This is a genomic window from Streptomyces sp. NPDC058198 (assembly GCF_042882605.1).
Classification (GTDB): domain Bacteria; phylum Actinomycetota; class Actinomycetes; order Streptomycetales; family Streptomycetaceae; genus Streptomyces.
Window position 1 is genome coordinate 171,041 of record NZ_JBHVVP010000011.1, and the last position, 47,054, is coordinate 218,094.

At 69.9% G+C, this 47,054-nt stretch carries 38 protein-coding genes, 1 other RNA gene and 1 pseudogene (1 of these 40 cut by a window edge); 17 read left to right on the forward strand and 23 right to left on the reverse strand.

Annotated features, from left to right (window positions below):
- From ACFVWW_RS28280 to ACFVWW_RS28295, 4 genes are all read right to left on the reverse strand, one after another.
- Positions 1 to 419 carry the 5' end (the start) of a hypothetical protein gene (locus ACFVWW_RS28280; RefSeq protein ID WP_386877425.1) on the reverse strand. Its footprint begins 445 nt before the window's first position, so the window shows 419 of its 864 coding nt (coding positions 1-419); its start codon is at positions 417 to 419; its stop codon lies off the left edge, out of view.
- Positions 420 to 589: 170 nt separating this feature from the next.
- Entirely contained in the window at positions 590 to 1,510 is a 921-nt protein-coding gene (locus ACFVWW_RS28285; RefSeq protein WP_386877424.1) for an N-acetylmuramoyl-L-alanine amidase, read from the reverse strand.
- Between the two features lie 63 nt (positions 1,511 to 1,573).
- Positions 1,574 to 2,224 carry a class I SAM-dependent methyltransferase gene (locus ACFVWW_RS28290; protein ID WP_386877423.1) on the reverse strand — a complete coding sequence of 217 codons (651 nt, stop codon included), beginning with the start codon at positions 2,222 to 2,224 and terminating at the stop codon, positions 1,574 to 1,576.
- A gap of 197 nt (positions 2,225 to 2,421) precedes the next feature.
- The gene (locus tag ACFVWW_RS28295; protein WP_384190175.1) at positions 2,422 to 4,200 is read right to left on the reverse strand and encodes an MFS transporter; all 1,779 of its coding nucleotides are present in this window, start codon (positions 4,198 to 4,200) and stop codon (positions 2,422 to 2,424) included.
- Between the two features lie 261 nt (positions 4,201 to 4,461).
- Between ACFVWW_RS28295 and ACFVWW_RS28300 the strand changes: the two genes are divergently transcribed.
- Entirely contained in the window at positions 4,462 to 5,901 is a 1,440-nt protein-coding gene (locus ACFVWW_RS28300) for an MFS transporter (protein ID WP_386877422.1), read from the forward strand.
- Between the two features lie 52 nt (positions 5,902 to 5,953).
- Here ACFVWW_RS28300 and ACFVWW_RS28305 read toward each other — a convergent pair whose 3' ends face one another.
- The 6 genes from ACFVWW_RS28305 to ACFVWW_RS28330 form a co-directional block, all read right to left on the reverse strand.
- Positions 5,954 to 6,586: a response regulator gene (locus tag ACFVWW_RS28305; protein ID WP_384190199.1), complete on the reverse strand. Its 633-nt coding sequence runs from the start codon at positions 6,584 to 6,586 to the stop codon at positions 5,954 to 5,956.
- Between the two features lie 74 nt (positions 6,587 to 6,660).
- On the reverse strand, positions 6,661 to 7,164 hold the full coding sequence (locus ACFVWW_RS28310; protein WP_384331809.1) for a hemerythrin domain-containing protein: 504 nt from the start codon (positions 7,162 to 7,164) through the stop codon (positions 6,661 to 6,663).
- Between the two features lie 79 nt (positions 7,165 to 7,243).
- Positions 7,244 to 8,506, reverse strand: coding sequence for a sensor histidine kinase (locus ACFVWW_RS28315; protein ID WP_386877421.1), 1,263 nt, complete (start codon positions 8,504 to 8,506; stop codon positions 7,244 to 7,246).
- The gene (locus tag ACFVWW_RS28320; RefSeq protein ID WP_384331815.1) at positions 8,503 to 9,228 is read right to left on the reverse strand and encodes an ABC transporter permease; all 726 of its coding nucleotides are present in this window, start codon (positions 9,226 to 9,228) and stop codon (positions 8,503 to 8,505) included. The genes ACFVWW_RS28315 and ACFVWW_RS28320 overlap by 4 nt, the downstream gene beginning before the upstream one ends.
- Entirely contained in the window at positions 9,228 to 10,202 is a 975-nt protein-coding gene (locus ACFVWW_RS28325) for an ATP-binding cassette domain-containing protein (RefSeq protein WP_386877420.1), read from the reverse strand. Before ACFVWW_RS28325 ends, ACFVWW_RS28320 begins: the two co-directional genes overlap by 1 nt.
- Positions 10,203 to 10,732: 530 nt before the next feature.
- Complete coding sequence (locus ACFVWW_RS28330) at positions 10,733 to 11,956, reverse strand: hypothetical protein (protein WP_386877419.1); 1,224 nt, start codon at positions 11,954 to 11,956, stop codon at positions 10,733 to 10,735.
- 251 nt (positions 11,957 to 12,207) lie between these two features.
- On the opposite strand from ACFVWW_RS28330, the gene ACFVWW_RS28335 reads away from it, so the two are divergent.
- From ACFVWW_RS28335 to ACFVWW_RS28355, 5 genes are all read left to right on the forward strand, one after another.
- A complete protein-coding gene (locus tag ACFVWW_RS28335) occupies positions 12,208 to 13,248 on the forward strand; it encodes an ABC transporter substrate-binding protein (RefSeq protein WP_384331827.1) in 1,041 nt (346 codons plus the stop codon).
- 215 nt (positions 13,249 to 13,463) lie between these two features.
- On the forward strand, positions 13,464 to 14,342 hold the full coding sequence (locus tag ACFVWW_RS28340; RefSeq protein ID WP_386877418.1) for a Nif3-like dinuclear metal center hexameric protein: 879 nt from the start codon (positions 13,464 to 13,466) through the stop codon (positions 14,340 to 14,342).
- Positions 14,339 to 15,082 carry a zinc ribbon domain-containing protein gene (locus ACFVWW_RS28345; RefSeq protein ID WP_386877711.1) on the forward strand — a complete coding sequence of 248 codons (744 nt, stop codon included), beginning with the start codon at positions 14,339 to 14,341 and terminating at the stop codon, positions 15,080 to 15,082. Before ACFVWW_RS28340 ends, ACFVWW_RS28345 begins: the two co-directional genes overlap by 4 nt.
- A 3-nt stretch (positions 15,083 to 15,085) precedes the next feature.
- Positions 15,086 to 16,477, forward strand: coding sequence for a bifunctional RNase H/acid phosphatase (locus ACFVWW_RS28350; RefSeq protein ID WP_386877417.1), 1,392 nt, complete (start codon positions 15,086 to 15,088; stop codon positions 16,475 to 16,477).
- Positions 16,478 to 16,532: 55 nt separating this feature from the next.
- Complete coding sequence (locus tag ACFVWW_RS28355) at positions 16,533 to 17,423, forward strand: GNAT family N-acetyltransferase (protein ID WP_386877416.1); 891 nt, start codon at positions 16,533 to 16,535, stop codon at positions 17,421 to 17,423.
- A 41-nt stretch (positions 17,424 to 17,464) separates the two neighbouring features.
- On the opposite strand, the gene ACFVWW_RS28360 is transcribed toward ACFVWW_RS28355, so the two are convergent.
- From ACFVWW_RS28360 to ACFVWW_RS28375, 4 genes are all read right to left on the reverse strand, one after another.
- A complete protein-coding gene (locus ACFVWW_RS28360) occupies positions 17,465 to 18,094 on the reverse strand; it encodes a bifunctional 4-hydroxy-2-oxoglutarate aldolase/2-dehydro-3-deoxy-phosphogluconate aldolase (protein WP_384331835.1) in 630 nt (209 codons plus the stop codon).
- A 99-nt stretch (positions 18,095 to 18,193) separates the two neighbouring features.
- Positions 18,194 to 19,000 carry a peroxide stress protein YaaA gene (yaaA, locus tag ACFVWW_RS28365; RefSeq protein ID WP_384331838.1) on the reverse strand — a complete coding sequence of 269 codons (807 nt, stop codon included), beginning with the start codon at positions 18,998 to 19,000 and terminating at the stop codon, positions 18,194 to 18,196.
- Positions 19,001 to 19,011: 11 nt separating this feature from the next.
- Positions 19,012 to 19,656 (reverse strand): hypothetical protein, encoded by a 645-nt coding sequence (locus ACFVWW_RS28370; protein ID WP_386877415.1) that lies wholly within the window; start codon positions 19,654 to 19,656, stop codon positions 19,012 to 19,014.
- A complete protein-coding gene (locus tag ACFVWW_RS28375; protein ID WP_386877414.1) occupies positions 19,653 to 20,387 on the reverse strand; it encodes a MerR family transcriptional regulator in 735 nt (244 codons plus the stop codon). Before ACFVWW_RS28375 ends, ACFVWW_RS28370 begins: the two co-directional genes overlap by 4 nt.
- Before the next feature lie 123 nt (positions 20,388 to 20,510).
- On the opposite strand from ACFVWW_RS28375, the gene rnpB reads away from it, so the two are divergent.
- Positions 20,511 to 20,911, forward strand: an RNA gene (gene rnpB, locus ACFVWW_RS28380) — RNase P RNA component class A.
- Between the two features lie 339 nt (positions 20,912 to 21,250).
- Here the strand turns inward: rnpB and ACFVWW_RS28385 are convergent.
- The 4 genes from ACFVWW_RS28385 to ACFVWW_RS28400 form a co-directional block, all read right to left on the reverse strand.
- Complete coding sequence (locus ACFVWW_RS28385) at positions 21,251 to 21,820, reverse strand: Fic/DOC family protein (protein WP_384190132.1); 570 nt, start codon at positions 21,818 to 21,820, stop codon at positions 21,251 to 21,253.
- Positions 21,817 to 22,167 (reverse strand): type II toxin-antitoxin system Phd/YefM family antitoxin, encoded by a 351-nt coding sequence (locus ACFVWW_RS28390; protein ID WP_386877413.1) that lies wholly within the window; start codon positions 22,165 to 22,167, stop codon positions 21,817 to 21,819. The genes ACFVWW_RS28385 and ACFVWW_RS28390 overlap by 4 nt, the downstream gene beginning before the upstream one ends.
- 160 nt (positions 22,168 to 22,327) lie before the next feature.
- Positions 22,328 to 22,504: a hypothetical protein gene (locus ACFVWW_RS28395; RefSeq protein ID WP_384190129.1), complete on the reverse strand. Its 177-nt coding sequence runs from the start codon at positions 22,502 to 22,504 to the stop codon at positions 22,328 to 22,330.
- Positions 22,505 to 22,835: 331 nt separating this feature from the next.
- Positions 22,836 to 26,303: a DNRLRE domain-containing protein gene (locus ACFVWW_RS28400; protein WP_386877412.1), complete on the reverse strand. Its 3,468-nt coding sequence runs from the start codon at positions 26,301 to 26,303 to the stop codon at positions 22,836 to 22,838.
- Positions 26,304 to 26,823: 520 nt separating this feature from the next.
- Here ACFVWW_RS28400 and ACFVWW_RS28405 point away from each other — a divergent pair.
- Both ACFVWW_RS28405 and ACFVWW_RS28410 read left to right on the forward strand, forming a co-directional pair.
- The gene (locus ACFVWW_RS28405) at positions 26,824 to 34,113 is read left to right on the forward strand and encodes a polymorphic toxin-type HINT domain-containing protein (protein ID WP_386877411.1); all 7,290 of its coding nucleotides are present in this window, start codon (positions 26,824 to 26,826) and stop codon (positions 34,111 to 34,113) included.
- 11 nt (positions 34,114 to 34,124) lie between these two features.
- A complete protein-coding gene (locus ACFVWW_RS28410; protein ID WP_386877410.1) occupies positions 34,125 to 34,628 on the forward strand; it encodes an SUKH-4 family immunity protein in 504 nt (167 codons plus the stop codon).
- A gap of 354 nt (positions 34,629 to 34,982) precedes the next feature.
- Here the strand turns inward: ACFVWW_RS28410 and ACFVWW_RS28415 are convergent, their stop codons facing one another.
- Positions 34,983 to 35,273: a hypothetical protein gene (locus ACFVWW_RS28415; protein ID WP_386877409.1), complete on the reverse strand. Its 291-nt coding sequence runs from the start codon at positions 35,271 to 35,273 to the stop codon at positions 34,983 to 34,985.
- 314 nt (positions 35,274 to 35,587) lie between these two features.
- On the opposite strand from ACFVWW_RS28415, the gene ACFVWW_RS28420 reads away from it, so the two are divergent.
- Both ACFVWW_RS28420 and ACFVWW_RS28425 read left to right on the forward strand, forming a co-directional pair.
- Positions 35,588 to 36,571 carry an ISAs1 family transposase gene (locus tag ACFVWW_RS28420; protein WP_386877408.1) on the forward strand — a complete coding sequence of 328 codons (984 nt, stop codon included), beginning with the start codon at positions 35,588 to 35,590 and terminating at the stop codon, positions 36,569 to 36,571.
- A gap of 84 nt (positions 36,572 to 36,655) precedes the next feature.
- Positions 36,656 to 36,781, forward strand: a complete 126-nt coding sequence (locus tag ACFVWW_RS28425; RefSeq protein ID WP_386877407.1) for a hypothetical protein — start codon at positions 36,656 to 36,658, stop codon at positions 36,779 to 36,781.
- 77 nt (positions 36,782 to 36,858) lie between these two features.
- Here the strand turns inward: ACFVWW_RS28425 and ACFVWW_RS28430 are convergent.
- From ACFVWW_RS28430 to ACFVWW_RS28440, 3 genes and pseudogenes are all read right to left on the reverse strand, one after another.
- Positions 36,859 to 38,121, reverse strand: a pseudogene (locus ACFVWW_RS28430) (tyrosine-type recombinase/integrase).
- Entirely contained in the window at positions 38,121 to 38,321 is a 201-nt protein-coding gene (locus tag ACFVWW_RS28435) for a DNA-binding protein (protein WP_386877710.1), read from the reverse strand. Before ACFVWW_RS28435 ends, ACFVWW_RS28430 begins: the two are co-directional and overlap by 1 nt.
- On the reverse strand, positions 38,321 to 38,794 hold the full coding sequence (locus tag ACFVWW_RS28440) for a hypothetical protein (protein ID WP_386877406.1): 474 nt from the start codon (positions 38,792 to 38,794) through the stop codon (positions 38,321 to 38,323). The genes ACFVWW_RS28435 and ACFVWW_RS28440 overlap by 1 nt, the downstream gene beginning before the upstream one ends.
- 258 nt (positions 38,795 to 39,052) lie before the next feature.
- Here ACFVWW_RS28440 and ACFVWW_RS28445 point away from each other — a divergent pair, with 258 nt between their 5' ends.
- Positions 39,053 to 41,314: an MMPL family transporter gene (locus ACFVWW_RS28445; protein ID WP_386877405.1), complete on the forward strand. Its 2,262-nt coding sequence runs from the start codon at positions 39,053 to 39,055 to the stop codon at positions 41,312 to 41,314.
- Between the two features lie 199 nt (positions 41,315 to 41,513).
- Positions 41,514 to 42,506: an aldo/keto reductase gene (locus tag ACFVWW_RS28450; protein WP_386877404.1), complete on the forward strand. Its 993-nt coding sequence runs from the start codon at positions 41,514 to 41,516 to the stop codon at positions 42,504 to 42,506.
- A 71-nt stretch (positions 42,507 to 42,577) separates the two neighbouring features.
- Here ACFVWW_RS28450 and ACFVWW_RS28455 read toward each other — a convergent pair whose 3' ends face one another.
- Complete coding sequence (locus ACFVWW_RS28455) at positions 42,578 to 42,880, reverse strand: DUF6059 family protein (protein ID WP_384190100.1); 303 nt, start codon at positions 42,878 to 42,880, stop codon at positions 42,578 to 42,580.
- A 234-nt stretch (positions 42,881 to 43,114) separates the two neighbouring features.
- Here ACFVWW_RS28455 and ACFVWW_RS28460 point away from each other — a divergent pair, with 234 nt between their 5' ends.
- The 4 genes from ACFVWW_RS28460 to ACFVWW_RS28475 all read left to right on the forward strand — a co-directional run bounded on the left by ACFVWW_RS28460 (position 43,115) and on the right by ACFVWW_RS28475 (position 46,763).
- Complete coding sequence (locus ACFVWW_RS28460; protein WP_384190097.1) at positions 43,115 to 43,915, forward strand: BTAD domain-containing putative transcriptional regulator; 801 nt, start codon at positions 43,115 to 43,117, stop codon at positions 43,913 to 43,915.
- Between the two features lie 109 nt (positions 43,916 to 44,024).
- Complete coding sequence (locus ACFVWW_RS28465; RefSeq protein ID WP_384190094.1) at positions 44,025 to 44,954, forward strand: thioesterase II family protein; 930 nt, start codon at positions 44,025 to 44,027, stop codon at positions 44,952 to 44,954.
- 14 nt (positions 44,955 to 44,968) lie between these two features.
- A complete protein-coding gene (locus tag ACFVWW_RS28470) occupies positions 44,969 to 45,388 on the forward strand; it encodes a DUF4260 family protein (RefSeq protein WP_384331870.1) in 420 nt (139 codons plus the stop codon).
- Positions 45,389 to 45,527: 139 nt separating this feature from the next.
- Entirely contained in the window at positions 45,528 to 46,763 is a 1,236-nt protein-coding gene (locus ACFVWW_RS28475; RefSeq protein ID WP_384331873.1) for a cytochrome P450, read from the forward strand.
- Positions 46,764 to 47,054: the final 291 nt, after the last annotated feature.

Below are 47,054 nucleotides of genomic sequence, written 5' to 3' on the forward strand. Positions count from 1 at the left end.
CCGACGAGCGCGACCTTCAGGGCCGGGACGAGCGGCGTGGCGACGGCGCCGGCCGCGAGGAGCAGGGCGGCGATGAAGCCGAGGATCAGGCCGCTGCCCGCGCTGAGACCGTTCAGGCCGATCAGGGACCAGAGCGCCGTCCACGCCGCGAAGACCGCCAGCGCGATGCCGAACTGACCGAGGTCGAGCCCCGCGATCTTCCGCGGCTGCGGCAGCGCGCGGGAGGTGACGATCAGTGCCGCGGCGATGACGCCGGCCAGGTGGATGCTCATCACGGTGCCCAGCGAGTCCCAGGCGTTCGGGGCGTTCTCGGACCCGAAGGCACTGGACTCGTAGAGATTGAGGAACGAGGCGATGAACAGCAACACCGCTGCTCCGATCACCACGCCGTCGCCTCGAGTGAGGGAGCGGATGTTCACGTGAAAAGTCCTTCGTCAGTCGTCTCGTCGGGGCGGTCGACGCGGCCGCCTGTGCGGCGGTGCGCGGTGCGAAGCTCGGGGGCGGCTCCCTATCGTAAGGATGAATGTATCGTCTGCCCGATCGGGACGTCTGCCGGGTATCAGGCCCGGTATCGGGCTGTTACGCGGCCTCAGTTGCGCAGAAAACCGCTGATGCCGTCGGCCAGCCCCCGCGCCGCCCGCTGCCGCCATTCGGCGTCCGTGAGCAGGGCGGCGTCCTGCGCGTCGCGCATGTTCCCGCATTCGACGAAGACCTTCGGCACGGTCGACAGGTTCAGCCCGCCGAGATCCTCGCGTACGTCCAACCCCGTACCGCCGCCCACGTAGTTGGAGGGTGCGCTTCCGGTGACGCGTACGAAATTGCCCGCGATGCGTTCGCCGAGTTCGCGCGAGGGGCCGACAATTGCCGTGGTGTCCGCGCCGTCTCCCTTGACCAGGGCGGGGAGGATGACATGGAAGCCGCGATTGCCCGCTCCCGAGCCGTCCGCGTGGACGGAGACGACGGCATCGGCCTTCGCCTTGTTGCCGATACGGGCGCGCTCGTCCACGCACGGGCCGTACGCGCGGTTGTCGTCGTGGGTGAGCGTGACCGTCGCGCCCTGCTTCTGGAGCAGTGTGCGCAGGCGGTGGGAGACATCGAGGGTGAACGCGGCCTCGGCGTAACCGGCGTTGGTGGCGGTGCCGGTGGTGTCGCATTCCTTGCTGCCCGTGCCGATGTGCACGGGCCTGTTGATCTCGGCGGTGTGATCGCGGTTGCGGGGGTTGTGGCCCGGGTCGATGACCACGACCTTGCCCGCGAGCGGTCCCGCCGGGGCGGGGGACGGTGTCGGCGAGGCGGATCGCGCGGTGGGCGTGGGGGCGGCCGCGGAGGGGGGTACGGAGGTGGCGCCGGCCGCCGCCGCGGCGGGCGGCCCGCCGTCCCCCGGCCCGCTCATCCCCTGCCAGACGAGCCACCCCGCCAGCATGGCCGGCACCAGTGCGGCGAAGGCGAGGGTGACAGTGTTCCGGCCGAAGCGGCGGCTGGCGTGGGGCTGGCTCTCGTCGTACGACACCTCAGCGATGCTAGTGCCCCTCCCGGCACTGGACCGGTCATCCGCCGGTCCGGGGAGAAGTGGTCAGATGCCCGGTGCCGTACGGCGCAGCACCCGCAGCGAGCCGGTCACCGAGATCTCGGTGAAGGCGCCGGACGCGAGGGCCCGGAGGTAGACGCGGTACGGCGCCTGGCCGCCGTCCGCCGGGTCGGGGAAGACGTCGTGGATGACGAGCAGCCCGTCCTCCGCGAGATGCGGGGCCCAGCCCTCGTAGTCGCCGTTGGCGTGTTCGTCGGTGTGACCGCCGTCGATGAAGACCAGTCCGATCCTGCCGCCCCAGACCCGGGCGACCTGCGGCGAACGGCCGACGACCGCGATCACATGGTCCTCCAGCCCTGCCTGGTGGAGGGTACGGCGGAAGGTCGGGAGCGTGTCCATCCGGCCGGTCTCCGGATCGACCACGGTCGGGTCGTGGTACTCCCAGCCGGGCTGCTGCTCCTCGCTGCCGCGGTGGTGGTCGACGGTGACGGCGACCGTCCCGGCCTCCCGGGCGGCGTCGGCGAGCAGCACGGTGGAGCGCCCGCAGTAGGTGCCGACCTCCAGGAGCGGCAGTCCGAGCGCGCCTGCTTCGGTGGCCGCCGCGTACAGGGCGAGCCCCTCATGGACGGGCATGAACCCCTTGGCGGCCTCGAAGGCGGCGAGGACATCGGCCTTGGGTCCGGTGCCGGTGGGCATGCGCTACTCCTCGTGCCGGCTCCCGCTGGTACGGAGCGTGGGCGCCCATGCTGCCGTACGCCCCCGGCAGTGCGGGTGCCGGGGGTAAGAGATCGGGGGTAAAGCCCGGGGGTAAGAAACCCGGCCGCCGTGACCGGGCGTAAAAGACCGGGCGTAAGAGACCGGCGGTAAAAGATGAGGACGCGGAGGACCGCCGGTCAGGACGGGACCGCGGCTCGGCGCTCCGGTGCGTGCTCCGGCAGGACCAGATCGACATCGACCGGCAGGCCGCCGCCGGGATACACCGCCGGGCTCGCGTGCGGTGCGTATCCCGTGGCCGTTCCGGCCAGCACATAGGACCCGGCGGCCGGCGGCAGCAGCGTGTAGCGGCCGTCCTCGTCGGCGGTGGTCAGGCCCGCCTGCCGGCCCCGCGGGTCGATCAGCGTGATGTTCGCCCGCGCGACCGGCGCACCGTCGGCGTCCAGCACCCGTCCCCGGAATCCGCCGGAGCCGGCGATGAGGGTCGGCTGCCGGCCCTTCTCCTCGTTGCCGGTCAGTGACGCGGCCCGCAGCGCGGTCCGCTGCGACGGCAGGAACGCCGCCAGCACCAGGCCGACGACCACCGCGCCCGTGGCGATGACGAACGAGATACGGAAGCCGTGCAGGGTGGGCACCGCCACCCCGCCCGCCTGGACCGAGGTGTGGGCCAGCACCATGCCGATCACCGCGCTCGACACCGACGTACCGATGGAGCGCATCAGGGTGTTCAGACCGTTGGCCGCGCCGGTCTCCGACGGGTCGACGGCGCCGATGATCAGGGCGGGGAGCGAGGAGTACGCGAGGCCGATGCCCGCGCCCACCACCACCGAGATGACGATGGTCTGCCATGCCGCGCTCATCAGGCCGAGGCCCGCTCCGTAGCCGATCGCGATGATCAGCATGCCGAGCATCAGCGAGACCTTGGGGCCGCGCCTGGCCGAGATGCGGGCGTAGAGGGGCGCCGTGAACATCATCGTCAGGCCGAGGGGGGCCACGCACAGGCCCGCCACCAGCATCGACTGGCCCAGGCCGTACCCGGTCGAGGCGGGCAGCTGGAGCAGCTGGGGCAGGACGAGCGAGATCGCGTAGAAGGCGACCCCGAGCATGATCGAGGCGAGGTTGGTGAGCAGCACCTCACGGCGTGCGGTGGTCCGCAGGTCGACCAGCGGGGCGGAGCTCCTCAGCTCCATGACGCCCCACAGCAGGAGGATGGTGACGGCCACGCCGAACAGCCCGAGGGTGGTGGGCGAACCCCAGCCCCAGTCGCTGCCCTTGGTGATCGGCAGCAGCAGCGAGACGAGCCCGGCGGACAGCCCGATCGCGCCGCGCCAGTCGAAGGTGCCGGCGGCGCGTGACGACGACTCGGGTACGAAGAGGACGGTGAGCAGGATCGCCAGCGCGCCGAGCCCGGCCGCGCCGAAGAAGAGCGCGTGCCAGTCGGCGTTCTGCGCGATCAGGGCCGCGGCGGGCAGGGCGAGTCCGCCGCCCACGCCGATGGAGGAGCTCATCAGCGCCATCGCCGAGCCGAGCCGCTCGCGCGGCAGCTCGTCGCGCATGATGCCGATGCCGAGGGGTATCGCGCCCATCGCGAAGCCCTGGAGCGACCTGCCGACGATCATGATGACCAGGTCGTCGGTGAATCCGCAGACCAGGGAGCCGACCACCATGACGGCGAGGCTGGCGAGCAGCATCCGCCGCTTGCCGAAGAGATCGCCGAGCCGCCCCATGATCGGGGTGGAGACGGCGCCGGCGAGCAGCGTCGCCGTCATGACCCAGGTGGCGTTGGCGGGCGCCGTGTGGAGGAGGGTGGGCAGATCCTTGATGACGGGAACGAGCAGGGTCTGCATCACCGCGACGGTGATGCCCGCGAAGGCGAGGACGGGAACGACCCCGCCGGTCTTGCGTTCTCGTGGATCCGGGAGAGCCCCGGCGTGCTGATCGGTCGTCGCCTGTTGCATACGTGCGGCCTCCGGGCAGGAAGAGAATAACGGGAAGAATGGGGTGGAAAGGGATATCTGGGCAGGCGTCAGCGCACCGTCCTGACAGCCGTGACCACCAAGTCGATGCAGTATGAACCTTCCCTGTCGTCGCGATATTCCGGCGAACACGGTACGAACGGAGCCGGGCGCTCGCGGTCTTTTTTCCTGATGTGCCGTCAGGCGTGGGCAGTTGGTCGTATGTCCAGCTGCCGATGTACGGACCGCTCGGCGGCTGCGACCATGACGGCCATGGTCCGAGCCCCGTCAGAAAACGAAGCCGCGCATATATCCGCGCCCGCCGGATCCCCCCGCATCTGGGTGGTGATCCTCGCCGCCTGCGCCGGTCAGTTCCTCGTCATGCTCGACGTGTCCGTGGTCAATGTCGCACTGCCCTCGATGCGCGCCGACCTCGGGCTCTCCACCACCGGTCTGCAGTGGGTCCTCAACGCCTACTCGATCGCCTTCGCGGGCTTCATGCTGCTCGGCGGAGGGGCCGCGGATCTCTTCGGCCGCAAGCTGATGTTCCTGGCCGGGCTCGCGGTGTTCACCCTGGCGTCCGTCGCGGGCGGACTCGCCCAGGAGGGCTGGCAGTTGCTCGCCGCGCGCGCCGCACAAGGTCTCGGCGCGGCCGTGCTGGCCCCCGCGTCGCTCGCCATCGTGACCTCGGCCGTACCGGCGGGAGCCGCCAGGACCCGGGCCATCGGCACCTGGTCGGCGGTCGGCGCGGGCGGCGGCGCGGCCGGCGGTCTGGTCGGCGGGCTCCTCACCGATCTGCTGTCCTGGCGCTGGGTGCTGCTGATCAATGTGCCGGTCGGTGCGCTGGTCCTGGCCGGCGCCGCGCTGTGGCTGACCGAGAGCCGTACGGACCAGGGCCGGCGCCTCGACCTGCCCGGCGCGGTGCTGGTCACGGCCGGGCTCGCCGCCGTCGCGTACGGCGTCGTGCAGACGGAGCAGCGGGGCTGGGGCGCCGCGGCGACGCTGCTGCCGCTGTGCGCCGGACTGCTGCTGCTCGGTGTGTTCGTGGCGGTGGAGGCGCGGGCGAAGGCGCCGCTGATACCGCTCGGTCTCTTCCGGGTGCGGGCCGTGTCCGCGGCGAACGCGGCGATGTTCGTCTGCGGTGCGTCCTCCTTCGGCATGTGGTTCTTCATGACGGTCTACGCGCAGAACGTGCTGGGCTACGCGCCGTTGAAGGCCGGCCTGGCGCTCATCCCCACCTCCCTGAGCGTCGTGTTCGGCTCCAAGCTGGCGCCCCGGCTGATGGTCCGGGTCGGTGCCCGCAATCTGGCGGTGACGGGGGCGCTGGTGGCCGCGGCCGGCTTCGGCTGGCAGTCCACGATGACCGCCGACGGAACATATCTCTCGTCGATCCTCGGCCCCGGCGTCCTGATGATGGCCGGCATCGGCCTGGCCTCCACCCCGCTGACCGCGCTGGCCACGGCGGGCGCGGCGCCCGGTGACGCCGGACTGGTCTCGGGCCTGGTCAACACCTCCCGCACGATGGGCGGCGCGCTGGGACTCGCGGTCCTCTCCACGGTCGCCGCGTCCCGTACGGCGGGCGGCACGAGCCCGGAAGCGCTCACGGAGGGATACGCGCTGGCCTTCAGGACAGGCGGCGGGGTGCTGCTGACGGGGGTCCTGCTGATGCTGCTGTGGCTGCCGCGTGATACCTCGGACGCGTAGCGGTTCATGGGGAGTTCATGAGAAATTCATACGGAGGGGATGGCGTGGGCGGTTACAGCCAGCCTTGTCTGCGGGCCGCGCGCACCGCCTCCATACGGTTGCGGGTGCCGGTCTTGCCGATGGCCGAGGAGAGGTAGTTCCGTACGGTCGACTCGGACAGATGCAGCTTCGCCGCGATGTCGGCGACCGTCGCGCCGTCCACGGACGCGTTGAGCGCGTCCCGCTCCCTCGCCGTGATCGGGCTCGGACCGGCGCTCAGCGCGGCCGCGGCCAGGGCGGGATCGATGACGGTCTCGCCGGTCAGCACCCGGCGGATGGCGGCCGCCAGCTCTTCCACCGGACCGTCCTTGACCAGAAAGCCCGCGGCCCCCGCCTCCATGGCCCGCCGCAGATAACCGGGCCGGCCGAAGGTGGTCAGGATCAGGACCCGGCAGTCGGGGACCTCGTCCCGCAGCAGTACGGCGGCGTCGAGTCCGCTGATCCCGGGCAGCTCGATGTCCAGCAGCGCCACATCGGGCCGCGAGGTGAGCGCGGCGCCCACGATCGCGTCGCCGGTGCCCACCTGCGCGACCACCTCGATGTCCGCCTCCATACCGAGCAGCAGTGCGAGCGCGCCTCGCATCATGCCCTGGTCCTCGGCGAGGAGGACGCGTACACACGGGGCCGGCCGGTGGTCCTGGGGCATCTCCGTCACGCCCCAAGAGTAGGGCGGCCCACTGGTTCGGGAGCGGTGCACTCGTCCGGGAGGTGTCGGCCGCGTCAGCCGTCCCGGCTCGGCGCGCTCCCCGCGCTGATCGCGTTGAGGGCCGTGACGATGCGCTTCTCCTCGTATACGAAGTGCGACTCCAGCAGGGCGGCCAGACCGTCCAGCTCGGCCGCCACGCGCCGCGCCCCGCCCGGCTCGAAGCCGTCGAGCAACTCCTCCACGCTCCGCAGGATCCCGCTCACCACCTCGTGGTCGTGGGTCAACTGCTCCAGTACGGGACGGAGTTCGGGATAGCGATCCGCCAGGACGGGGAACGTCCCGTCGTCCTCGTCGGTGTGATGCCGGCTCAACGCCGAGCAGAAGGTCAGGCAGTGCGCCCGTAGCTCGCGCGTCTTCCGTGGATCCCGTAGGCCGCGTGGGTCCTGTGGGTCCGGTGGCTCGTCGGCGGCGAGATCCTCACGGAGCCGGGCCAGCTCCTCGCGGAGCCACATATGGGTTTCGATCAGCTGGGTGCCGAACGCCGTCAGGCGGTCGTCCGGTCCGGGGGGCAGGTCCATGGGTGTCCCATGATTCGGCGCCTCCATGCCCACGGCGGTCTCTTCGCCGGATGCACCGCGACGCTGAGGCGGAATTCCATCACCCGGCGGGCGGAGCGTCAAGCACGTGTCCGGTGACCGCCGGGGAATCCACCGGCAGTACGGCGGTCACCCGGAAGCCCTTGCCCGCCGGCCCCGCTTCGAGGGCGCCGCCCGCCGCCGCGAGCCGTTCGGTGAGGCCCTTCAGGCCCGTACCCCCGTAGGTACCCCCGGTGGATATCGCCTGCTCGGGTCCTACTGACACGCCGACGCCTGCGCCGACGCCGTCGTCGGTCACCGTCAGCCGGACCCGCTCCGGCGAGCCGTCCACCGTGATCGTGCAGTGCGTCGCGGCACTGTGCCGTACGGCATTGGTCACCGCCTCCCGCACCACCCAGCCGAGCAGTACCTCGGTCTGCGGCTCCAGCGGCGGCCCCGACTGCCGTACCACCGGTTCGATCCCGGCGGCGGACAGCGCGGAGCGCGCCCGGTCCAGATCCGTGGAGAGGCTGCCCTCGCGGTATCCGGTGACGGCCTCCCTGATCTCGGTCAGGGCCTGCCTGCCGACGGACTCGATGTCCGAGACCTGGGTCAGGGCCGCGTCCGGATCGCGCGGCGCCAGCCTGCGCGCGGCCTCCGCCTTGACCACGATCACGGACAGGGTGTGGCCCAGCAGATCGTGCAGATCGCGGGAGAACCGCAGCCGTTCCTGCTCCACGGCCGAACGGGCCAGCTCCTGGCGGGTGTCGCGCAGTTCCACGACCGTCTCGGAGAGGGTGAGGAGGGCAGCGGTCACCATCATGGAGATCAAGGTGCCGTACGCGATCGGGATCGCGCCCCAGCCGTCGTGGTACGCCGCGACGGCCCCGGCGGCGGCGCTCAGCGGGAGCCCCACCCAGCCGAGCGCGCGGCCGCGCAGCACACTGCCGCACGCGAGTCCGAAGAGCGGCAGGAACAGCAGCCAGTTGCCGCCGTAGACGCCGCTGAGCCCGAAGGTCACCAGGCCCATGGCGACGAGTGTCCACCGGGTGGCGCGGCTGTCCCGCGCCGCCCGGTTGAAGGACCGGAACACCACGGAGACATAGAGGGAGTTGAAGACCAGCAGACCGATGCCGCCGAACCAGGGGTTGGGCGTCCTGCCCTGCACGATATTGGAGAAGGAGCCGAGGCCCAGCAGCAGCCAGGGCAGCAGCGCGTAGCCGCTGGGCGGCCCCGGCCGCCCCGGTCCCCGGCACCCGCGCCGCTTCTTCGGTGCCTGAGGTGCCTGAGGTGCTTGCGGTGCTTGCGGTGTCTTTGGTGTCTTCGGTGCTCGCGTCGACGTCATAGGGTCCTCGCTGACCTGCGGTACGAGCTCACAGCGTACGAACCGAACACCAGCAGCCAGCCGGCCAGCACCACGACGGTGGTGGCGCTGGGCGCGGTGCCCGCCGTGGTGGACCAGCCCAGATCGGCGAAGCGGTTGGCCGGGGTGTACCGGGCGAGCGAGGCCAGCCAGCCGGGGAACGCCTCGACCGGGAACCAGAGCCCGCCGATCACGGACATGCCCATCAGACAGCCCACGTTCACCACGCCGGTCGTCTGGGCGGAGAGCCGGTAGCCGTTGCCGATGCCGAGCAGGGTGAAGGGGAGCGCGCCCGCCCACAGCAGCACGGTCAGCGCGGCCCACTGCCAGAGGGCGAGCCGTACGCCGTTGACCAGACCGCCCGCGACGAGAACGGCCAGCAGCGCGGGCAGAACCGTCACCGAGCTGCTGATCGCCCGGCCCAGCACCACCCGGCGGGGTGACATCGGGGTGATCCGCAGCTGGCGGAGCCAGCCGAGTGACTTGTCCTCGGCGATGCCGGTACCGGTACCGACGGCCGCGCCCAGCGCGCCGTACGCGGCCATGCCGACCATGGAGGCGGTCCTCCACTCGGCGGCGTCGGCGCCGGCCCCGCCGATGTTGGTGAACAGCAGATACATCAGGACCGGCATCCCGGCGCCGAAGATGACGAAACCGGGGTCGCGCAGCGTCCGGCGCACTTCGAGCGTGATGTACTCCCGCATCACACCGCCTCCTTGGTGAGGGCCAGAAAGGCTTCTTCGAGCGTCGCCGGGGCGACTTCGAGCCGGCGGATCGCGTCGAGTCCGGCCAGGGCGACGACCGTGGCGTCGGAGTCGTCCGTACGGAGCCGGGCGCGGCGCCCGCGTATCTCGACGGAGATGACGCCGGGCAGCAGCCCGAGCCGCTCCTCCGTGCCGAGGCCCGCCCCCTGACCCGCCCCCTGACTCGCCGGCTGCCCCGCCGGCTCGGCCGGCTCACCCGCGAGGTCGTCCGGCAGGTCGAAGGAGACGAGATGGCCGCCGACCGAGCCCTTGATCAGCTCACTGGTGCCGTCGGCGACGATCCGGCCGTGGTCGATGACGACGATCCGGTCGGCGTTGGTGTCGGCCTCCTCCAGATAGTGCGTGGAGAAGAGCACGGTGTTGCCGCGCTCGGCGTAGGCGCGCATGGAGCCCCAGAAGGAGCGGCGGGCCTCCACGTCGAGCGCGGCGGTGGGTTCGTCGAGGACGATCAGCTCCGGGCCGCCGGCCAGCGCGACCGCGAACCTGACTCGTTGCAGCTGGCCGCCGGAGAGCTTGTCGATACGGCGGTCGGCGACGTCCGTGAGCCCGGCGAGGCCGAGCGCCTCGGCGACGGGCAGCGGGTCCGGGAAGGTGGACGCCACGAACGCGACCAGCTCCCGCACCGTCACCCGGCGGATCGGCCGGCCGTCCTGAAGCATCGCCCCGACCCGCCCGGCCGCGACGGCGCGCGAGGGCGGTCCGCCGAAGAGCCGTACGGTCCCGGCGTCCGGCTCGTCGAGCCCGAGGAGCAGCCCGATGGTGGTCGACTTGCCCGCGCCGTTGCGTCCGAGCAGCGCGACGGTCTCCCCGCGCGGGATGTCGAGGCCGATCCCGTCCACGGCCCGGACCGCTCCGAAGCTCTTGGCCACGTCGGTGAAGCTCACCGCGGCCGAGGTGTCTGTTGTCTGCGTCATGCCAATTGACGCTACGGGGCCCAGCCGTTGCCCCGGCAGAGGCGCGTGTACGGACTTGCCCGGTACAAATGTCCCACCGCCCGCCCGCGGTGATAGGCGACCGCGAGCGCACCGAACATGCTCCGCGGGCCTGCCGGTTGGCCCGGGGGAGACGGAGAGGCCACCGCGTGATCGCCGCGCGGTGGCCTCTCCTCGTACGTGTCGACCCGTCAGGCCGCGTTGCCGCCTTCTGCCGGACGGCGGTGGCGGCCATAGGCGGGAGACACCGAATCCTCCGTCGGTGCCGCACCCCCTCGGTGTTTTCCGAAGCCGCCGGCGTCGTCACGGTTGAGGGCCGTGGCCTGCGGGCGCTGCTGGGTCGGGTCGATTCGGGCTTCTGACATGTGGGAAGTCACCCCGTCGTGATCGCTTCGTGTGTGGCGCGGGGGCCCCGGCCGTCCCCGTACCACCCGGGCCGCGACACGGTCACTGTCCACATCACAGTCACCGACGGCGACCGGCCGGTACGGCTGCGTAGCCCCGCGAAAAGTCTAGCCACCCGCCTCGCGGCCGGTGAGCGGTGCCTGCTGCAAGGGCACCGGCCTGCACATCACAGGAGTGCGTGGAGCGGCCGATGGTTCCGTGCAGGCGGACTCCATCTGCGCCGGATCCGTGATCAGCCCGGCTCCGGCCGCGCAGGCCCCCGCGCCTGCCCCCGACCCGGATTCCGCCCCGGACCCGGATGAGGGAAGGAGTCCGTCGGCCGGGGCCTCCATCCGTGCCACCCCGCACGGCACCGTCGCCGTCGCGTACGGCAGTCGCAGCACACCCTCCCGGGTCCACAGCCCGGCCCCCGCCAGCCACCCCTCGGGCGCGGCCAGTTGACGCAGCCGCCGGCCCGCCGGCCGCCACATCCCCACCCGGCTGCCCGCCGCCCCGTCGATCCGGAACGCCACCGCGCAGCTTTCCGGCATCAGCACCTGCCCCGGCTGGACGGCGAACGGCGTCACCGCGCAGTCCGCCGGCCGCAGGCACTCGGGAAAGCGCACCGGCCGCAGACTCCCCAGGACGCCCCAGCCCAGCCGGTCATGGCCCGGCGCGTCCGAGCGGATCAGCAGCAGCCCGCTGTCGGGGTCGGCCAGCAGCAGCCGGTCGTTGCTCTCCTCCGTGATCTGCAGCAGCGGTGTCACCTCGCCGCCGCGCTCCAGGTCGACGGCGACGGCCTTCACCACGCCGTCCGTCTCCCGGTCCAGGGCCAGCAGCCGCCCCGTACGGTCCAGCCACACGCCGCCCGAGCAGCGGCCGGGCACCTCCGCGATCCGCTCGGGGCCGAACGCGCCGCCCGCCACCAGCCAGAGCGTGGTGGAGCGGGCGCCGGGCGTCAGGGCGTACACGCACCGGCCGTCCGGTGACGGCGGCAGCAGCGTCAGCTCCGCGCGGGCGACCGCGCCCACCGGCAGCTGGCCCGTGCCCGGTCCCGTCGGATAGAGCAGGGAGAAGTCATGGCGGTCCGCCACCCGGCGGCGGATGAGCACCCGTCCGTCGCTCAGGGGCAGCACCTCGGTGTCGGGCTCCTCGGGCTGATCGAGGGGGAGGGGTACGGCGTACGGCTCCGGCCCGTCGAGGGTCCACCGCTCCGGGAACCACGCGTCCCCGCTCCCCGTCGCGCCCAGCGTCAACCGTGCGGCGTACGCCCCGTCCGCCGTGATCGCGAACCCCGTACTCCGTACCGCCCCGTCCTTCGCAGCCGTCGTCTCGATGGCACAGACCGTCATCGGTTCGTCACCTCCGGCGACGAAGCTAGTTTTCGCACTTCCTCTCGAACGGCACAAGGCCCCTCACTTCACACATAAGGGTGGCCGGGGCGGGATTCGCCTGAGAGCGCGGGGGCGGGTGTGCTGGCCGCGAGGGCGGTGGCTAAGGTAAGGCACGCCTAAGTAACCAGGTGAGCACCGCCCCTGCACCGCTCTTCTCCGCTCTGCACGCCTTGCTCGACCCTTTTTCCCCACCCCCAGGAGCATTGAAGATGTCCATACGACGCCGTGGCGCAGCCGCCGTAGTCGCTCTCGCCGCCACGCTCTCCCTCGCGGCCTGCGGCAGCGGCGACTCTTCCGACAGCGGCTCCGCCGCCTCCGACGGCGGAAGCGGCAAGAAGGCCGCCGTCGCCACGGGCGGCAAGGACTTCGCCGACGCGGCCAAGAAGACGGCCTCGTACGGGACCGACGCCCAGCCGGGCCAGTTCCCGCGCACGATCACGCACGCCCTGGGCAAGACGGAGCTGAAGGCCCGCCCCCAGCGGGTCGTCGTACTGGACGTCGGTGAGTTCGACAATGTCGTCTCGCTCGGCGTCCAGCCGGTCGGATACGCCCCCACGGAGGGCGACGACGGCATCCCCAGCTACCTGAAGAAGGGCGCGGGCACCCCGAAGAGCGTCGGGACGATCAACAACCTCAACCTTGAGGCCGTCGCGGCCCTCCGCCCCGACCTCATCCTCGGCAGCCAGCTGCGCGCGGCGGACAAGTACCAGGAGCTTTCGAAGATCGCTCCGACGGTCTTCTCCATCCGGCCGGGCTTCACCTGGAAGGAGAACTACCTCCTCAACGCCCAGGCGCTGGACCGTACCGCCGAGGCGAAGGCCGAGCTCGACGCGTACGGCAAGAGGGCAGCCGACCTCGGCGCCGCGATCGGCCCCGACAAGCCGACCGTCTCGATGGTCCGCTACATGCCCGACCGGCTGCGGCTGTACGCGAAGGCGTCCTTCATCGGCACGATCCTCGATGACACCGGTCTGCCGCGGCCCGAGAACCAGCAGATCAACGATCTCGCCGTGGAGATCAGCCCGGAGAAGATCGACGACGCGGACGCCGACTGGATCTTCACCGGTGTGTACGGAGACCCGGGCAAGACCGACCGTGACACCGCGCGTTCCAACCCGCTGTGGAAGAACCTGAAGGCGGTCAAGGCCGGCCAGGCCAAGGACGTCCAGGACGAGACCTGGTACCTGGGCCTGGGCGTCACGGCGGCCAACCTGGTCCTCGACGACCTCCGCGGCTACCTCGTCAAGTAGCGGCTGCCGCGTCGGGCGGGGGAGCGCGGCCCCGCAGCGGCGCCCGGCGGCCAGGCGCGGCTGCGGGCTCCGGCCGGTCGCCGGGTGCCGTACGGGGTCCGGCTGGTTGCCGTACGGGGTCCGCCCGGTCGCCGGGTGCCGTACGGGCTCCGCCCGCCCCGGTGGCCGCCGGAGCCAGGGCCGCCGGGGTACGCGGGGCAGGTAGCCTTTCCCCCGTGCCCCGTCTGTCCGAAGTCCTCGCCGCGCTCGATGCCCTCTGGCCCCCTGAGCGGGCCGAACAGTGGGATGCCGTCGGCACGGTCTGTGGTGATCCCGAGGCCACGGTGACCCGTGTCCTGTTCGCGGTCGACCCCGTCCAGGACATCGCCGAGGAAGCCGTGCGGCTCGGCGCCGAGCTGATCGTCACCCACCACCCGCTCTATCTGCGCGGTACGACGACGGTCGCGGCCTCCACCTTCAAGGGCCGGGTGGTGCACACCCTCATCAAGCACGACATCGCGCTGCACGTGGCCCACACCAACGCCGACACCGCCGACCCCGGCGTCTCCGACGCCCTCGCGGGCGCGCTGGACCTGCGGATCGTGGGGCCCCTCGTACCCGATCCCACCGACCCCGCCGGCCGACGGGGTCTTGGCCGGATCTGCGAGCTCGATCACCCCGCCACGCTCCGCGACGTCGCGGCCCGCGTCGCGCACCGGCTGCCCGCCACCGCGCAGGGCGTCCGTATCGCCGGCGACCCGGACGCCGTCGTCCGTACGGTCGCGGTCAGCGGCGGCTCAGGCGACGGCCTCTTCGACCAGGTCAGAGCCGCGGGCGTGGACGTGTTCCTCACCGCCGACCTGCGCCACCACCCCGTCTCCGAGGCCACCCAGCACAGCGCGCTCGGGCTGATCGACGCCGCGCACTGGGCCACCGAGTGGCCCTGGTGCGAGCAGGCCGCCGCCCAGCTCGACGAGATTTCCGACCGCCATGGCTGGGACCTGCGGGTCCATGTCTCGAAGACGGTCACCGACCCCTGGTCCGCCCATCTCGCCCCCGCCCTTCCAACGAGCGCTTCGCGCGCCCCTGCCGATCCCCCAGGAGCCCCCAACTGAACGCCGCGCCCGCCGACCAGATCCGACTTCTCGACGTCCAGGCCCTCGACGTACGGCTGTCGCAGCTCGACCACAAGCGCTCGTCCCTGCCCGAGCACGCCGAGATCGAGTCGCTCACCAAGGACCTCGCCCAGCTGCGGGACCTGCTCGTCGCCGCGACGACCGAGGAGAGCGACACCGCCCGCGAGCAGATCAAGGCGGAGCAGGACGTCGACCAGGTGCGCCAGCGCGCCGTCCGTGACCAGCAGCGTCTGGACTCCGGCGCGGTCACCTCGCCCAAGGACCTGGAGAACCTCCAGCGCGAGATCGTCTCGCTCGCCAAGCGCCAGGGCGACCTGGAGGACGTCGTCCTCGAAGTCATGGAGCGCCGCGAGTCCGCGCAGGAGCGGGTCACCGAGCTGACGGAACGCGTCTCCTCCGTCCAGTCCAAGACCGACGACGCGGTCGCGCGCCGCGACGCCGCCTTCGAGGAGTTCGACGGCGAGACCGCGACCGTGACCAAGGAGCGCGAGGTCATCGCCGGGTCCGTCCCCGCCGATCTGCTCAAGCTGTACGAGAAGCTGCGCGGCCAGCAGGGCGGGGTGGGCGCGGCCCGCCTGTTCCGCCGCCGCTGCGAGGGCTGCCAGCTGGAGCTGAACATCACCGAGGTCAACGACGTCAGGGCCGCGCCCGCCGACACCGTGCTGCGGTGCGAGAACTGCCGCCGCATCCTGGTCCGTACCGCCGATTCGGGTCTGTAGCCGATGGCGACGCCGCCGACGCCGCCCACGCCGTCGACGTCTGAGCGGCCGCCTCGGCGGACGCCGAAGTTTGTCGTCGAGGCGGACGGCGGCTCCCGGGGCAATCCGGGGCCCGCCGGGTACGGCGCGGTCGTCCTCGACCCACGGAGCGGAGAGCCGCTCGCGGAGGCCGCGGAGTACATCGGCGTCGCCACGAACAATGTCGCCGAGTACAAGGGCCTGATCGCCGGGCTGAAGGCCGCGAAGGCCCTCGACCCGGCCGCCGGGGTCCATGTCCGGATGGACTCCAAGCTCGTCGTCGAGCAGATGTCGGGACGCTGGAAGATCAAGCACCCCGACATGAAACCGCTGGCGGCGGAGGCCGCGCGGATCTTCCCGGCGGGGCAGGTCACGTACGAGTGGATCCCGCGCGAGAAGAACAAGCACGCGGACCGGCTCGCCAACGAGGCGATGGACGCGGGCAAGAAGGGCAGGCAGTGGGAGCCTTCGGCGTCCACGGCCGCGCTGGACGCGTCAGCGGCGCGCGCGGCCGCCGCTGTGGAGTCCGGGCCGCCGGGTGACGCCGTGGCGGGTGCGGCCAAGGCGCGGGCGGCGATGGCGGGGTCCGGGGCCGGCAAGGCCGTGGGGCGCGCGGCTCAGACCGAGCTGTCCCTGTCGGAGACGGCTTCGCCGGTGGTGCCTACCGCTTCATCTGCGACCGGTACGGCCTCCGCGACCGATACGGCCTCCGGGGTCGCCCCGGCCGTCGGCTGGGGTGCCCCCGCCGACCTCGGCGCCCCCGCCACCTTCGTACTGCTGCGGCACGGCGAGACCGCCCTCACCCCCGAGAAGCGATTCTCGGGCAGCGGCGGCAGCGACCCGGAGCTGTCGGCGGCCGGCCGCCGACAGGCCGAGGCCGTCGCCGGGGCGCTGGCCGCGCGCGGCACCGTCCAGGAGATCGTCTCCTCACCGCTCAGGCGCTGCCGCGAGACCGCGGGAGCCGTCGCCGCCCGGCTCGGCCTGGACGTCACCGTTGAAGACGGCCTGCGGGAGACGGACTTCGGCGCGTGGGAAGGCCTGACCTTCGCCGAGGTACGGGAGCGGTACCCCGACGACCTGAACGCCTGGCTCGCCTCGCCCGCCGTCGCGCCCACCGGCGGCGGCGAGAGCTTCGACACGGTCGGCCGCCGGGTCGCGGCCGCCCGCGACCGGCTGCTCGACCGGTACCAGGGCAGAACGGTCCTCCTGGTCACGCATGTCACCCCGGTGAAGACGCTGGTACGGCTGGCCCTGGGCGCGCCGCCGGAGTCCCTGTTCCGGATGGAGCTGTCGGCGGCCTCGCTGTCGGCCGTGGCGTACTACGCGGACGGCAATGCCTCGGTGCGGCTCCTCAACGACACGTCCCATCTGCGCTGACAGGACCGGCCCCAAAAGCGGGTGCGGCGGGGGCGGTGGCGTAGGACCATCGGGTATGACCTGGCAACTGACCGAGGACGTGGCGGAGTTCCGCCGCGTGGCTGATCCCTACCTGGCGGCGGATCCGGCGCGCAACACGGTGCTGCTGACCGTCAGCGAGTCGGTACGCCGTGACGGCGCGGTCGGTGTCGCTGGTACGGCCGCTTCAGCGCGGTTCGGCTGGTGGCGGGAGAGTGAAAGCGCCCCGGTGACCGGAGCGTTCGTCCAGACCCCGCCGCGGCCGCCGTCCCTCGGGCCGATGGACACCCGGGCGGCGCGGGAGCTGGCTCGCGTGCTGCGGGCGAGCGGGCCTCCGGTGTCGGGCGTACGGGGCGAGAAGGAGAGCGCGACGGCCTTCGCCCAGGAGCTGACCGGGGGAGCGGACGGGCGCTGGGACTCCCAGGGGATGCGGCTCTTCCGCCTCGGCGACCTGACTCCGCGACTGCCCGCGCCCGCGGGCCGGGCGCGACTCGCGGGCGCCGGGGACGTACCGTTGGCCGTGGAGTGGATGGACGCGTTCGCCGCGGACATCGGGGAGCCGGCCGGGACGGATTACACGGCCGCGACGGTCCGCAGGATCGAGGACGGGCGGCTGCTGTTCTGGGAGTCGGCCCCCGGCGTGCCGGTGTCGATGGCGGGCCGTACGCCGCTGGTGGCGGGGCAGATCCGGGTCGCGCCGGTCTACACCCCGCCGCAGCTGCGCGGCCATGGGTATGCGGCGGCGGTGACGGCGGCGGTGAGCGGGGCCGCGCGGGAGGCGGGCGCGGACGAGGTGCTGCTCTTCACGGACACGGCGAACCCGACGACCAACGCGCTCTATCCGCGCCTGGGTTACCGGCCGGTGGCGGAGTACGTCTCGCTGGACTTCCTGGACTCCCCGGACTTCCTGGACTTCGGCGGTCGGTGAGGGAGCCGGGCGGCCGGGGAGGGACCGGGCCCGTACGGAGGTCAGGACCGGCGCGACAGGCTCAGCGTCGACGCCTCGCGGGCCAGGGACTCCACCCGGTCCCAGTCCTTCGCCGCCAGCGCGTCCGGCGGCAGCATCCACGTACCGCCGACGCAGCCGACGTTCGGCAGGGACAGGTACGACGGGGCCGATTCCGCCGTGATCCCGCCCGTGGGGCAGAAGCGCGCCCGGGGGAGCGGGCCCGCCAGGGACTTCAGGTAGGCCGTGCCGCCCGCCGCCTCCGCCGGGAAGAACTTCATCTCCGTCACCCCGCGCTCCAGCAGCGCCACGACCTCCGACGCCGTCGACACCCCCGGCAGGAACGGGACGCCCGAGACCTGCATCGCGCGCAGGAGCGCGTCCGTCCACCCCGGGCTGACCAGGAAGCGCGCGCCCGCCTTCACCGAGTCGATGACCGCGTCGGCCGTCAGCACCGTGCCCGCACCGATCATGGCGTCCGGCACCTCCGCCGCGATGGCGCGGATCGCGTCGAGGGCGGCCGGCGTCCGCAGCGTCACCTCGATCGCGGGCAGCCCGCCCGCGACCAGGGCGCGGGCGAGAGGTACGGCGTCGGCGGCATCGTCGAGGACGACGACAGGGATGACGGGAGCGAGGTCGAGCACGGAGGTCATGGACTCATCCTGCCGTGCGTGCGCCACTGTGCGCAATGAGCGTTGCGCAGGGTGCAATGAGGCGTGCGATCGGGCATGTGATGGGGCGTGCGACGGCGCTCAGTGGATCTCCGTGACCACCACATCAAGCGCCCATGGCCGGCTGTCCTTGGCCGGTGCCGCCGCCTCCACCACGTACCCCAGCGCCCGCAGCGCCTCCACCAGCTCCGCCGGGTTCTTCGGCTTGACGCCCGCCGTCAGCAGATCCCGTACCAGCCGGCCCTTCGTCGCCTTGTTGAAGTGGCTCACCACCGAGCGCTTCTCCGCTCCGGTCGCGGGGTCGATCCGCGCGTGCAGCACCCGCACCGTCGCCGTACGCCCCGCGAGCTCACCCTTCGGCTTCCATGCCGCCGCGTACGCGGACGAGCGCAGGTCCAGCACGAGCCCGGTGCCCGCCGCCTCCGGCAGGGCCGACTCCATCGGCGTACGCCAGTACGCGCCCAGCGCGCCGAGTCCCGGCAGCCTGACCCCCATCGAGCAGCGGTACGAGGGGATCCGGTCGCCCACCCGTACCGCGCCCCACAGCCCGGAGAAGACCAGCAGCGACTTTCCGGCGCGGCGCTTCGCGGCGGTGTCCAGGGTGGCCAGGTCCAGCGCGTCGTACAGCACACCGGTGTAGATCTCCCCGGCCGGACGCGTGCCCGCCGTCCGCAGGTCCACGTTCTTCGCGACCTCGCCGCGCAGCCCCTCGCTCAGGCCCAGTACCTCGCGGGCCTTCTCCTCGTCGGCCGCGCACAGCTCGACGAGCTCGTCCAGCACGGCGGCCCTGGCCCCGGCCAGCCCCGGCAGGGAGAGGGACTCCGGCTTCAGCGGAGTGCCGCGCCCGGAAGCGGCCTTTCCTTCCGACGGCGGCAACAGCACGAGCACGGTGGTTCTCCTCAGGGAAGCGGCGGGGCGGGGGTGCGGTCCCCGCGCCAGGGTAGGTGACCGCGCGCCCGCGCGAACGCCCGCACCAGCGCCTCCGGCTCGTCCGCGTGGAACCGGATCACCCGGGCCCGCCCGCGCCGCCCCAGGGGCCGTACGAACGTGACGGGCGCGGTCAGCTCCACCCGTACGGTCGTCTGACTGCCCACCACAAGATCCAGGATCCCGTCGTCGGCCGGGTCGAACCGGATCAGCCCGCCGTCCGGGTAGCGGCGTTCCACCCGTACGGCGGCGATCGTCGCCCCGGCGATACGCAGGTCGAAGAGCGCGCCGTAGCGGATCCTCAACGACCCGTCCGCGCCCACCACATGGGGCCGGGTCACACAGCCCGCGTGCAGGGCCAGCACCATCAGCACCGTGTACGCGTCCAGCACCAGCACGATCCCGTGCACCAGCGGCCACGGGATCAGCACGGCCAGCGCGACCGTCTCGACGACGGCGACGAAGAGCAGCCCGTACATCATCGCCGTCTGCGGGCCGGTGTACGGAGCCGCGTGATCGCCCTCCCGTACCCCGTGCCGGCGGCCGGCCACCCACCGCCCGAGGCTGCCCGGGGCCCGCATCTCGTGGGCGATCAGTCCGCGTACGGTGCGCTTCATGCCGGTCCCCGCTCTGTCAGTGCTTCCAGCATCTGTCGTACGACCTCGGCCTGCGCCGGGGGGAAGTCGGCGAGCAGCGCCGCACCGAGCCCCGCCGCCACCGGCCGTCCTTCCGTCGGGAGCGCGGCCAGCACCTCGGCCGGCACGGCCGCCGCCAGCTCCTGGGCGAGGGGCGCGGTCCGGGGGTCGCCGGCTGCCGCGTCGACGAGTTCGTCCAGCCGCCGGTAGAGGGCGAGTATGTCCATGTCCCGCGTCAGCGGGCGCAGCGCGGCGTAGATCCGGTCGCCGTCGCCGGTGGTGTCGATCAGGGTCAGCAACTCGCGGTCCTTGGCGGCCGTCGGCGAGTCGGTGACGGGGAGGGAACCCAGCAGCCGGCTCAACGCGGGGGAGACCGGCGCCTCGGCGGACGGCGGGCTCTCCCTCAGCTCGGCGAGCCTGCGACGCCGGGCGCCGATCTCCGCCTCCTGCCGGGCCAGATCGGCGTCCAGCTCGTCGAGCACCTCGGCGAGTTCGCGTCCCGCGTCGTCGGCGAGCACGTCCCGCACCTCGTCGAGACCGAGCCCCAGCTCGGTCAGCCGCCTGATCCTGGCGAGCAGGACGGCGTCCCGTACCGAGTAGTGGCGATAGCCGTTGGCCCGCCGCGTGGGCTCGGGCAGCAGGCCCCGGTGGTGGTAGTGCCGTACCGCTCGCGAGGTGAGCCCGACGAGCGCGGCGATCTCTCCGATCCGCATGGACCCAGTACAGACCCTGACGCAGCGGCAAGGTCAAGCCCCGATCCCCGGCCGAGCCGCCGGCCGATCTTGGGGCGTGGCCAGGAACCCGGCCCGCGCGGGTAGAATGACCGACACGGCAGACGAGCCGGGCGGACGGCCGCGTCAAGATCTTCGATCTTGCCGAGGAACGTCCGGGCTCCACAGGGCAGGGTGGTGGGTAACGCCCACCCGGGGTGACCCGCGGGACAGTGCCACAGAAAACAGACCGCCGGGGACCTCGGTCCCCGGTAAGGGTGAAACGGTGGTGTAAGAGACCACCAGCGTCCGAGGTGACTCGGACGGCTAGGTAAACCCCACCCGGAGCAAGGTCAAGAAGGGCCATCGGCTGATGGCCCTGCGCGGACGACCGAGGGCTGCCCGCCCGAGTCCGCGGGTAGACCGCACGAGACCGGCGGCAACGCCGGTCCTAGATGGATGGCCGTCTCCCCGGCCGCCGCGAGGCGCCCGGGCGACAGAACCCGGCGTACAGCCCGACTCGTCTGCCGCCACCTGCGGCTTTGCCTTGGAAAGGGCCTCTGACCTGTGTCGGAGGCCCCTTCCGATCTTTCAGGGGCTTGCCGCGTCAGGCGGCGAAACGTCTCTCGGAAGTCCCTCGGACAGGGCTGAAAGTCCCTGAGAGGTCCCTGAAGCGGAGGGGCACACGAGGCCCGGAGCATCTGGACCGGGCGGGGATTGCCGCATCGATCGGATCGATCGGCGACGCCTACGACAACGCCCTGATGGAATCGACGATCGGCCTGTCTCTACCGAACCCGGGGCGGTTCAGTTGCCGAGGGGCGATGCCCTGTTCCGAGGATCCTTGCCAGCCGGAGTGACGGGCGTCAGTTCGTGGTGACGAGCTCGTCGAGCAGCTGCTCCAACAGATTGTTGTCACCGAGGAAGCTCTTCACCGAGGCGTCCTCGTTGCGTTGAGGGTCCATGCCCGACCAGTTCAGGGCGTATCCCGCGTCGGCGCTGAGTTGGGCAAGGAACGCCCGCTGGGCACGGCCGTTGCCCTCGCGGAACGGGTGGAGGATGTTCAGGTCGCCGTAGAACGTGGCCAGTTGGATGACGAATTCCTGCCGGGGGAGATTCCGCAGATGACCGGAGGAGGCGAGACGACCGAAGACCTCTCCGGCGTAGGCCACCAGGTTTCTCGCCGGGCAGAACGGTGTGCGCTTGGCGATGTTCACGGTGCGTAACTCGCCTGCCCACGGATAGATGTCACCGAAAATCGCGGCATGGAACGCTTGGAGATGGCCGAGGTCGTATGCGCCGGGTAGGGGGCGTTCGGCGAGCATGACGAGGCGAGCCCGGGTGATGTCCGCCTCCGCTGCCGCGAGCAGCTGATTGTCGGTGATGCCGAGCTTGTTGCGCAGCACGCCGTTGGGCATGGCGTACGGATCGTTCACCCTGCCCGCCGCTCCGAAGTCTGTCGGTGGCGGGCGATCGCGCGGGCGACAAGGGTGTCCGCGTCGAGGTCGCCATTCACGTACGCCTCGGTGTCGCGGTCGGAGGCCTTGGAAGCCTTGAGCCCCTCGGCCTCGATGGAGCCGGTGGCCGAGGCGACGGCCGCACGTCGTGCCGCTCGGCCGCTCAGCGCCTCGAAGGCCTCGACGGACAGGAGGACGCCCTGGGGCTTGCGGTGGGCGCCGATCAGGACCGGGTCGGCATCCGCGCCCGACTCCGACAGGTCGGTCAGGATCCGCGACAGTCTCGCGCGCGCGTCGCTGACGGTCACGACCTCAGGGATCTCCATGCTGTCACCGTACCCATACAGAGGCTTGATTCTGTACAGATTCTAGTACGGATTCTGGTGAGTGTCCCGCCCGGGGCGGCCCTGGAGGTAAGGGGTCGCCCCGGGTGAGCCGAGCTCGGTGATCGCGAAGGAGTTACGGGTCAGCATCCGGACGGCGGGTTCAGCCTTGCCGCCACAGCTGAGCGAGGCACAATCCGCCGTGCTGGAAGCGGAGCCGGCCAAGGGACCGGGCAGGTGCCGAAACGAACCGAGCCGAGACCGCGAGGTCCTCGCCGATGCCGGCGGGGTTGAACCGGACCACCAGCACATCGCGCCGGTTGAGTTCGGTGATCACCATGTCGGCGGTGATGTCGTCCGCCTCGGTGGATACCAGAACCGGCCTCTCCGAGAACGACTAAGCCCCCGTCCGGACCGTTCCAGCGCGGAGCGCCTCCTTACGTAGCCATCAAGGTAGCCACGGAAACGCCCGACCTGCACGTTTGTGCAGGTCATAGCGTTGCGGTGACTCTCCCCGGCGTACAGCCCGACTCGTCTGCCGCTCACGAGAGAAGAGCCCCTGCCCTGGTGTTCCGCCAGGGCAGGGGCTCTGCGACCTTCATCGAGGGGTGCGGTTCCCCCAGATGGAACCGCACCCGTTCCTCTTCTCGGCCGGCAGGCTGAGGCTGAGGTCAGCCGATGGTCTGCCGAGTCTTCCACCAGCTGTAGGTTCCGATGATTTCGCTGCCGTTGCCGGAGAGCGCGGTCCTGCTGCCGAGATAGAGGCGTACGGATCCGTTGGACGGGACGGTCCAGATGTCGGGGATGGAGTCGCCGTTGGTGTCGGGGGTGCCCAGGATGTGCGGGACGGCGGTGCTCGACCATCCGGAAGCTCCGTACGGGGTGTCGAGTCCTCCCGCTGAATTCGCCGCCGCAGCCAGTGTGTTGAAGTCGACACCGCCGGATGCTGCCTTGATGCCGGTTCGGAGCAGCAGCCGTCCGGTCACGTCGGTTCGGTAGAGCAGATCGGTGACGCCGTCGCCGGTGATGTCCTGGGCGGTGACGATGTCCCGTTCGGTCCATGAGCTGGAGGAGAGTCGCGTGGCCTGTTCGATGGTCGCGCCGTTGTAGCCGGTGAGGACCCACAGCGCGTCGCCGACGGTGACGAAGAAGTCGGCTTTGCTGTCGCCAGTCGCGTCACCTGCGGAAACGATCTGGCTGAAGGTGCTGGGGTCGGGGGCTTCGGCCGGGAGCAGGATCTCGCGGCGCTTGTCGATGTTCACGGCGCCGTAGCCGTCGCCGGGGTAGACCCACAGTTTGCCGTCGACGCGGGCAACGAGGTCCTGAAGCCCGTCGCCGCCGTAGATGTCTCCATTGTGGGTGATCAGTGCGCCGTCGAAGTGTCCGGAGGGGGCGGCGGTGTAGGCGGGGAGGTCGTCTCCGTTGGGATCTTTATCGGGGTTGTCGCGGTAGGCGCCGGACATGGCGAAGTCCAGGTCACCACTGCCCTTGGTGAGGTCGTTGGTCGTCGCCTGCGAGGGATAGAGCGAGAGGTTGCCGCCCTCGGTGACGGTCAGAAGATCGGGCATTCCGTCACCGGTGAAGTCGCCAGGGGCGTCGGCCTGGTCGCGCGGGGTGACGTAGAAGAAGTATTTGGTCGGGTCGGAGGCGTTGCCGGCACCGTCGACGGTCCGTACGTACAGCACGTTGGGGCCGGCGGTCGGCGGTTTGGCGTTGGCGATCGTGGCGCTGGTCGTGGTCGCGGTGCCGGAGGTGCGGGGCAGGGAGAACGAGTAGGAGGGGGAGTTGAAGCCGTACTCGTAGCGCACGACGTCGGTGTTCAGGGCGCGGACGGTGAAGGAGCCGGCGGTGCCGAATTTGAGGGTGCTCCAGATGGCGTCCTCGGGCTGGGTGCTGAAGCCGTTCTCGCTGCCGTCGGCGTTGGGGAAGTCGGTGGAGGAGACCTTGGGGGGCTTGGGTGCGGCGGTGTCCAGGATGAACCGGCAGGGTGTTGTCTTCGGGGAGTAGCCGGAGCTGGAGCCCGCGTCGTCGAAGGACCTCACGCGCCATGAGTACAGCGTGTTGTTGGTCAGTTTGCTGGTGGAGAAGGCGTCGGTAGTGACGCGGGCACTGCTGCGGTTTCCGCCCACGGACTTCTTGCCGGTGGTTTTGAGCAGATCCCCGATGGTGTCCCACTTACCGGTGGGCCACAGGTCGAAGTCGAGGTAGTCGAGGTTCTTGTCCTTGTCGGCGGCCGAGGCAGTGAAGGTGATTTCTCCCGCGCCCATCCGGACGTACGGCTCGGTGGTGGTGCATTTGGCCTCGGGCCCGAGGTCGAGGGAGGTGGGGGCGTCGGGGCGGCGGTTGTAAACGAGTTCGAGGACGGGTGCGTTGTCGCCGTTGGCGGTGAACTTTTTCCAGGAGTACTGGGAATCCTCGTTCACGGCGCGCATGCCGAAGGTGATGGTGTCGACACCCTTGTCCGCGGCCTTCTGGGCTGCCTTCTTGACATCGAACACCTCGTACGCGTCGCGGCAGCCGGATTTGTAGCCGTGCGCGAAGCTCCTCGTGGTGATCTTGTTGCCGTTATGGAGCTGGGGGGCGTTCTTCCAGTTGGTCTTGGAGTCGATGCTGTCCGTGAGGTGCACGCTCATGGCCCGGTCGCTGCATGACCAGGAGTAGGTCTCCAGCACGTGCAGCTTGGCGTTGGTGATGACCGCGCCCTTCAGGGACTTGTCGAAGTCGATGTTGAAGAAGGAGCGTGAGGTACCCCAGGTATCGGATTCGAAGCCGACCCGCGCCTCGTGGGTTCCGCCCTTGTTGAAGCCTTTGCCGTTGTAGAAAGTGGCCTTGGGGTAGCGGTTGTAGACGGTGGTCCAGTTCTGGATGTGCTTCTTGACCGAGGGGTCGATGAAGACCGGGAAGACGGTTGAGGGGTCGGACAGCAGGTCCGCGTCCGGGGTGATGATCCAGTTGGTGCCCGAGAGGTCGGCGTCGACCAGTGCCCCGTGGGAGTCGGGGGACGGGCCGTCGAGCGCGGGCAGGGAGAGGGTGGCGGCCGCACCTGACTGTGAGGGCGCGGGGGTCGGCTCGGCGGGTGCCGAAGGCAGCGGCGATTCGGGAGCAGGCGGGACGGATTCGTCGCTGGCGGACGGCAGCACCTCGGCGTACGGGTCGCTCTGCTCGTCGGACTCGGCATCGGCGTCGGAATTTGGCGCGGTCGAGGGCGTCTCGTCAGGACTCGCGCTCTCCGACGGGAGGTCCTCGGGTGCGGTGGGCTGTGAGCTGGCTCCGACCCCACCGTCGGTGACGGCCGGAGCGCCGGCGTTGTCCCACATCACCGGGGAGGGTGACATCGCTACTTCGTCGCCGTAGGCGTTCTCGGCGCTGACGATGTCGGACGCCGGGTCGAGCCGGAACGTGAGGGTGGGCGAGGTCAGACCGTAGGAGAGCTGGGCGACGCGGGGATCGGCGGCGGCCGCGCGGTTCTTCACCACGAGGAGCTGGGCGAAGCCGTCGTCGTCCGCGGTGAGCACGAGATCCGCACCAGGGATGATCTCTGGGTACAGTGCCCGGTTGGTGTCGATGACCGGCTGCGGGATGGGACCGGGCCAGGTGAGCTGGATGTCGTGACCGTCGGAGTGCAGAGTGACCAGCGTGCTCGCGGCCTCGCCCGCTTCCGCGGCCACGCCCTTGAGGAGCGAGACACGGCGGGGCGTGGAGCGCGACGCGCGTTTGCCGCGGTTTCCGTCGTCCGTCGACCCGGCGGAGAACACCATTCCGGTGTTGGTTGCCCTGGGCTCCCAGCCTCGGTCGGTGCGGTGCAGCGACCGATCGATGGGTTTCCATGCGCCGTCGACCTTGGCGCGGATCGGTGAGACGTGGATCTGGCGGGACATCAGGCCGTCGGGGCGTGCCCAGGTGGTGGACTCGGGCGTACGCAGGGAGGTCGCTTCCACGGGTTTGCCGGTCTTCGCCGCCCGGGCAATGGCATCGGCCTCGCTCACCGCCGAAGCAGCTGACGGCGCCGGTGACTTGGCATCCGGCGCGGTATCGGTGAGCCGTAGCCCGGCGTAGGTCAGTCCGGTCGCGGCGATGGCGGCCGCGCAGGCCATGGCGATGGTGCGCTGGCCCGGCAGGCGGTTCCGGCGTGGTGACATGAGTGAGACCCCTCCCCTTCGGCCCCGGCACACGGCGAATCGCCAACCGGAGATACGAAGCCCGCCGCGCGGGCCTCAGCACACGGGACGAGCGAGCAGATCATGACCCATGAGTAGCCGGTCGTCACCCTGTGAGAGCCCCCGGGAGCTCCGGCGTGGGACGACGTCCGGGGGGATCTCCTCACTCCCGACGCCCTCGCAGCGACCCTTCGGTCTCTGACGGAGCGGCAGAAACGGCCGAATTCGCCCATCCGCTGGGGAGAATTGGGGGTCAAAGGATCTGTGCGGGCGCTAGATCCTTTTGCTTCCCGACATGCCGTGTTGGCCCCATCTCATTGTGTAGGCGATGCTTCCTCAACTCTAGTGATCAATTGGCGCGTTCTGTGACGTGACCATGATCACTTGGTCATGATTTCTCTAGCCTTCCCTCACAAGTCCCCCACAGAATCAGCGCGTTCTTGTATGACGTCCCGTGCGGCCCACCCTGGTTCCGCGCTCACTGGTCCGGGGGGATCCTGGCGTGTCTCGTCTGTCTGAAACTCGCCGTCGCCGACGCCGTGTCCGCCACACCGTGGTGCCCGCCCTGGGCCTCGCCCTGCTGGTGACGCTGCTGCCCACGCAGGCGCTGGCCATCCCGCCTGATCCAGGCAAGGCCGGTCGCGAAGGACTCGTCCTGGAGAAACTCGCCCAGGACCAGCCCGTGTCGGGCAGGAACGTCAACAAGAACCTCGACAGTCTGAAGACCGAAACGCCGGAGGATCTCGGCCAGGCTCCGGCGGGCACGACCACCGTCCCGCGCGCCGAGACCGGCGTGATCAACTTCGATTCGGGCATGACGCCGGCGTCCGCGCGTACGGGCGGTGCGGTACAGGCGGCCACCACTCCGGTCGAGAACCTGCCGGTGAGTCTGGGGCAGGCTCAGGGACAGGCGGCGCCGACCGGTACCTGGCAGGTCACGGTCGCCGGGCGGCCGGAGACGGTGGCACAGGGCGTGGACGGTGCGGTGGTCACAGTGCAGGCTCCGCCCACCGGAGCGGTGCCGGTGTCGGTGCGGTTCGACTACGAGAAGTTCAAGAATCTCTACGGCGCGGACTGGGCCTCGCGTCTGCGCTTTGTGCAATTTCCCGAGTGCTATCTGACCACGCCCGATGTTGAGGAATGCCAGGCGTACGAGGAGCTGGAGACAGCCAACGACACCAGCTCCGCGACGGTCACCGCGACGGTGGATCCGGCCGCGGACGGCACGGTCACCCCCGCCTCCGCACCGTCGACTCAGGACGGCAGCGGCCCGGCCGTCCTGCGGGCCGGATACGGCAGCCGGGCGGCGGCAGCGGCTGGTGGCGACACCGCGGTCCTGGGCGTTACCGACTCCGGTGCGGGCAGTGGTGGTTCATTCAAGGCGACCCCACTGGCATCCAGCGGAAAATGGGCGGCCGGTGGCTCCTCCGGCTCCTTCTCCTGGTCCTACCCACTGACTGTTCCCCCGGCCCCCGCCGGCCCGTCCCCCAACATTTCTTTCGAGTACGACTCGCAGGAGGTGGACGGCAGGACGGCTGTCTCGTCGCCGCAGGCGTCGTGGATCGGCGAGGGGTGGAACTACGAGCCCGGCCACATCGAGCGGCGCTACCGCTCCTGCAAGGACGACACCAAGACTCTCAAGGCAGGGACGCCGAACAACACCGCCAAGAAGGACAAGACGTCAGATCTGTGCTGGGTCTCGTACAACGCGGTGATGTCACTGAACGGCAGGACCACCGAGCTGGTCCGGGTGGGCACGACCGACGTATACCGTCCGCAGAATGACGACGGCACCCGCGTCGAACTGAAGACCGGCGCCTCCAATGACGACAACAACGGCGAGCACTGGATAGTCACCACCGCCGACGGCACGACGTACTTCTACGGCCTGAACGCCGTCGGCGGCGGCCATGCGAACACCGGTTCGGTCTCCACCGTTCCCGTGTACGGCAACCACACCGGTGAGCCCTGCCACACAGCCGATTTCGCCGGCTCCCGCTGCGGCGCGGGTGAGCAGCAGGCGTGGCAGTGGGGCATGGACAAAGTTGTTGACGTCCATGGCAACGCGATGGTCGTCAACTGGAAACAGGAGACCAACTACTACTCGGTCAACGAAAAGTTCAAGTCGCCGGAGAGCTACGACCGGGCCGCCTACCCCCTCTCCATCGAGTACGGCATGCGTGCCGATCTGACCAAGCCGTCGGCCACCGTCGACTTCGGGGTCAAGCAGCGCTGCCTGAAGGATGAATCCGCCTGCGACGCGGCGAACTTCGCCAAGACCGACGACCCCGGCGCCTACCGCCCCTGGTGGGACACCCCCGGCAACCTCAACTGCAAGTCCACCTCCAAACTGTGCCCCACCTTCCCGTCGTTCTGGACCCAGCTGCGCCTGGACACGGTAACGACGAAGGCCGCCCGCGCCGGCCAGACCGGGCTGGGCAAGGTTGATACCTACACCCTTCACCAGTCCTTCCCCGCCGACTGGTACGACACATCACCCGGCCTGTGGCTCAACTCCCTGACGCGTCGGGGCTTCGCCCCCGGCGACACGACAGGAACCCTCCAGTCCAAGGACGGGGTCAGCTTCGCCCACTACACGGTCGGTTCCTCTTCGCCGCTGAGAGCGAGGCTGAAGGACCGCCAGCTGCCCAACCTCGTGCCGTCCGGCGCCGACGACAAGCGTCCCGGCTTCACCCGCCCTCGCATCGGCACGGTCGCCACCGAGAACGGGGGCGACATCGAGGTGGAGTACACCGGCGGCTGCTCCGCCGAGCCCTCCACAGACAGGGGCAAGGACAACACCACCTGCTACCCGGTGCGCTGGTCCCCCGACGGCGAGGAGAAGACCCCAGCGAAGGCGTGGTTCAACAAGTACGTCGTCGATTCGGTCATCGAGACGGACAGGGTCACCACGCACAGCAAGCCGGTCGTGACCTCGTACACGTATTCCTCCCCGGCCTGGGACAAGACCGACGACGAGTTCGGCCGCCCCTCGCTGCGCACCTACAGCGTGTGGCGCGGTTACCGGCAGGTCGCCACCACCAAGGGCAGCAAGTCCAGCTCCCAGCAGGGCGACCCCGAATCCCAGTCCTACTCCGTCACCCGCTTCTTCCAGGGCACGGGCGGCGCGGTGAAGGACTCCAAAGGGGCGGTGGAACTCGTCGCGGATGACGCGTTGCAGTTCGCCGGCATGGCCGCGGAGACCCTCACCTACGAGCACTCCGAGGGCCGTCTGCTCAAGCGTGCCCTGACCTTCCCCAAGTCCAAGCAGACTGCCTCCCGTGCCCGTGAGGCCGAGGACGGCACCGATCTCGACGCTCTGCTCGCCCACCGCACCTGGGTGGCACGCTCCGACGCCATCCAGACGGTCGACACCAGCTGGCAGGCGGTCCGCACCGAGACCACGGTGGACGACACGTACGGGCTGCCCACCCAGCTGGAGATGTCGGTCGTCAAACCCAATGGCACCGGCGAGACCCTCAGCAACCAGGTCTGCATGCGGTCGTCGTACCTCCACAACACCGCCGACTGGATCATCGGGAAGACCAAGGAAGCCCGCTCCACCGCTACGCCCTGTTCCGGCTTTGACACCGCGGACACGCGCACGCAACTGCTCAGCTCGGTGCGTACCTCCTACGACGGCCAGGCATGGGGCGTCGCCCCGACCAAGGGGCTCGAGACCTCGGTGGCGGACATCAACGGCGAGGGCACATCCCACTCCGTGGTGACCACCACCACGTACGACCCTCTGGGCCGTGTCAGGAAGGTCACCGCGCCACTGACCGGTACGTCCGAAACGGTCTATACCCCCGATGACACCGGCGGACCGGTCACCTCGGTCAAGACCATCAATCCCAAGGGCCATACCTCCCTCACCGTCTACGATCCAGGCCGTGCCCTGCCCCTGACCGTCACCGACACCAACGGCCGGGTCACCCGTACCGAATACGACGCGCTCGGCCGCCTGATCAAGGGCTGGTCTCCGTCCCGCTCATCGGGCGGGAAGTCCCCGGACACCGAGATCTCCTACCGGACGGCCATCGCGACGGACGACGAGACCACGCCGGCCGCCATCACGGTGAAAACCCTCAAGGACGACGGCGGCTACGACCGCCAGGTCACGCTCTACGACGGCCTGATGCGCGAGGTGCAGACCCAGAGTGAGGCCCATGGGGCGGGCCGGATCATTACCGACACCAAGTACGACGACCACGGCCTGGTCTGGGAGCAGACCAGCGGCTACCTCGCCAAGGGCGATCCGGAAACCAAGCTGTTCGCCCGTATATCCGACTCTCTGGTACCGAACAAGACCAGGACACGGTACGACGGTCTGGAACGTACCGTCCGCGCATCGGTCTACTACGGGGGCGACTACAAGTACGCCACGTACACCTCTTACAGCGACACCTCCGTATACGTCGACCCGCCCGGCTCCACCGCCCCGGCCACCAAGAGCTACACCGACGCGCTGGGCCGGGTCACCTCGGTCCGGCACTACACCACCCCCGAAGGCACCGGGACCTGGCGGACGACGGATTACGCCTACGACGCGCGGGGCAACCGCAGCAAGGTCACAGACCCGGCCGGCAACATCTGGACCTACGCGTACGACGTCCGCGGCCGCCTGACGGATTCGACCGACCCCGACACCGGTACATCCACGATCGGTTACGACGACGCCGACCGCGCGATCAGAACCACCGACGCGCTCGGCAAGGCCGTCTACACCGACTATGACCAGCTGAGCCGCCCCGCCGCGGTCCGCGAGGGCTCCGCCACCGCCGCGCCGGTCAAGGAATTCACCTACGACAGCCTGCCCGGCGCGGTCGGCCTGCCCGTCGCCTCGATCCGTCACGACGCATCGGGCGACTACATCAACCGGATCACCGGCTACGACAGCGACTACCGGCCCACCGGCCGTGAATCGGTCATCCCCGCCCACGCGATGACCGCCGGGTTGTCCGGTACCTATGCCTATTCCTATGCCTACACCCCCACGGGGAAGCCGCTGTCGGTGACACTCCCGGCCAAGGGCGGCTTGGCGCGCGAAAAGGTCGTCACCCGCTATGACGCCGACGGCCTGGCGGAATCCACCTCCGGCCTCAGCTGGTACACCTCCGACGTCACCTACTCCCCCTACGGCGAAGCACTGCGCACCGTCAGCGGATCGCAGCCCTCCCGGGTGTGGACGACCAACTTCGTAGACCAGCACTCCGGAAGCCTTCAGCGCACCGTGACCGACGGTGAGACAGCGGCCAGTCACCGGATCTCCGACAGCTACTACTCCTACAACACCGCGGGCACCGTCACCTCCAACGCCCGCAAGCTCACCGACGCCACCGGCTCCACCTGGGACAACCAGTGCTACACCTATGACGCGTTGGGCGAACTGGTCCACGCCTGGACCTCGAACATCACCCCCAACAACTCGGGAACCGGCTGCCGCTCGTCGAGCGGCAGCGCCTGGGGCTACCGCACCGACGGCGAGCCCTCCAGCGGCCCGGTCGCCGACGCCACCGACGCGGCTGCTGACACCACCAGCCCCGATGCGGGACTGACCGCCTCGCTGGCCGCCGCCGCTCCGAGCACCGGGACGGTCTCCACCGGCGCCACCGCCTACCGCCAGTCCTTCACCTTCGACTGGATCGGCAACCGCGCCACCCTCACTGAACACAACACCGCTGACGCCGCCAAGAACGTCACCTACACGTACGGATATGGCCGCCAGGTGGCCGGCAAGGGCCTCACCCAGCCGCACACGCTTTCCGCGATCAGCTCCACCCCCGCCGGGCAAGGCAGCGTCTACACGAACGACGCGGTCGGCAACACCACCGTCAGAGACCTCGCCACCACCACCCAGAAACTGGACTGGAGCGCGGAGAACAAGCTCGACACGATCACCGACGACGGCGTCAAGACGCACTACATCTACGACGCCGACGGCAATCGCATCCTGGAGAACTCACCCACAGGTTCCACGCTGTACCTGGGCGAGACCGAGCTGACCACCGACTCCACCGGCAAGATCACCCGCGCCTCCCGCGCGTACGCCCAGGACGGTGCCCCGCCCGTCGTCCGCACCGCCACCAACGGCGCGAGCACGGGCCACAAACTCAACGTCCTCATCACCGACCAGCTCGGCACCGCCAACACGACCGTCGAACTCGGCGGCACCCAGACCGTCACCCGACGCGCCTTCAAGCCGTACGGCGAGGCCCGCGGCCCCAAGCCGTCGACCTGGCCGAACAAGCGCAGCTATCTCGGCGTCGGCATAGACGACGCCGCCACGGGCCTCACCCACATCGGGGCCCGCGAATACGATCAGGCAGCCGGCCGGTTCCTCTCCGCCGACCCGGTCATCGACATCACCCAACCGCTCCAGATGAACGGCTACGCCTACGCGGGCAACAGCCCTATCAGCACGAGCGACCCGACGGGGCTCTGCCCGGGGGAAATCTGCGGCACCGGGTCCGCGAACCCTTCCCAGCACTACGGCGGAGGCGGGGCGTCCTCGCCTGCGCCACCCTCCCAAGGCACTACGGCCACGGTCACCTACACCATCACCAAGACCGTCACGGTGACCAAGCCCGCCCCCTGCGACTGGTGGTGCAAAGCCAAGGGCTGGATGCAGAAACACTCCGAGGTCATCACCATCGTCACCGAGGTCGTCGTCGGTGTGACCTGCGGCGCCGTGGCTGTTGGGGCAGGCGCGGCCACTGCGGGAGTAGGCGCCGTGGCCGTCGGAGCGGCCTGCGGAGCCATCGCCGGCGCGGCCGCCGGAGCGGTCGGCAACGCTCTCAACCCGAAAGCCGACCACAGCCTCGGCGGCTACGCCTCCGCCGCCGGCAAGGGAGCCGCCGTAGGAGCGGTGGCCTCGGTCGTCGGCGGGGCCGTGGCCAAGGTCGCCGCCAAGGGTGTCAAAGCCGTCGGCTCCAAGATCCTCAGCAAAATTGGTGGAGCCAAACAGGGGCCAAGGTGCTTCCTGGCCGGCACCCCGGTCCTCCTCGCCGACGGCACCTCGAAGAACATCGAGGACATCGAAGTCGGCGACGAGGTCCTCGCCACCAACCCGACGACCGGCGAGACAAGCGCCCAGCCCGTCACCGAACTGCTTCCGTCCGAAGGCGACAAAGAGCTCAACGAGCTCACCATCACCACCGCCGACGGAAAGGAGAAAATAACTGCCACAGCAGAGCACCCCTTCTGGGTGCCCAAGGAAAACGCCTGGGTCAACGCCGCCGATCTCAAGCCGGGCACGACCCTCAGCACCCCCAACGGCACCACCGCCAAGATCGCCGGCAACCGCGCCTACAAGGCCCACGTCCGCACCTACAACTTCAGCGTCGCCAAACTCCACACGTACTATGTACTCGCCGGGTCGGTGCCGGTCCTCGTCCATAACACCTGTGGCGACGTTGGACAGCAAGTCGAGCACGGTTCAACTGAGCTGAGTCGCGCTACGGCGTTCCAGCGCCTGCTTGACAATAACCGGGGAAATTTGTACGGGGCGGCGAGGCTCCGAAATGGAAATATCCTCGCGGCTCACTCTGATGATGCGGGTCACGCTGAAGAGTACCTTCTGCAACAAGCAGGGGGTGGAAGCAACATTGCTGAGATGTATACCGAGTACGGAATGTGCCCAAGGTGTCAAGGGCCCGGCGGGAAGCGCGCTGTTCTTCCTTCGCTTCCTGGCGATGTACAGTTGACCTATTCAATCCCGTTCGCCGATCCGGCTAGTCGGCCAGCGGCAAGGGCTGCCCTGCGAGGGGTAATTAAATCGATTTTCGGATAAGAAGGGCTGTGATGTTTGTGGCGTCGCACCTTGAATTCTCTAAGTATCCTGGCGGCGTTCCGTCAGTGGTGGCGCCCGAGGTGCGGCGCTTTTTGGAAGATCATGGGGTTCCGCGAGCTGTCCTCACTATCTTTCGCGCAGTTGAAGAGCCGTTTGTTCCGTCATGTGCGGAGCTTGCGTATAGCGTCAACGGCGTCGCTATCGGCTATTCTCGTGAAGATGATGAAATCTGCATCAGTTCAGACACCGGGCAGGTATTGATTTTGGCCTCCTGGAGCCCGGCGGCACCTCTGGTAGTAAATCGAGACATTGCCGCTTTTGTCGATTCCTTGATCATGCTGAATGGAATGCTTCCGCTGTATGGGGTCGATAGGGATCTGGATGTATCTGAAGCGGCGGCAGATCGGCTCCGCTTCGAGCTCCAACGCCTTGATGTGACTTCCACGGAAGATCCGAACAGTTTTTGGAGCGCTTTCCTTGATGATGTGGCAGTCGGTGACTACCCGGGCAAGTGACGGTGTCCCTTTCCGTGTCGCAGGCTGGGGGCCAGTGGAGATCTCAGCGATCCTTAAAATTGCTGGTTCGATGCAAGTCGCGAGGGCGAATAGTCTCCGCAGTCGAGCTATCTTGGCTTGATTTCCAAATGGCCATCGCGTCATGTGAAGAGGCCCCACTGGATGCATTCCGGTGGGGCCTCTGGGCAAGGCTTCGGCATAGTCGCGGGCTGTCCGGTTCACGCGGATTTGCCACGTGGCTTCGAACGAGTCTGTTGGCCCCACGGGAACGACTGGTCGGGGGCCGTTCACCTGGCGGTGGGTGTGGGATTTGAACTCACGGTGGCATCGCTGCCACGACGGTTTTCAAGATTGTCACCGTGAGCGGGCCGCATCGCGCGCCCCAATGATGAGAGTTTGCGCGTCCATGACCACATCACGGAGGCGTCCCGGCTGCACGCCTTCGCGTGCCATCCACTCATCGAGGCGGGGATGGAGGTAACTGACCGCCCACGGCCCGGGGCGCCTCAGCATTGAGCGGCTGACCGAGATCTCTTCCTGGATCTCCCGACGCAGCTCGTCTGTCCAACCCTGCTCGCGATCAGCACTTCTCAGCGGAGCTTTTAGGGCGACCACGGCCTTGCCGAGGGACTCTCGCAGATCCATGGGGGGCTCTCCAATCTATGCATCCCGAACCGTGAGCTATCGCGCCTCTCGGTTCTAGCAGCACCGACGTTGGCGTACAGCAGCGGAGTACCACAGCAACCCTCCCCGTCCGCTACTGGTGATCTTCGAGTGGAGTCGCCCGTAGAACGGACATCGCCGCAGCGCCAGGGGCTGTAGAGAGCGACATCACGCAGCGAATCTCAGTAGTCCTCTGCAGAACCGACGGTCGACCAGGGTCTTCGCTCTGCCGGTTTGACGGCCTCTGGCGAGAGAACAGGCACGGGCTTCCAAGATCATGGAGTTCTCTACGCCCCGTGACCTGCCTGGAAGACCGTGCCTGCCGACGCATCATCGCACCGGCCCTTGACCAGCTCCGCGCGCGGCCCCAGGTTGTGCCAGGGGAGGTGCCGAGCCTGCTGGAACGGCTGGCCGAGGTGCCAGATCCTCGCGACCCGCGCGGGGTGCGGCACGCCTTGGCCGTCGTGCTCGCGCTGGCCGCGTGTGCGGTGTTGGCCGGGGCAACCTCACTGCTCGCGGTCGGCGAGTGGATCGTGGACGCACCACCGCAGGTGCTGGAACGGCTCGGCGTGCAGCCTGATCCGGTACTGCCGCGGCGGCTGGTGCCGGCGGAGGCGACGGTCCGCCGGCTGCTGGCCCGCATCGACGGCGACGCTCTGGACCGGGCCGTGGGCGGCTGGCTCGCCGACCGCCGCCCCGAGAGTTCCGGATTGCGCGGGCTGTCCGTGGACGGGAAGAGCCTGCGCGGCACGGCCAAGGCCAGCGGCCACAAGGTCCACCTGCTCGCCGCCCTGGAGCACACGTCCGGCTTGGTCGTGGCCCAGCTCGACGTGGGCGAGAAGACCGGCGAGACCACCTGCTTCCAGCCGCTGTTGGACACTGTCGCCAACCTGGCCGGAACCGTGGTCACCAGCGACGCGCTCCACACCCAGCGCGAGCATGCCCGATACCTCCTGGACTGCCGGGCCCACTACATCGCGATCGTCAAGGGCAACCAGAAGAAGCTGCGCAAGCAGCTCAAGTCCTTGCCCTGGAAGGAAATTCCGCTCCAGAGCCGCACGAGGGACAGCGGCCACGGCCGCTCCGAGATCCGCCGAATCAAGGTCGCCACCGTCAGTAACCTGCTCTTCCCCGGCGCCCGCCAGGCGGTCCAGATCAAGCGCCGCCGCACCGACCGCAAGACCGGCAAGGTCACCATCGCCACCGTCTATGCGGTCACCAGCCTGACCGCCGAGCAGGCCACCCCGCCCCAGCTCGCGAAGCTGATCCGGGACCACTGAAAGATCGAGGCCCTGCACCACGTCCGCGATACCACCTTCACCGAGGACGCCTCGCAGCTGCGGACCGGGAACGCTCCCCGGGCCATGGCGACCTGGCGCAACCTCGCCATAGGCACCCTCCGGCTGGGCGGCGTCAGGAACATCGCCGCCGCCCTCCGCCACAACGCACGTGACGCCCGCCGGCCTCTCGCGCTCCTCGGCCTCGCATGATCACGAAACGGACGTCAGCCGACTACGACGAAGCCCTGGGCGTGGGGGGTGTTTGACGGCAGTAGTTGACGGCAACGTCAGCGGACGGGTGCTGCACAGAGCGGCGGGTCGTCGCCGTCGTCGGGCTCGGCGAAGGGCTGGGCGAGTCCGCCGACTGCGTGGCCGAGGAGGTCGATGGCCTGGCGCTGGAGGCGGAGCCGGACGTGGGCGTACACCGTCGCGGTCACGCCGATGCGGGCGTGACCCAACAGCTCCTTGATGACGGCCAGTTCGACGCCCTGCCCCAGAAGAAGCGTCGCCGTCGAGTGGCGGAGGTCGTGGAAGCGGATGCGGCGGAGTGTGGCCCGGCGGAGCAGGGTGTTGAAGTGCCGGGTGAGTGTGGCCCCCTCGATCGGAGAGCCGTCGGGCCGTGTGAAGACGTAGCCGCTCGCCTTCCAGCCCGTCCCCGCCGCTTCGCGCTCCTGGCGCTGCCGGTCACGGTGCTGTTCGAAAGAGCGCAGGCACGGTGCCGGCAGGGCGATCCTTCGCTCCGAGCTCTGGGTCTTGGTCGGCAGGGCGGTCAGGCCGCGCCGGCTAGGTTCAGGTCCTCCCAGTGCAGACCAAGGAGTTCGCCCTTGCGCAGTCCCGTGCGCAGGGCGAGTTCGAACAGGGCGCTCGGCCGGTGCCCATGGGTGGCGGTCAGGAACTCACGCGCCTCTTCGGCGGTGAGGGGTTCGAAGCGGCGGGGTCGGGGGGTGCCCATGCGGACGTTGCGGGCGACGTTGCGGGGGATCTCCTCTTCGCGGACGGCGTGCTCCAGGGCGGACTTGAGCACGGAGTGGATGTAGGCCAGAGTCAGCGGGGAGAGCCGCTTGTGGCAGCACTTCCCGGCCGCGCAGCACTGGGGCTGGTCGCGGTTGGTGTCGAGGCCGCGTGAGCAGCACTGGCAGGTGGTGCGGAGGTGGTCGAGCCAGGTGCGGACGTCCTTGGCGGTGAGTTTGGCGAGCGTCTTCCGGCCGAGGCCGGGGAGCAGGTAGAGCCGGACGCAGGCGGTGTAGCGGGTGTGGGTGGTCTCCCCGGAGCCGGTGCACGGCGACGGTCTCCAGCCAGTACGTCAGGTATGCGGCCACACTGCCCTGCGCGGAGGGCACGGCGATGCCGCGGTTGCTGGCGGCGATCTTCTCGGTGAGCTTGGCCATGGCCTCTTTGCGGGTGGTGCCGTAGACGCGGATGCGGCGGCGGGTGGTGCCGGGGGCCGGCACATATCCGGCGGTTTCCCACCGTCCGTCCTTGCGCTGGTAGATGGTGCCTTTGGTGCGGGTACGGGAGCGGCGGAACGAAGCGGGGCGGGGCGTGGTTATCAGGCTGCTTCCTGTTTGAGGCGGGTGCGGATGAAGTCGGTGAGGGCGTGTGTGGGGATGCAGCGTGCGCTGCGGCCGAGGGTGGTCGAGGCGAGTTGGCTGGAGCGGAGCAGGTCGTAGACGGCCGAGCGGCCGAGTTGGAGGAGCCCTCCGCCGTGCTCGGCCCCCAGATCGGGCTCGGTGGGCTGGTGCGTGGTCATCAGCAGCCCCCTTCGGTCGCGAACTGCCGTTCCAGTTTCTTGCGGTGCGAGAGGTGGGCGGCGAGGAGTGCGGCGCCGGGGCTGTATCCCGAGCCCTGGTAGTTCCCGTGGCTGACAACGAGGGCGGTGCCGGGTGGGGCTCGGGCGGGCCGGGCGGGCCGGTTGCCCTTTCGCGGGCAGCGGGTAGTGCGCCCGGCCGTCTTCGACGAGGTGGCGCGGCGCTGCTCGCGCTCGGGCCCGCCATCACGGCACAGCGCCCCCGAGGCTCGTGGCGACAGCGCGTAAGGCCGGGCGAAGCCGGCCTCGGTCAGCGCGGGTCCGCTCGCCAGGACAGTCCTGAAATGCCCGGCGAAGGGGTCGTACGGGCAGCCCGAACGGGCCGGCACCGTCTGATCGCGGCGGTGTGCCCGCTCGGGAGCTGCCGTCATCGCGTATACGCCCAACGCGAGCAGCGTCGCCGGCGTGAAGCGCATCCCGCATCGGTCAAGTACGGTTAACGGCCGACCACTGCGACCCGACATTTGACGAAAGAGACAGGGCCCTCCGAGGGGCCTGAGTGCGTGTCAGGGGTCGTCGTCATCCCAGATGGTGAGGTCCTGTGAGACGCGGGTATGACCCGGGTCGTTCGCGGTTCACCAAGGAGTACGACGATCCGGTCTTACTCAGCCCTTACCTTCGAGGCGAGCGGTGGTGGCAGTGGGCCGTCGCCCGCACAGAGAGGCAATCCCGTCATGGGGAACGGAGATACGCGGGTGCGGGGCATCGCCGCCCGGGCCGGCGGCTGGAGCGCTCGGCACAGGTGGGCCGCCGTCGGCATCTGGGTGCTGTTCGTCGTCCTGGCCACGGGCATCGGCACGGCGGTCGGCCGCGTCGACGTCAAGGGCAGCGACGAAATCAAGGGCGAGACATACAGCGCCCCTAAGATCATTGAGGACGCCGGGATCAAGGAACCGGCGGGCGAGACCGTCCTGATCCAGGCCAAGGACGGCGGCATCACAGCCACCGACCCGCAGTTCCGCACCGCCGTCACCGCGGTCATACAGGCCGTTGAGGACACCGGCCAGGTGACGGCGGTGACCTCACCCTACGACACGAAGACGATCTCGAAGGACGGCCGCAGCGCGCTCGTGCAGTTCGGCGTGAGCGGCGACGCGGACACCGCGGGCGAGCGGGTCGAGCCGATACTGAAGGCCGTTGCCGGGGTCCAGAAGGAGCACCCGCAGCTGCGGATCGGGGAGATCGGCACCGCCAGCATGCAGAAGACGTTCTCCGACGCGTTCGGCGACGACTTCAAGCAGGCCGAGCTCTTCGCGGTGCCGGTGGCCCTCGGTATCCTGCTGATCGCCTTCGGCGCGCTGGTCGCGGCGCTGCTGCCGGTCGCGCTCGCCGTCACCGCGATCATCGCCACCATGGGCCTGATGAGCATCGTCAGCCATATCCAGCCGATGAACGACACCGCCAACTCCATGATGCTGCTGGTCGGCCTGGCCGTCGGCGTCGACTACTGCCTGTTCTACCTGCGCCGCGAGCGCGAGGAGCGCGCCGCCGGCCGGGATCCGGAGACCGCGCTGCGCATCGCCGCCGCGACCAGCGGCCACGCCGTGATCGTCTCCGGTGTCACCGTGTGCGTCGCGATGGCGGGCATGCTGTTCACCGGAATCGCCACGTTCGAGGCGATGGGCCTGGCCTCGCTGATGGTGGTGGCGGTGGCCATGGTCGGCTCGGTGACCGTGCTGCCCGCGATGATGTCGCTGCTGGGCAAGCGGGTGGAGACGGGGCGCCTCCCGTTCCTGCACCCGGAGAAGCGGCGGGCGCGCACCGACCGGTCCGCCGATGAGGGCAGCCGGCTGTGGGCGGCCGTCCTCAAGGTCGTCCTCGCCAAGCCCGCCGCCGCCCTGGTGGTCGCGGCCGGCGTGCTGCTGGCGATTGCCGCGCCCGCGCTCGGTATGAAGACCCAGAACCTGACCCTGGACCAGGAGTTCGGCGACACGGTGCCGATCGTCGCCACGTACAAGCGGGTCAATGAGGCCTTCCCCGGCGGCCCCGAGCCCGCCCAGGTCGTCGTCAAGGCGAAGGACATCAACGCACCCGAGGTGCAGACCGCGCTCGCCGACTTCCGTGCGCAGGCGGTGAGTTCGGGCGCCTCGCGCGGCCCGGTCGACGTCAAACTGCACGACGCCCAGAACGTGGCCGTCATCTCCGTACCCCTCGTCGGCGGCTCCGACCTGGACAAGGCCGGCAAAAACCTCGAACTGCTGCGCGACAAGATCCGGCCCGACACGCTCGGCAAGGTCGACGGCGTGCAGGCGCCGATCACCGGGCAGGTCGCCGGCTCGCACGACTTCAACGAGAAGCTCGTCGGCTCGGTGGCCCCGGTCTTCGCGTTCGTCGTGGTCTTCGCCTTCCTCCTGATGCTGCTGTCGTTCCGCTCGCTGACGATCGCGATCACCTCGATCGTCCTGAACCTGCTGTCGGTCGGCGCGGCCTACGGCATCCTGGTCGCCGTCTTCCAGCACGGCTGGGGCGCGTCACTCGTGGGCGCCCACGGCGTGGGGGCCATCGTCACCTGGCTGCCGCTCTTCCTCTTCGTCATCCTGTTCGGGCTCTCGATGGACTACCACGTGTTCGTGGTCTCCCGGATCCGTGAGGCCCGTATGCGGGGCCGTACGACGAAGGAGGCGATCACGCACGGCGTGGTGACCACGGCCGGCGTCGTCACCAGTGCCGCGGTCATCATGGTCGCCGTCTTCGCGATCTTCGGCACGCTGTCCATGCAGTCCATGAAGCAGATGGGCGTGGGCCTCTCCGCCGCGGTCCTCATCGACGCGACGGTCATCCGGGGCGTGCTGCTCCCGGCGGTGATGGCCCTGCTCGGCGAGCGCAACTGGTACCTGCCGAAGTGGCTCGACCGGATGCCCGACTTCACACACGACGAGTCACCGCAGGAGCCGGCTCCTGCGGTACGGGACAAGAGCGAGCCGCTGGGAGTCTGATCACCCCTTGCGATGAGGGCCCGTTGGCGACCAGTAGCCAACGGGCCCTCACCGTGTGCGGACATCCCGCGGCCCCGACCTCGTCTTCTGCCGGAGCGGAAACCCTGGACGGGTGCCGGCTCAAGCTCGGCGACCTCACCATTGACTGTCATCCCGGCCCTTGTCTTCGTGTGCGCTTCAACTCCTAGCGTGTCGCTCCATGGACGCCATACAGAACAGGACGCTGGGACACAGCGGAATCGCCGTGAGCGCACTCGGCTTCGGCTGCTGGGCGATCGGCGGTGAGTGGCAGGACAAGGACGGCAATCCGCTCGGCTGGGGCGCGGTCGACGACGAGGAGTCAGTCGCCGCGATCCGGCGGGCGCTCGACCTCGGGATCACCTTCTTCGACACGGCCGATGTGTACGGCACGGGCCACAGCGAACGAGTGCTCGGGCGGGCCCTTCAGGGGCGGCGGGACGACGTCGTGATCGCGACCAAATGGGGCAATACATTCGACGAGACGACCAGGACCCACACGGGCCCCAACGCCTCGACCGCGTACGCCCGGCGGGCGCTGACCGCTTCGCTGCGCCGGCTCGGCACCGACCACATCGACCTCTATCAGCTGCATCTGGGCGAGGCGACGCTCGACGAGGCCGCCGAGCTCCGCGACGTGTGCGAGGAGTTCGTGGGCGAGGGGCTGATCCGTGCGTACGCGTGGAGTACCGACGATCCCGAGCGCGCGGCCTTCTTCGCCGGGGGGGAGCACTGCGCGGCCGTACAGCACGCCTGCAACGTGCTTCAGGACGCGCCGGAGATGTTCGCCCTCTGCGCGGAGCGCGGCCTCGCGAGCGTCAACCGCAGCCCGCTGGCGATGGGTCTGCTCACCGGGAAGTACGCGCCCGGCGGGCGGGGCACGGCCGGTGACATCCGGACGGTGCCGCCGACATGGCTCCAGTGGTTCGGTGCGGGCGGGGTGCCGTCGCCCGAGTGGGCGGCGCGGGTCGAGGCCGTACGGGACGTCCTCACCGGCGAGGGCCGTACCCTCGCGCAGGGCGCGCTCGCCTGGCTGTGGGCGCGCAGCCCGCACACGGTGCCGATCCCGGGCTTCCGCTCGGTCGCCCAGGCCGAGGAGAACGCGGGCGCCCTCGCGTACGGTCCGCTGCGCGCCGGGCAGCTGACGGAGATCGACGCCCTGCTGGTTGCCTAGAGGCGTAGTTCGTCAGGTCCTGTCCGATTGGGCAGGACCTGGGCGGAGGAGAGCGAGGGGCTCGACAGCCCTTAGCTTCCGGTTCGTTTCACGTCAATGCCGAGTCCTGCCCACAGCTCCTGCTCGACCTGGCTCGGCGGGGTCGTGCAGCGCCGCTCCGGGTGGCCGTCCGGGGGCCCCTGGGTCCGGCCGCCGTCTCCGCCCGGGCCGTCCGTGGCTTCCGGCGGCCGGGCCTCCTGCGGAGTGTGGTCGGGGTCGGGGCCGGGGTCGGGATAGTGGAAACCGGGCAGCGGTCCGACGGTGAAGGCACCGAGCTGGACGAGCAGGTTCACCGCCCCGGCGCCGGCCCTGCCGAGCCAGAACCTCAGCCCCATGCCGCCCCTCTTCTCTTCTCCCAAGCTGGTCCCGGGGCCGTCCTGAGACGGCCCCCGTCGGCGCCCATGGTCACCGCTCGGCCTGAAGCCTCGCTTAAAGCGCGTCGCGGAACGCCGTGACCATGAAAATTTCACACCCCGGGGGAGATAAATTCCCGATCGAAATCATGATCGGCTAAGTGTCGTCGTAGGCGACAACGTGCCAGTGTGCCGGTAGGCGGAAGGAGCAGTGGCATGGAGATCGGGGTTCTCGGGCCGCTCGTGGTAAGCATCGACGGCACCTCCGTGGTGCCGAGCGCGGCCAAACCGCGGCAGCTGCTCGCGCTGCTGGCGGTCAACGCGGGTGGGGACGTGAATGTGACGGCCCTGACGGAGGAGCTGTGGGACTCAAGTCCCCCCAGCGGGCCCGCAGGTGTTGTACAGACCTATGTCAAGCAGCTGCGCCGGGCCATCGCCGTCGCTCTGGGACCGGAGCACGAGCGTGCGCCGAAAGAGGTGCTGAGCCGAAGCTATGCCGGGTACGCGCTGAACATGCCGGCGCCCGTCATGGAGGCCGACGTCTTCCAGCAGCTCACCGGTCGCGGGTTGCGGGCCCTGGCCGTCGGCGACGACGAGACCGCGTCGAGGGTGCTGGGTGAGGCGCTGGCCATGTGGCGCGGGCCGGTTCTCGCCGACGTACGCATCGGACCCGCGCTCCGCGTCGAGTTGCTACGGCTGGAGGAGGCACGGCGCTCCGCGCTGGAGGGGTGGATCACCGCGGACCTGCGGCTCGGCCGGCATGCCGAAGTGATCGGCGAACTCCTCGCGCTCACCGAGCGGTTCCCGCTTCAGGAGAGTCTGCACTGGCTGCTGATGCTGGCGCTCTACCGATGCGGACGTTCGTGGCAGGCGCTCGAAGTTTTTCGAAAGCTACGCGCGTCGACCGCCCAGGAGCTGGGCATAGAGCCTTCGCTGCGCGTCCAGAAGCTGCATCGGGCGATCCTGGCGGCCGACCCTCAGCTCGACCTCACCGCGCCGAGTTTGGCGGCCTTTTAGCGGTCCCGGGCACCGTGGGGGCCGCGTCGGCCGGGACCGCCCCACCTGTCGACGTACCACGGACCCGGCCAGCCCGCTCACCCCCTGGACTGAACCGAGACGGAGCAACATGACGCGATACCTGTCCCGGAAGCGCTCCGGCGACGAACCGGGCCCTGTGACACGGCTGTTCTGCTTTCCGTACGCGGGCGGCGGCGCCTCGGCGTACCGGCGATGGCAGCGTGGCCTCGACGCCCATGACGCCGGAGTACGGGTGATGCCCGTACAACTGCCCGGCCGCGAGGAACGGTTCGACGAACCCAGGTTCACCGATCTGGCCGCCCTCATCGACGACATGGACGCACAGCTCGACGAGGAGCTGGCCGAGCCCCACATCTTCTACGGACACAGCATGGGCGCGCTCATCGCGTACTCGCTCGCCCGGCGGCGGCAGGCGCGCGGCGCGGCCCTGCCCCAGGCACTCGTGCTGAGCGCATACCGGGCCCCGCACCTGCCCGCCCCGGCGATTGCCGACCCGGACGCCGGGGACGACGAACTCGTCGCCGGCCTGGTGGCACTCGGCGGTATCCCGCAGATGCTGCTCGACCATCCCGAGTTCCTCTCCGCGCTGCTTCCGGTGGCCCGCGACGACCTCCGGCTGTGCCTCGGCACCACCGCGGCGCCCGCCGACCCGCTGCGGGTACCGCTGCACCTGTACGCCGGACGCGGGGACCGGCTGGTCACCGTGTCCGAGATGCTCTCCTGGCGGCGGCACGCGGGGCACGGATGCGAGGTGCGGACGATGCCCGGCGGGCACTTCTTCATCAGGTCGGACGAAGGCGCCTTCCTGCGTGAACTCGCCTCCCTGACGCGCCGGTACGCCACGGAGCGGGCCGCGTCCTCCCTCTGGCAGTCCGAGCCCATGGCGGCATTCCCGCCCGCTTCCGGTTCGCCGGCGCCGAACGGGGAACGGCAGGCCTTCCGGCCCGCCCACGACCACCGCCGCGCGGCCGCCGCGCCGCCGTCGTGCCGCCCCCGGGCCTTTACGGATCCATTGTGAAAGGAACAATTCCCGTGACGCACGACGCCGGGGAAGGCGCCACCAGGAGCTCGGCCTCACCGCAGGTCCGCGCTGCCTGGGGGCTGCTGTTCGTCCTCCTGCTGATCTGGGCGGTGTTCGAGGCGGCGAAGTACGGCGGATGGGTGATCGTCGCGGCGGTCGCCGGTTTCATCGCACCCGACCTGTCGTTCCTCGTCGGCATCTCCGGCCCGCACCAGCACCAGCACGGCCGGCTGCCCCGCAGGGCCGTTCCCGTCTACAACCTTCTGCACCGGCCCGTCGTCGCCGTCGTCGTCATGCTTGCCTGCCTGATCCCCGACTCCTCGGCCGTCGCCGTCGCCGTGTTCAACTTCGGTCTGGCCTGGCTGGTGCACATCGCCGCCGACCGGGCCCTCGGGTACGGCCTGCGCACCGCCGAGGGCTGGCAGCGCTGACACGCTCTGGGACGCTTTGGCCCCGCGCAAGCCCTCGCTGCGAGGCTCGTCCAGGTCCCCGACCGCGCCTCTTGCCGCGCGTCGGTCACTCGAACCACCGCACAAGTAACCGCTGAGCACCTGTTGCCGGAGGAAACGCATGGAAACGACGGACACGACGCACGGCGGGCCGGAGAGCGGCCAACCTCTACTGGAGTACCCGTTCCACCGCCCTTCGGCCATCGAAGTGCCTCCCGTCTACGAGGAGTTGCGGGCCAAGTGCCCCGTCGCCCATGTCCGGCTGCCCAGCGGTGACGAGGGCTACGTGGTGAGCCGCTACGACGACGTGCGCACCGTGCTCGCCGACGCCAGGTTCAGCCGGGCCGCCACCATCAACCCCGAGGCACCGCAGCTCACCACCACGCCTCCCGTGCCGGGCAGCCTGTTCACCACGGACGCGCCCGAGCACACCCGGCTGCGCAGGCTCGTCTCCCGGGAGTTCACCGCCCGCCGCGTGCAGAACATGCGTCCCCGGATCCAGGAGCTGACCGACGGGCTTCTGGACGAGATGGAGAAGCTCGAAGGGCCGGTCGACCTCAACACGGCACTGGCCTTCCCGCTGCCGGTGATGGTGATCTGCGAACTGCTCGGCGTGCCTTTCGAGGACCGCGACCGCTTCCGCGAGTGGTCGGACGCCTTCGTCTCGCTGACCGCGCACACCGCGGAGGAGACCGCCGCCCAGCGCCAGGAGATGATCGGGTACCTGGGGGCACTCGTCAAGCTCAAGCGGGAGGAGCCGACGGACGACCTGATGGGGGCGCTCGTCACCGCCCACGACGAAGAGGGCAGCCTCAACGAGTACGAGCTGATCGTCATGGCGGCGACCATCCTCGTCGCCGGTCACGAGACCACCGTCAGCATGATCGGCAAGCTCGTCCTGACCCTGCTGCGCCACCCCGAGCACATGGCCACGCTGCGCGAACACCCCGAGATGATCGACCACGCCATCGAGGAGCTGCTGCGCGTCAACCCGATCGGTGACGGCGGCCCGCTGCGGATCACCCTGGAGGACGTGGAGGTCGGCGGCACCGTCATCCCCAAGGGCAGCGCGGTCCTGGCGGCGGTCTGCTCCGCCAATCAGGACCCCGCGCGCTTCCCCGGTGCGCAGGCGGACGAGTTCGACCCCACCCGGCCCGAGGCCGTCCACCACGTCGCGTTCGGCCACGGCCCGCACTTCTGCGTGGGCGCCGCGCTGGCCAGGGCGGAGCTGCAGATCGTCATCTCCTCGCTGCTGAACCGCTTCCCCGGTCTGCAGCTCGCGGAGGAGGTCGAGTCCCTGGAGCTGACGACCGGGATGATGGTGCACGGCCTGAGCCGGCTGCCCGTCACCTGGTGACGGACCCGGCGGAGCGCCCCCCGGCCGTCACCCGTTGACGGCCGGGCAGCGGCGGCACGACCGGCCGGTCCGGTACGGCCCGCCCCGGCAACCGCGCTTCTCCGGCACAGCGGCCGGTCCGGCGGGCGCGCAGGACAAAGCCCCGGCGGGCGCGCACGACAAAAGCCCCGGCCCGCACGGAAACGTGCGGGCCGGGGCCTAGGTCGTGTCCGCAAAGTAGCGCCGTCCGCCCGGAGGGCGGGGCCGGCGGCGTTCGGTGCGTGCGATCGCAAGGCGGAGGATCATTCGTGT

What these genes read in the sequence shown, in the direction of transcription:
- ACFVWW_RS28390 (WP_386877413.1), bottom strand. Translation starts at nt 22,167, where the DNA reads ATGGAGATCCCTGAGGTCGTGACCGTCAGCGACGCGCGCGCGAGACTG.
- ACFVWW_RS28300 (WP_386877422.1), top strand. Translation starts at nt 4,462, where the DNA reads ATGACGGCCATGGTCCGAGCCCCGTCAGAAAACGAAGCCGCGCATATA.
- ACFVWW_RS28320 (WP_384331815.1), bottom strand. Translation starts at nt 9,228, where the DNA reads ATGCGGGAGTACATCACGCTCGAAGTGCGCCGGACGCTGCGCGACCCC.
- ACFVWW_RS28465 (WP_384190094.1), top strand. Translation starts at nt 44,025, where the DNA reads ATGACGCGATACCTGTCCCGGAAGCGCTCCGGCGACGAACCGGGCCCT.
- ACFVWW_RS28310 (WP_384331809.1), bottom strand. Translation starts at nt 7,164, where the DNA reads ATGGACCTGCCCCCCGGACCGGACGACCGCCTGACGGCGTTCGGCACC.
- ACFVWW_RS28295 (WP_384190175.1), bottom strand. Translation starts at nt 4,200, where the DNA reads ATGCAACAGGCGACGACCGATCAGCACGCCGGGGCTCTCCCGGATCCA.
- ACFVWW_RS28400 (WP_386877412.1), bottom strand. Translation starts at nt 26,303, where the DNA reads ATGTCACCACGCCGGAACCGCCTGCCGGGCCAGCGCACCATCGCCATG.
- ACFVWW_RS28445 (WP_386877405.1), top strand. Translation starts at nt 39,053, where the DNA reads ATGGGGAACGGAGATACGCGGGTGCGGGGCATCGCCGCCCGGGCCGGC.
- ACFVWW_RS28375 (WP_386877414.1), bottom strand. Translation starts at nt 20,387, where the DNA reads ATGCGGATCGGAGAGATCGCCGCGCTCGTCGGGCTCACCTCGCGAGCG.
- ACFVWW_RS28425 (WP_386877407.1), top strand. Translation starts at nt 36,656, where the DNA reads ATGGCGACCTGGCGCAACCTCGCCATAGGCACCCTCCGGCTGGGCGGC.
- ACFVWW_RS28290 (WP_386877423.1), bottom strand. Translation starts at nt 2,224, where the DNA reads ATGCCCACCGGCACCGGACCCAAGGCCGATGTCCTCGCCGCCTTCGAG.
- ACFVWW_RS28325 (WP_386877420.1), bottom strand. Translation starts at nt 10,202, where the DNA reads ATGACGCAGACAACAGACACCTCGGCCGCGGTGAGCTTCACCGACGTG.
- ACFVWW_RS28360 (WP_384331835.1), bottom strand. Translation starts at nt 18,094, where the DNA reads ATGACCTCCGTGCTCGACCTCGCTCCCGTCATCCCTGTCGTCGTCCTC.
- ACFVWW_RS28455 (WP_384190100.1), bottom strand. Translation starts at nt 42,880, where the DNA reads ATGGGGCTGAGGTTCTGGCTCGGCAGGGCCGGCGCCGGGGCGGTGAAC.
- ACFVWW_RS28330 (WP_386877419.1), bottom strand. Translation starts at nt 11,956, where the DNA reads ATGACGGTCTGTGCCATCGAGACGACGGCTGCGAAGGACGGGGCGGTA.
- ACFVWW_RS28450 (WP_386877404.1), top strand. Translation starts at nt 41,514, where the DNA reads ATGGACGCCATACAGAACAGGACGCTGGGACACAGCGGAATCGCCGTG.
- ACFVWW_RS28415 (WP_386877409.1), bottom strand. Translation starts at nt 35,273, where the DNA reads ATGGATCTGCGAGAGTCCCTCGGCAAGGCCGTGGTCGCCCTAAAAGCT.
- ACFVWW_RS28350 (WP_386877417.1), top strand. Translation starts at nt 15,086, where the DNA reads ATGGCGACGCCGCCGACGCCGCCCACGCCGTCGACGTCTGAGCGGCCG.
- ACFVWW_RS28435 (WP_386877710.1), bottom strand. Translation starts at nt 38,321, where the DNA reads ATGACCACGCACCAGCCCACCGAGCCCGATCTGGGGGCCGAGCACGGC.
- ACFVWW_RS28370 (WP_386877415.1), bottom strand. Translation starts at nt 19,656, where the DNA reads ATGAAGCGCACCGTACGCGGACTGATCGCCCACGAGATGCGGGCCCCG.
- ACFVWW_RS28410 (WP_386877410.1), top strand. Translation starts at nt 34,125, where the DNA reads ATGTTTGTGGCGTCGCACCTTGAATTCTCTAAGTATCCTGGCGGCGTT.
- ACFVWW_RS28315 (WP_386877421.1), bottom strand. Translation starts at nt 8,506, where the DNA reads ATGACGTCGACGCGAGCACCGAAGACACCAAAGACACCGCAAGCACCG.
- ACFVWW_RS28305 (WP_384190199.1), bottom strand. Translation starts at nt 6,586, where the DNA reads ATGCCCCAGGACCACCGGCCGGCCCCGTGTGTACGCGTCCTCCTCGCC.
- ACFVWW_RS28335 (WP_384331827.1), top strand. Translation starts at nt 12,208, where the DNA reads ATGTCCATACGACGCCGTGGCGCAGCCGCCGTAGTCGCTCTCGCCGCC.
- ACFVWW_RS28355 (WP_386877416.1), top strand. Translation starts at nt 16,533, where the DNA reads ATGACCTGGCAACTGACCGAGGACGTGGCGGAGTTCCGCCGCGTGGCT.
- ACFVWW_RS28440 (WP_386877406.1), bottom strand. Translation starts at nt 38,794, where the DNA reads ATGCGCTTCACGCCGGCGACGCTGCTCGCGTTGGGCGTATACGCGATG.
- ACFVWW_RS28475 (WP_384331873.1), top strand. Translation starts at nt 45,528, where the DNA reads ATGGAAACGACGGACACGACGCACGGCGGGCCGGAGAGCGGCCAACCT.
- ACFVWW_RS28460 (WP_384190097.1), top strand. Translation starts at nt 43,115, where the DNA reads ATGGAGATCGGGGTTCTCGGGCCGCTCGTGGTAAGCATCGACGGCACC.
- ACFVWW_RS28395 (WP_384190129.1), bottom strand. Translation starts at nt 22,504, where the DNA reads ATGGTGATCACCGAACTCAACCGGCGCGATGTGCTGGTGGTCCGGTTC.